We start from the raw sequence: 57,671 nt of genomic DNA on the forward strand, positions 1-57,671 counted from the left end.
AAGCGATGTTTTCCACGTCATCCATGTAGCAAGAGCCCTTGCAGCATCGATATCTACAGTTGGGTGATATCTTAGGCCGCCTTTGTAAGGCCCGAGAGCATTGTTGTGCTGTACCCTGTATCCGGTAAACACTTCAACTTTACCATTGTCCATTTTCACAGGAAAATGCACTACGATCTCATTATTAGTTATGGATAAGATCTTTTTAACGCTTTCGTCCAGCCCCATAACGGCTGCAGCTTTTTCAAACTGATTTTTAACGTTTTCATACATGCCCACTCTGGGCTTTATTGCTGATGCCATAAATTTTAACTTACAACTTGAATTATAATAAACATTGCTTTCCTAAAAGCATCACAAATATATATGAAGTTTGTGATAACTTAATCGTTTGAATTAATAATTTTACAAAAAATAAAACGTAAAATTGCATTTGATTTAAATTAAGGTTGCAAAATGCCTGCCAAACTGATTATATCATAATATTTAATTTTAAAAATTAGCCACAACACACTATAAACCAATAAAATACATAGACATCTACCTGAAGCTGACAACTCGACAGCTATAACGATGTAGTAAGCGTTTTATTGGCTAAGATACAAAATGGAAACAGTAACAGTTTATACAGGTGCTTTTTTTATAGGATTAATCCTTGGATTAATGGGCGGCGGAGGCTCAATTCTTACTGTTCCCCTACTCGTATACATGGTAGGCCTACACCCTGTGACTGCTACGGCTTACTCTCTTTTTACGGTGGGCACGACATCTGCCTGCGGGAGCTTTAAAAATTATCATAAAGATAATATTGCTATCAGGACCGGACTTATTATAGCCATACCCTCTTTTATAGTTGTTTACATTACCAGGAGGTATATACTTTCGGCAATTCCTGATACAATTATATTATCCGGCAAATATTCCCTTAGCAAAGACACATTTATAATGATGCTGTTTGCGTTTATCATGCTCATGGCTTCTCTCTCCATGCTTAGACGAAAAACAGAAAACGACAATAACGACATAAAGAAAATAAATTACCTGTATGCCCTGCCAGGCATAGCAATAGTAGGTCTGTTTATGGGGCTTGTAGGTGCAGGAGGAGGTTTTCTTATTATCCCAATGCTAATCTTTTTTGGAGGGCTGAATATGAAAAAAGCAGTAGGCACTTCCCTATTTATCATCGCAATAAACTCACTTACCGGATTTATTGGCGATATGCAAACCATAAACATTGCATGGGATTTTCTTTTATCCTTTACCGTCATTTCAGTTTTTGGTATATTTGCAGGAACTTATCTGCACAGGTTTGTAAATGAAAAACAGCTAAAGCGCGGATTTGGGTGGTTTGTACTCATTATGGCTGCCTTTATCCTCTCTAAAGAAATCATTGGTTTCTAGCTTTTCTACACAATTGCTCAGTGCTTTTAAGCATTAAAATCAAATTATGAAAATAGAACAGATATATACTGGCTGCATTGCACAGGCAGCTTATTACTTAGAAAGCAACGGCGAAGCTGCTATATTTGATCCTCTAAGAGAGGTACAGCCTTACATTGACAGGGCCCTAAAAGATAATGCCAAAATAAAATACATTTTTGAAACGCATTTTCATGCCGATTTTGTTTCAGGACATATAGACCTGGCTAAAAAAACTGGTGCCTCTATCGTATACGGACCTACAGCCCAGCCCGAATTTGATGCGACAATAGCAACTGACGGACAGGAATTTAAAGTAGGAAGCTATACCATCAAAGCGATCCATACACCCGGGCATACCTTAGAAAGTACATGCTACCTGCTTATACAAGAAGACGGCAGTATTCATGGTATAATAACCGGCGATACACTGTTTATTGGTGATGTAGGACGTCCTGACCTTGCACAGGCATTAACCGAAGATCTTACACAGGATGTACTGGCATCTCACTTATTCGATTCGTTACGCAATAAGATCTTGCCGCTTCCTGATGATATTACGGTATATCCAAGCCATGGCGCCGGCAGTGCATGTGGCAAGAATATGAGCAAAGAAACTACAGATACCCTTGGCAACCAGAAAAAAGTAAACTATGCACTAAGGGCAGATATGACCAAAGAAGAGTTCATCGCAGAATTACTTGATGGTTTAGGAGCCCCTCCTGCTTACTTCCCGCAAAATGTTATGCTTAACATTCAGGGATACCAAAGCCTTGATACAATTATAGAGAAAGGCCAGACAGCATTCTCTGCACAGGAATTTATGGCGAAAGCCAACACTACTGATGCTATTATACTTGATGTGAGGCATGAGAATGATTTTGTAAAAGAACATATACCTGGATCTATATTCATTGGCCTTAACGGCACGTTTGCCCCATGGGTAGGTGCACTTATAAGGGATGTAAACCAGCAATTGCTTCTTGTAACTCCTGAAGGTAAAGAAACAGAAGCAATCACCAGGCTTGCACGCGTGGGCTTTGACGCCAGTTTAGGATATCTTAAGGGTGGTATTGAAGCTTGGAAAGAAGCAGGATATGAAATTGACAGCATTGCCTCTATTTCACCTGAAGCCTTTGCTGACGGACTTGCTACCGATGAAAAAACAGTTGTCGATTCACGTAAACCCGGAGAGTTTGACGGTGGCCACGTTATAGGCGCTGTTAACATTCCGCTTGATTTTGTAAACGAGCAGCTTAATGAAGTTCCTAAGGATGAAGAATTTTACCTTCACTGTGCCGGCGGATACCGATCTGTAATAATGTCTTCTATCCTTAAAGCGAGAGGTTACCATAATATGATCAATGTTGAAAAAGGTTTTGGTGGCATTAAGGATACTTCGGTAAAAACGACACTTATACAGCCTGCCTGTTCTTCTTAATCTTAACAGTAAATAAATTAAACATCTAATCTTCACAAAAGATTTTTAGATACTTTTGCATCCAATATTAAATAACGAAATAAAAAACATGAAAAATTTCTTTTTGATTGCTGCTGTTGCCGCTTTTGTTGTATCATGCAACAAAGTTGCCGATAACCAGTTTGAAATAGCAGGAACTATTGACCCCTCATTAAACGGAAAAAATGTTATCCTTGAAAAAGAAGGAGGCATGATGGGCTTCTCTCCGGTAGATACCGCTAAAATTGAGAATGGAAAATTTGTATTTAAAGGTGGAGTAACTGAACCTGCACTACATTTTATCCAGGTTGACGGTGTACAGGGTAAAGCTGAATTTATCCTGGAAGAAGGTGCAATTGATATTGCAGTTGATAAAGATTCTATCTTCAAAACAAGAAGAACCGGTACATATAACAATGATAAGCTTACAGAATATTATGACAAAATAAGCAGCCCAAGACAAAAAATGATGGCTTTCCAAAAGAAAAATCAGGCAGAAATGATGGATGCTTACAAAAAACAGGACACTGTTGTAATGAACAGGCTTAACAAAGGTTATGAAGCTATAGGTAAAGAAATGAGGTCTATCGCTGATGATTTTGTTACTAAAAATCCTAAAGCATACATTACTGTATTACTGCTTAAGCAATCACTTTCTATGCAAAATACACAGTATGCTGATGCAAAAAAGAAATACGATGCTCTTGATGCAGACATCAAAAAAACTAAAATGGGTAAAGAGCTTGGCGAGCAGATTGAAAAACTGAATCCTGCAGCAGCTCCTGCGCCAGCAACTGCCCTGCCGGGAAAGAGTAACGCTGAAGTAGGCAATACGGCCCCTGCATTCAGCGCATCTACCCCTGCCGGTAAACAATTTTCTCTTAAAGAAGCTATAGGCAAAGTTACCATTATAGATTTCTGGGCTTCGTGGTGCAAACCATGCCGCATGGAAAATCCTAATGTGGTAGCTATGTACAATGAACTTCATGCAAAAGGTTTAAACATTATAGGCGTGTCATTAGATGACAGCGATAAAAAATGGAAAGACGCCATCGCAGCAGATAAACTTACATGGAACCATGTTTCTAACCTTAAAGGATGGGAAGACCCGATCGCCGTACAATATGGCGTGCAGTCTATTCCTGCTACATTTATTCTTGACGCAAGCGGAAAGATTGTAGCAAAAGACCTTAGAGGTGCAGAACTTAAAGCAAAAGTTATAGAGCTACTGGCTAAATAACACTTGCTTTTTTATAAATTAAAATCTCCTTCGGGAGATTTTTTTTATGCCTTTTGGGAAATATGATCTACAAATATCATTTTATATTACAGAGGCGATCGAAAACAAAACGAGCCTGATTACGCAGATGCAGCTTCTATTTTAAAAAATATTTCAATTTTATTTTATTAGCTACCAGACCTTTAAAAAATAGTTATTAAAATACACGCAAATATGTTTGTATACTCTAAAAACAGTGCTATATTTGCACCGCAATAAACAACAAGTTTGTTGTGAAGTAATGGCTTCGGGGAGATACTCAAGCGGCCAACGAGGACGGACTGTAAATCCGTTGGGAAACCTTCGAAGGTTCGAATCCTTCTCTCCCCACAATAAAAAACCTGCAATGAAAATTGCAGGTTTTTTCCTTTTATGGCAGTCCGGAAATTATTTATGACTTTAATTAATAATGATATTTTTAGTTAGCTGCCGTCCTGATATAAAGAGCTAAATGCCACGATCATATTATTTATATCATTTACACTACCTGGAGCGCATATAACGGGATTTGTGATCTCAAAATGTATCCAGCACACATTATAGCATCGACCTCAGTAAGGCTCTGCCAAATTATTCCTTTAACCAAATATCTTGCTATTTGACTTGTTAACAGCTATTAAAATTCGAAATATCAAGATGTGGCTTATCTTACAGAGGCAGCTATTAGGGGTAAAATATGTAGAAGACCATGTGAGTCAGCCATCTGAGGTATGTAAAAAGGATAAAATCCCGACTACATAATGCAATCGGGAAATTAATTGTATCTGTTAATTTATTCTAGCAAAAAATAAATTTTTGAATCAAAATTCCTGTTAGGATTTTAAAAAACATTCTATTTCCCTCCTGACCATGTCTTATGGTCATTGATTTATTGATACATTAATGCTTTTTAACCTCCATCATCGCGGCTACTAGAAACCGTAATTGATTCCGAGCATTAAATTTCTCGGCGTTCCGGGAAACAACCTGTTATAATCGTATCCTCCTGCCCAATAAGTTTTGTCAAAAATATTATTCATATTTACTGTAATCCTGAATTTATCTATCGTATAAGATAAAGCAGCGTTAAGTACTGTATATTCAGGTAACTTTAAAATTGGGCTAAGGGTATTACGCTCGCCTGAATAATTAATTCCTGCTCCTATGCCAATACCTTTAAGTTTAGGTATGGTAAATGTATACTTACCCCAAAGTCCTGTTTGTATCTTTGGCGCATTTGGTAAAAGCGTACCTACCTCGGCAGCATTGTCGCTCTTAGTAATTGTTGCTTCACTGTAAGCAAAATTGGCCGATATACTAAGGTTAGGAAGCACGGTACCATAAACATCTAATTCAACACCTTTAGACTTCTGTTGCCCCACTTGTCGCAATAAATCAGGATTATCAGGATTATTTGCGTTAATCAGGATATTATTTTGTTCAATATTATAAAGCGCGACATTTACAGATAATTTTTTATTAAAGAACTCTGATTTAGCTCCTACCTCATACATTGAACTTATAAGCGGATCGAATGGGCCTCCGTAAGTTTGCGGTGTACCTATTATACCTGCTCCCTGCGGCTGATAACCTTCAGTATAAGTTCCGTATACATTAATTTGTTCTGTGGCAGAATACACCAGCCCCACTCTGGGTATAATTGCTTTTTGTTTTATATCGCGGCTTTGTTGTGTCTTATAATTTTCTACATCTACATAATGTTCCTGCCTTAAAGCTAAAAGAGCCTGGAACTTGCCCCATTTAATTTGATCCTGCACATATACCCCGTTTACAAAATACTTTGTTTGCGGGTTTTGAGAAGAAACATTTACGTATCCTGACATATCTGTTAAAGAATAGTCAGGATTTGTAAGGTCAAAAAAAGGAACATTAGGAAGTCCGTTTATGTAACCACTCGCACCGTAACTTGAATTACCCGCCGGCGTAGTATTTTGCAAATAATCATAACCAGTAAGAAGTTTATGCTCTAAAGGCCCGGTTTTAAAGTCAGACACAAAATATAGAGTAACATTATCACTGTAATTTTTACCCTGCCTTACAATGGTACGCATTTCCATTTTTGTGGGGTCTGTAGTACCATCTGGAAGTACAGCGTAGCGATTTGCTGTGCGGTGTTCTAAAAGGTCTTCACTTGCCATAAATTTCATGTAAGATGCATTAAAATTTATATTCCCGGTAATTTTACGCTGTACAGATGTTGTAAAATAGATATTGGTTTCATGCAGGTAATCGTTCTTTTTCCCTATAGCAAAAGAAATAGGAGTAGAGTTAAGATCAGTTCCTGCTGTAGCACCAAAAATAGGCTGTCCCCTGTCTAACCTTCCATTAGATCTTGCATAAACGAAATCAAAGTTAATTTGTGTATTGTCATCGGGTATAAAGGAAAAAGAGGGCGCTATCATTATATCTTCACTCCCCTGGAGTACCCTAAAGGATTCTGCATTTTGATATGCCAAATTGAGGCGGTATAACAATGTTTTAGATTCGTTAAGCGGCCCTGTAAAATCGCCTCCTATTCGGTAAGTATTATAGCTGCCTGAGCCAAAACTAATAGATCGGCGGTCTTCATCAAGAGGTTTTTTAGTAACCATATTAACCGTTCCGCCCGGATCTGTATTAGCAAACAACGCCGACGCAGGTCCTTTTATAACATCTACTCTCTCTATATTAGCAAGAATTGGTTGCTTCCAGCCTTCGCCTATAATTCTTTTTAAACCATTAATTAATGACGAACTGGTTCTAAACCCCCTTAGTGTAATATCATCACTGTAATATGAAAAGGTACTTGCCCCACTTATATTTTTAACGATATCACCCACTCGATATGCCTGCTGATCTTCTATTACCTCTTTTGTAACATAACTTATGGCTTGAGGAACATCTTTTAAAGCAGTCTCCGTCCTTGTTCCTGAGAATGATTTTGAATTTTTATAAGATTTTTCTTTTCTTCCAATTATCTCAACATCCTGTAACAGGTAAGCTTCCTCAGAAAGTTCTGTATTAAATACTATGGTTTCATCAGAAAAAGTAAATACGACTTCCTGAGTTTTAAAACCAATAGCTGAAATCGCAAAATGATAAGTACCATAGTCAATATTTAAAAACTGGAACTTGCCATCACTATCTGTAACCGCTACCATATTCTTTTCAATCAATTTCACATTAGATCCAGGAATAGGAAGCCGGTTTTCATCTGTCAATACTCCTTTTAGAGATTGAGAAAAGACATAATGAGACAATAAAATAAAGCAACACAAAAATAAGTAGGAATAATTTTTTTTCATTTATTTAGACTAATTATTAATTGCCGCAAATATATACCAAACTAGAATAAACCCATGTTATATTTTGCTTCATAATGAAGCGATTTGTGATATTGTACCATGACAAATATTTATAACCATTACCATTTACCTTATAAATAAAAGTAATTCTATCTTTACAACCATATTTTTTTGCGTGCTACAATGATATTGAATAAAAAAAAACTGTTTGAACTGCATGGATGGATAGGTACAAAATTGTGCATACTCTTCTTTATTATATGTTTTTCGGGAACACTTGCCACAATGAGCAGCGAAATGGATTGGCTGTTTAACCGAGATATCAGAGCCACACCTCAGGCTACCTTAGCCTCAAAAAACCTAATCGTACATAATTTCAGGAAAAAATTTCCGAACGGCGCCATAACGCACTGGGCTCAGAATGAGGCACCATATATATGTAATATCTTGTCTAAAGAGGAAAATGGCGATAAGAGTTATGTTTTTGTTAATCAATATACAGGAGTCATTCAGGGAGAGAGTACCATTACTTTTCAAAGATTCTTTAGAAAACTACATTATAATTTATTTATGCCTTTACAAATAGGACATTACACTGTATTATTTTTTGGCTTCTTATTATTTATATCCCTTATTACTGCGCTATTATTTTATAAAAAATGGTGGCGTAAGCTTTTTGAATTAAAAACCGACAAAGGTTCACTTGTATTCTTCAGAAGCATACACAGACTTGTAGGTTTATGGTCTATACCATTTACTTTATTGTTCTCAATAACTGGATTTTGGTATTTTCTGGAACGGTCAAATATTGCCGGACTGGGAGATGCGGGTAATCCCCAAGCTCCTCAAATAGTAAATAATGACGAAAAAAACACGCAAAAGCTAAGCAGCCAAATACTTGATTATGATAAAGCAATCCGAATAGCTGAACAACAAATACCAAATCTTGTTGCGGGCGATATTGCTATTCCAGGATATGAAACGGATTATATATACATTACAGGAAAGAACGATGTTGATCTGGTTAGACAACGTGCAAATAAAGTATTTGTAGACGCAAAAAACTATAAAGTAATATCTTATCAAAATGCAAACAATATACCCCGAATAGTTTACATCAGCGATATTGCTGACCCTTTACATTTTGGATACTGGGGAGGGCTGCCAACAAAAATTATATGGTTTATTGCAGGTTTGGGTATTTGTTCGCTTATATTGACTGGTATATGGATTATATTAAAAAGAAAGGCGACGCAAAAAAAGAATAATAAAAAACGGGTATTTGGTCCATGGAAATATATAAATTATGGTATTACTGGAGTTATGCTTTTCTACATGTATAGTGCTCTTGTAAAAAGTATGGCAGCAGCCTCAGTATTTATATATGTAACATTTACCTGGCTGCTGTTTATTGCTTTAGCCTATTATATTTTTGTTTACAGGCTTAATAAAAGCGTTTCTAAAAAACAATAAATCAAGATCAAGGGTTAAAACATTTTGTTGTTCAGTTTATCAGGGAGTAAACATTTATACAGTATATTATAAATGATTTCAATATTTTTTCAGAAGCCGTTTATCCCATAATAAACAGCTTTTTACAATTTCAATATAATTATATAAAACTTTTAAATTTCTACAACTTTTACATATTTTTTCACCTAAACTTCAAGCTTAAAATTATCTAAGATGTTGTTTTTTATAACAGGAAATACTGATAAGTAAAGATCTTGTATAATTAAAACCATCGATTGCCTTCATAAAGCAGATATAGTTTTTCCGGAGTTGCTTCTATATATTGCATACGAGCCAATATATACGGAGCGTCAGTATTGAAAACTGTGAACCACAGAGAGGCTGTTGAAAATCGTGAAATCGAGGATTAAAAAGCCCCGCACAATGTGCAGGGCTTTATCTATAGAACTGTATATTATTAATTTAATTCAAAACTAATATTCACGTTAGCTGTAACAGTTATCTCGCCAATTGCAAGCGTTTCCTGCGGCGCGGTCGAATCGGCAGCTTCAAACTTCATAGCACGCATCATTGGCTGCGGGTAAAAAGTCTGTGTGTTATCTGTAACCACTATAGCCTTACCCACTTTTTGTCCCAGCGCACCTGCATAATCGCCTGCTTTTTGTTTTGCCTGTGCAACAGCCTTAACCCTTGCTTCCGACTCATACTGTGCAAGCTTAGAGGTTCTGAATTCTACTCCTTGTATATTGTTTACACCTGCATCTACAAGCCCCATCATCATACTGTCATATTTAGAAAGATCTTTTAAATGGATAACAATCGTTTGAGAAGCTACATAGTTATATTTTTTCTTATTGTAATCGTAGTTCCTGTTTAGGTTTACTCTTTGGGTCTGGTAATCCTCCGAAGCGAGTTTAATACCTTTTAGATACTTGATTACAGCATCTACAGTGGCATCATTCTTTTTCTTTACTTCGGCAGCATCTGCACCTGTATTTTCAACGCCAATTGTAATGTCGGCCTGATCAGGTGCTACCTTAATTTTGCCCTCTCCGGCAACACTTATCTGTGGCTGCTGGTTTTGCTGAGTGACCTGTGCCCCCGCTAATGTCGTAACGAATACGAATACTACTAATGCAATTTTTTTCATAATGATTGATTTATTTTTTTGAGTAAATTCCAAAATACGTGCCAGTTTTTGAGAATTTATAATTTGCCAAACTTGGACATGACCAGTAAAATGACAATAGGAACAGCTAAAAATATAACGATCAGCGTATTATCAAACAGGATGTAAGGCATTTTAATTAATGTAAAAATAAATCCGCCGATAGCTCCGCCAAAATGTGCAGTGTGGCCAATGTTACCCGCCTTTGTCTTCATGCCATAAATGGTAAGCAGGAGATAAATCACACCGAAAATATATCCGGGAATGAAGTTGATTTCCATATCAGGATAAATAAGTATGGATGAAAACAACACGCCCATTACAGCACCCGAAGCGCCAATGGCTCGATACGAATATTCATCTTTATGAAAATACAGTGTAAGCATACTGCCAGCGGCCATACTTATAAAATAGACCAATAAAAAACCAAGAGTTCCCATGTGTGCAATTACAACCGGGGCAAAAAAATAAAGAGTAAGCATATTGAAGCCCAGGTGCATATAATCCGCATGCAAAAAAGCCGATGTAAACATACGATACTGCTCACCAGCCCTTACACTGCCTATATGGAATTCATATTTCCTGAAAAAAGAGATGTCGTTTATCCCTTTGTAGCTTACCGCCAAGTTTATGAGCATTAACACCAAAAGAACAACAGGTATATCCATAGGTTAGTTTTTAAGCGTAAATTTACTCATTCTAAATTCTATAAGAAACACCTTAACAAACATAAATCGTATATTTGCTTAAAAAAACAGAATGCAGCTTTTAGCTTATATCCTAGCCTATCCTTTCATCTGGTTCATATCCATACTTCCATTCAGGGTGCTGTATTTTTTTTCGGATGTAAGCTACTTCATTGTGTATCATATAATACGCTACCGTAGAAAGGTTGTTCATGAAAATCTCGCATTAACGCTCAGGCATCTGACTGATGAAGAACGCAAAGCTGTAGAAAAAAAGTTTTACCACCATTTTACCGATAATTTTTTTGAAATGGCCAAAAGCCTTACGATTAGTGACAACGAACTTAAAAAACGTTTTGTTTTCACTAATTATGAGCTTGTACACGAATTTGAAGACAAAGGCAAAAGCGTGATAATGCTCTTAGGCCATTATGGCAGTTATGAGTGGCTGCTGTACATGAATAAATTCTTTAAAACACACAGAGGCTTTGGTATCTATAAGGTAATCAGAAATAAATACTTTGATAAGCTGGTTAAGAAGATGCGCGGAAAATTTCATGCGGAGCTTATCGGCGTACGCCAAACCATACCTTCCATGAGGCAGAATGAACGCAATGGTATTCTAGGCTTTTACGGGTTTATAGGCGATCAGTCACCTAAACTGAGCAGTGCTATACACTGGGGTGATTTCTTTGGAATGGAAGTGCCTATACACGTAGGAGGCGAAATGCTTGCCAAGAAGATAGGCATGAACATGATCTTTGCCAAAGTTGACAAAACATCACGCGGGCATTATAAATGTACGTTCGTGCCTGTGGAAGGAAATATAAAAGAAATCCCGAATTATAATATCAGCGACAGCTTTATGAAGGTGCTGGAGCAGCAAATACTTGCCGCTCCCGAATATTATTTATGGACACATAAGCGTTTTAAACATCGTAAAAACGACCCTCCTAAAGCGTAAACCACTCTTTAATCCTGTCGTGTTCTGTATTTACAGCATTTACATGAGCAAACTCGTTGCTTGACCTGTTGTAAATGTACTCCTTAGACCACTCTTCAAAATTTTCTGCCATAGCTTTAATGCTTTCGCAAACATATTCTATCTCGGCGTTAGTGGTTGTTGGGTGGATAGACATTCTTATCCATCCCGGTTTTTGTATCAGGTCGCCAGAAGTGATTTGATCAGTTAAGTAATTAGACTGTTCCTGGTCTACATGCAGTAAATAATGCCCATAAGTACCTGCGCAGCTGCAGCCACCGCGTGTCTGAATGCCAAATTTGTCATTAAGCAGCTTTACACCTAAGTTAAAGTGAAGCCCGTCTACATAAAAAGAGATTACACCCAGCCTGTTCTTGTGCTGAGGGGCAAGAATATTAATGTTAGGAACAGTTTCAAGGCTGTCAAAAATATAATCTACGATCTCTTTTTCCCTTTGCAGAATATTATCGATTCCCATTTGTTCCTTGAGCTTAACAGCCAGCGCCGTTTTTATAACCTGAAGAAAACCTGGAGTTCCGCCGTCTTCGCGCTCTTCAATATTATCTAGGTATTTGTGTTCGCCCCAAGGGTTTGTCCAGCTCACCGTACCCCCTCCCGGATGATCGGGTACCATATTTTTATATAATTTTTTATTGAACACAAGCACACCTGACGTACCGGGCCCGCCAAGGAATTTATGCGGAGAAAGGAAGATTGCATCAAGGTAAGCTTCGCTGTCCTGCGGATGCATATCTATCTTTACATACGGCCCTGAACAGGCAAAATCTACAAAACATACACCATTGTACTGGTGTACAAGTTTAGCGATCTCATGGTATTGCGTTTTAATTCCGGTAACGTTAGAACAAGCCGTTACTGATGCAATTTTTAACTTATAGTCTTTATGTTCTTCTAATAATTGCTTAAAGCTGTCAAGACATATAAGCCCTTCAGGGCATGCCGGTATAAGCACTACTTTAGCAATCGTTTCCAGCCACGACGTCTGGTTAGAGTGATGCTCCATATGCGATATAAACACTACAGGCTTCTTTTCTTCGGGAATTGAAGTAAATGCCCTTAAATTCTCAGGTACTTTAAGCCCTAGTATTCTTTGGAATTTATTAATAACACCTGTCATACCAGTACCATCGGTAATCAATACGTCATCTGCATTTGCATTTACGTGACGCTTGATTATGTGGCGGGCTTCGTGATAAGCGTTAGTCATTGCCGTACCTGACACGGTGGTTTCGGTATGTGTATTAGCTACGAAAGGTCCAAAATCGTTTAACAGCTTTTCTTCAATAGGCCTGTAAAGCCTTCCGCTGGCGGTCCAGTCGGTATAAATAATTTTTTGTGTGCCAAAAGGCGATACAAAATCCTGGTCTATACCTACTATATTGTTCCTGAACTTCTGGAAATATTTTTCTAACTGGCCTGTAACGGCCGCATCTGCAGTTTGTAACATAAGAATTGACTATTAAACGTTACAAATTTATCAAAATAAAAGTGATATAGATATACATTCTTTATCATATAACATTTTTAACTGCATTTATTAGAATATGGTGATTACAGTATTTCTTCTAATCCGTAAACCAATTAAAAATGCCTCTAAAAGTTAAACACTCTTAGAGGCATTTTCATGCTGTAATATTGTTATTTATATACCTATTTCTACCTGAAAGCGTACATAAAAATTTTTCTTAGACGATCCGTCAAAATAGCTTAGGTCGTCCATGTTTACTTCAAGCTGCGCTTTAAAGGCGTGTTCCCATACATATTTTGTAACACCTAATGTGTATTGTCTCGTATTTGGCGTAAGCGGCGCAATATCCCTGTCTACATTCTGAGTTGAAAAACGCCCAATGATCTCGTAGTTCGATGGCAGCAGGTAGCTCATCTGATAATCAAAACCATGCCCCGTGTAGATGTATCTAAAATCTGTAGCATCTTCAGGATTCACAGTAACAGGATCTTTTGCTATCCTCTGCATGTAAGCTGTCATAAAAGCCCATCCGTTATATTTTACCATACCGTCTAACAGTAAGGTCTGCATATCTCTTTTTGCAAAAAGATCGTCGCCCAGCTGTCCGCCTACGCGTCGTGCCATGTCATTATATTGATAAGCACCGGACAGCATTAGTTTTGGTTTTTGTTCCCTCTTAAGGTCACCTTCAAAAAAGGCACCGTCTTTTGTGAATACCCCTAACGGATATAATTCAACCTTTCCTGTATAGGCAAGTCCGTTATCGGGCTTATCTGTAGAATTTCTTCCTTCACCCGTAGTAATGGCACCCCTTAAGTTATAAGAGAACTTATCCATATGCTCGTTTTGGTTATGTACCTGGAAACCGAAATCCCTGTCTATATTAAAACGCGCATTGTTTATTGTCCTGTCGCTAAGCTGAAGCCCTCCCGATGAATTAACCCTCTGGCGGTTGCCCGGCAGCTTTGTTTGCCCGAAACCGAAGTTCCAGCGTTTGTTAGGACGATAAAATACTACCGCATCTCTAATTATATTAAGGTTTTCTCCTTCTTTCACCTCACCAACATCGCCCGGAGCAAATGATAGTTGTATTGCATATATGAAACGTGGATCGCCAACATAACCGTCAAAACGAAGTCTTAAACGGCGTATCTCTCCTGTTATAGCTCCATCCTCATCTTCGTTTTGCACATAAGTAGCCCTGTTTTGCATCCTGAAACGGATGTTGAACTGAAAGATACTGTCGGGAGAAGTTATACCCAGTCCTTTTCCATAATTGTAATATGGAAGGGCCGATAACTTTAAGTCATTATCTTTTGTTGTCTTTTTAATATCCACCTGCGCCAGTGCCGCAAGGCCAAAAAAGAGAATTAGTAACGTAAAAATGTTTTTCATTTAATGCCTGTTTGTAAAAATTTCGTGTTTTTTGCCGCAAAACGATACAAAGCCGCTTAAAGATAAGACTTTCGGAGTCTGTAAAACCTCCTTAAAGAAGCTTTGTAAAGTTTGCGCAAACTTAATATTAATTATTACAATGCAATGTTATGTAAACATTACCTTTGCGAAAATTTAAAGTTATGTCAAACATCTATATAGGATACCATTTTACCGTAGAGCCGAAGGAGTTAGGTTCTGAAATACTTATTGCCGAACTTGGTGAAACGCCGTTTGAGAGCTTTATTGAGACTGAAAACGGATTTTCTGCCTTCATCCAGAAAGAATTCTGGACGGAAGATATCTTAAACGATATCCAGATATTTGAATCTCCGGAATTTAAGATTGAATATACTTTTGAAGAAATAGAACAGGTAAACTGGAATGAAGAGTGGGAAAAGAATTTTGAACCTATTGATGTAGACAATACCTGCCGCGTGCGTGCACCATTTCACGAAAAGACCGATGTTAAGTATGACATCGTTATTGAGCCTAAAATGAGTTTTGGTACCGGCCATCATGAAACTACTTTCATGATGATACAGCACCTGCTTGAAACAGATGTTGAGAACAAAAAAACCCTTGATATGGGCTGCGGTACAGCTATTCTTGCCATCCTTGCAGAGATGAGGGGTGCACAGCCGGTTGATGCCATTGACATTGACAACTGGTGCTACCTGAACTCAATTGAGAATGCAGAACGCAACAACTGCAAACATATTTCTGTTTATGAAGGTGATGCAGCATTGCTTAAAGGCAAAAAATATGATGTCATTATAGCCAACATTAACCGTAACATATTACTTAACGATATGCAGCAATATGTTGACTGCCTTAATAAAGACGGTATACTTTTATTAAGTGGTTTCTATGAAGAAGATATTCCTTTTATAGATGCTTCGTGTACTGAAAAAGGGCTTACATTTGCAAAAAAATTCAGCAGGAACAATTGGGTTTCGCTAAAATACGTAAATTAGCATTTTAGATTAAGCATTTGAATATGAGTACCAAAGAAAAAGTATTAGAAGAGGTATTGGTTGAAGAAGTTACAACAGCCAATAATGAGATAGTGTTGTATAATGATGAAGTAAATACTTTTGACCACGTTATAGATACACTTATCAGAGTATGCCGCCATACGGCAGAACAGGCAGAACAATGCTCACTAATTGTTCACTACAACGGAAAATGCACTGTGAAGACAGGCGAATTTAAAGACCTTAAGCCGCAATGCACCCAACTGCTTGAAGCTGGCTTAAGTGCTGAAATAATATAATTAAAATAAAAAATGGATGCCTTGCGGCATCCATTTTTGCATCCAATTCCAATTTCCCAAATCCCAATTAATTATTTTTCGTAAACGTACTCTACAGCACCAGATACTTCGATAGGGTTACCATTTGCATCTCTGTCTGCATATACACCTAGAATTGCGCTTGATGTCCATGATAACTCGTCACCAATTTTTGTAAACTGACGTGTTACCGTTTGGTTGTTTTCAGTGTAAGTAAGCGTAATAAGTGCATTTTTAGGATCTGTTGCAGGCTCTACTGTGTAAACACCTGTTTTAGTTTCAGTATCCCTACAACCTGTAGTACCATCCTGAACAAGAATTCCTGTAACTACATACTCAAATGTATTGTCTGCATTAAGCACTATTTTTCCACCATTGTAGCACGCAGATTCTTCTGTCTGGTCAATGTGAGAATCACCGTCACGGTCAAAATCTGTAGCCTGTGGAGTGTTCACCTCGTCAAGTTGGTAAGTACCCTCAATACGAGTGTCATTCGTGTTATCATTGTCATCATCACTACAAGAAGTGAAACCTAAACCTGCAATAGCAAGTGTGCAAACTAATAAATTGATCTTTTTCATGTTCTTTAAAAATTAAATTAAGTGAATGTTAGTGGGACAAATCTAACGGCATAGGTTCTTAATATTTTTTTAAAAACAATCTTTTAATGTTATTTTAACGTACGTATAAATTTAAATATGTACCAAACCTTTACTATTCAGTAGCATTAGCTTTTTTACGCATTTTTTTGAGATAGTGGCAATTCACAGATAATTTAACAGCAAAATTAACAGGCATGCATACAATATTGAATTAATATCAGAAAAAACGTAATATCCGTGTTGCAGATAATATTCATCACTATAGCGTTTTCGTCATCAAATTCTAATTTTTTTTCCAGTAATTGTATCTTCGTATCAGTATTCAAACATCCAAACACCGAAAGCCTTGATTAAAAAATTACTTTTCTTGCATATAGTATTGGTTTCGTTAGCTGTAACTGCACAGGAGCTTCCTCCTATTCTAAAATTCACCACCGGCAGTTACAATGCAGGTAACCAAAACTGGATGATATCTCAGGACAGCAACCGTTTTATGTATTTTGCCAATAATGAAGGCCTTTTGGAGTACAACGGCATGGCCTGGACTTTATATCCTTCTCCCAATGAAACCATTATCAGGTCTGTAAAAGTCATAAATAAAAAGGTTTATACGGGTTGTTACATGGAATTTGGTTATTGGGAAAGACAGCCTGACGGTATCCTTAAATATTATTCGTTAAGCAAATCCATAAAAAATAAAATCCTGGACGATGAGCAGTTCTGGAACATTGCACAATATGATCACTGGATCATTTTTCAATCACTAAGCCAAATATTTATTTATGACAGCCGCGCTAAAACATATAATATAATTAAACCTGAATCTGGTGTAAATAAAGTCTTTACCGTAAATAGCAAAATATTGTACCAAACCTTTGGTACCGGACTTTACGAAATAGAAAATGGCAAAAGCAGGCTGGTATCTTCAGACCCTGACATTTTAGGAAATAAGATTGTAAACATCTACGACAAGAACGAAAGCCTGCTTATCCAGACGCAATTTAACGGGCTGTTTGAATACAAAAATGAGACAATAACAAAATGGCACACCGATGCCGATGCAGAACTGACAAACAGCAGCATTTACAGCGGGCAGATGCTAAGCGATGGAGGGTTGGCTCTTGGATCTGTGTCTAATGGCATCTTTATTTTAAGCAACACAGGAAAGGTGCGTTATCATATTACCCAGAATAAAGGGCTTGGCAACAATACTGCTCTTTCATTATATGAAGACCTTGACAAAAATTTATGGATAGGTCTTGACAATGGCATCAACTGCATTAACCTGCATTCGGCAGTAACGAGCTTTGTAGATGACACCGGCTTTTTAGGAACTATATACACCTCCATACGCCATAACAATTTGTTATATATAGGTACAAACCAGGGACTTTTCTATAAAGGGTACAATACTAACGAGGATTTTAAGTTCATTCCGGGCACTAAGGGGCAGGTATGGTCCTTATACAATAATGAAGGCTTACTGTTGTGTGGGCACGATTCAGGTACATATATAATAAATGGGAACAATGCTGTAAAAATATTTTCTTCATCAGGAACCTGGAAGTTTGAAAAACATCCTACCAATCCTAATTTATTGCTCCAGGGCAACTACCACGGAATATCTGTAATGGAAAGGTCAGGCAATAGCTGGGAATTCAGGAACTGGATAAAAGGCTTTGATTATTCCTGTCGCTACTTTGCTACTATTGGTAATAATGATATTTACATAAGCCACGAATACAAAGGAGTCTTTAGGATAGTTACAGATAATGACTATACAAAAGCAATAAAAAAGATAGTGTATAAATCTCCTTTAAAGGGGAAGAATGCCAGCCTTAGCAAATTTAACAATGAGATATATTATGCTTCTAAGGACGGGTTTTATAAGGTTGACCTAAAGACAAAAGAATTTATAAAGCAGCCCAAGCTATCCAAAGTATTTTCTAATGGGGAATACACTTCCGGGAAGCTCACCCCAGACAATGCCGACAGACTGTGGTTTTTTACTAAAGATTATATAAACTATTTATCGGCAGGTAAACTCAATACAGAGCTAAAACACAATATAATCCCTATTCCTTCATCACTTACCAACTCTATGATGGGTTATGAAAACATTACCCAAATAGCATCAAGCAAATACCTTGTAGGCACTACAGACGGCTATTACACAATAGACCTAAGCAAACTCACTTTCAATACCTATAATGTAAGCATTACAAGTGTTGCCACAAATATTCAAAACGAGAATAATGTCTCGAGAGAAATAAACAAAGAAGGCCGTTTTAAGTTCAAGGAGAGCAATCTTACATTTTCTTACACCGTACCGGAATATGGTAAATACATAAACGCCGAATTTCAATACATGCTTGCGGGCGTTCAGGACGAGTGGAGCGAATGGAGTACCAAATCCCTGATAAACTTTAAAAATTTACCGTCTGGAGACTATGTTTTTAAAGTGCGTGCAAAAACCGGCAATTCGATCTCTGGTAATGTAGCGACCTATTCATTTACCATTCTAAAACCATGGTACGCCACAAACCTCGCGGTACTTATCTACTTTATCTTGCTTTTAGCCGGCGCATTTTTAATAAACCGCGCTTACAAAAACTATTACCAACGCCAGCGAGAAAAACTTATTGATGAGAACAACAGGCTTCTTGAGATTAAGGAACTGGAAAATGAGCAGGAACTTATGAAAATAAAAAATCAGCAGCTTGAACAGGATTTTGAAAGTAAAAACCGTGAGCTTGCAGTTTCTACCATGAACCTTATAAAAAAGAACGAATTGTTATCTATGATAAAGGATGACCTTAAAAAGAATTCCGAAGGCGGTGACAACAGCGTAAAATCTGTTATAACAACAATTAATAAAAACATTAATGAAGATGATACCTGGGATATGTTTAAGGAAGCCTTTAATAACGCCGATAAAGATTTCTTAAAGAAGGTAAAAAAGGCACATCCTGTGCTAACGCCAAACGATTTGAGACTATGTGCCTACTTACGACTTAATCTTTCGTCAAAAGAAATTGCGCCATTACTTAACATATCGGTGCGTAGTGTAGAGATAAAACGATATCGTTTGCGCAAAAAAATGGATTTATCACACGAATTAAGTCTTGTTGAGTACATACTAAGCATTTAATAAACTACAACAACCGGTGCATTTACCTATACATCACCTATACAAAACGTGTAATTACAAGGTTTTCGTAGTTTTTTCTTTAACATAAATTTTAATCCAAAAGCTTGTTAATAGTGCGTTAAATTGCATTTGACCGATTAAAACACAATTAATTTAGGAATGTATATATATTGTAGGGGTTAATTTTATTCTTCGTAAAGAATTGTGTTCTAATTTTAGATAATCACAAAAAACAATTTTATATGAAGTCAAAACTATTCTTGATTGCTTTTTTGCTGGTTTCTACATTAGGCTTTGCCCAGAATATAGAAGTTAGTGGAAAAGTAAGCGAAGTGACAACCGGATTACCAATGCCCGGAGTAAATGTCACTGTAAAAAATTCAACTACGGGAACGGTAACCGACATGGACGGAAATTATTCCATCTCGGCGCCTAAAGGGGCAACACTTGTTTTTACGTTCATTGGATTTAAACCTCTTGAAACTGCAGTTACAGGCCCAACTGTAAACGCAAAATTAGAAGAGGACGCCAAAACCCTTGACGAGGTTGTGGTTATTGGGTACGGTTCTCAAAGGAAAAAGGAGATTACCGGCGCTGTAAGTGTTGTAGATAGTAAAACACTTGAGCAGCTTAGACCTGTAAAGGTAGAACAGGCGTTACAGGGTACCGTTGCAGGTGTTAATGTAAGCACACAATCTGGTGCGCCGGGTGCAAACCTTACCATACGTATTAGAGGTGTAGGTACAAACGGAAACCCGGACCCTACTGTTATTGTAGATGGTTATGTGCTCAACAACTCTCAGGATCTTGGATTGATGAATCCTAATGATATTGAGAGCATTACTGTACTTAAAGATGCGCAGGCAGCTATTTATGGTACTATTGGGGCTAACGGGGTTATACTTGTTACCACTAAAAAGGGGAAACGTAACAGCAAGACACAATTCTCTTACAATACTTATACAGGTTTTCAGGAGACATCTAAAAAGATGAACCTGCTTAACGCTACAGAATATGCACTATTACTTAACGAAAGTTATGCTAATGGCGGACAAAACATCCCTTTTCCTAACGTATCAGGTTTAGGTAAAGGCACAAACTGGCAGGACGAAGTATTTGACAAAGGTGTTGCCATTGTAAACCACGACATGAGCATATCAGGTGGAGGCGAAAAAATGACATACAACGTTAGCGGTTCGCACATTGACCAGGGCGGTATTATAGGTGGCTATAAATCTAATTTCCTTAGAAATAATGCACGTATTTCTCTTACCGCAGACCTTTCAGACAAATTAAAACTAAATACAAACCTTGCTTACACACAATTTGACAGAAGGTCGTTTAATGAAAATGTACTTGGTTCGGTTTTATTTAATGCTATAAATACACCTTCAATTTATACGCCGCGTGATGCAAACGGAGAATTCACTGTGCTTCCATCCGGAAATGGTAACCCGGGTAGTAACCTTGGTATTGAGATCATCAACCCATTAGCCCAAATTGCCAATACGTACAATGACTATAACTTTAAAAAGCTTAATGGTACAATAGGGTTAGACTATGAAGTTATTAAAGATCTTGTAGTTACTAACCGTATAGGTTTTAATACTCAAAATGCAAGACAAAGAATATTTAACAAACAAGTAAGCTACGGCGGTAAAGTTTTTGATAATCCGCGCAGCAGCGTAAATCAGAATTCTTTTCAGGATAATGATTACACATACGACTTGTTTGCTACTTATAAGAAATCCTTTAACGAAGCGCATAACTTTAGCGTAACAGCGGGTATGACTGTATTTAGATCCTACGGTGAAGGCTTGTATGCTACAGGCTTTGATGTACCTAACAACGATATAAAATTTGCCGACATCAATCTTACGACAGGCCTCTCTGAAGCAAAATCTAACGGATCATATGCTTATGACAACAGGAGACTTTCTCATTTTGGGAGAATACAATATGACTACAAAGGAAGATACCTTGTTTCAGGTATGCTAAGAAGGGATTCATCTACACGTTTTGGCCCTGCGAACAGGGTTGCTTATTTCCCTTCTGTAACAGGTGGTTGGGTAATTTCAGACGAGGCATTTTATGGCCAGCCTAAAGGTGTAAGCTTTGCTAAATTAAGAGCCAGTTACGGTGTACTTGGAAGTGATTTATTAGACAGGTCGAGACCATACCTTGGACTTCTAGATGGAGAAGCCACTTATCTTTTTGACAACCAACTTGTTCAGGGTGCCGCAATAGGCGGACTTGCAAATCCTGATCTTAAATGGGAAGAAGCAAGAAAATTTGACGTAGGTCTTGATTTAAAACTTGCTAATGACAAACTTGATTTTACTGCTGATTATTTTATTGACAGAAGAGAAAACCTTCTTATCCAGAACATTCCAATATCTGGTATAATAGGTACCAATGGGCCGGGCGGACAAAATCCTGTTAAAAATGCAGGTGGTATAGAAAATAAAGGTTTTGAATTTGCACTTACCTATACTGATAAAATAGGGGATGATTTTAACATCCGTGCAAGCTACAATGTTACTTTCATCAAAAACAATGTGTATGAGGTAAATAATGGTACCGGTTATACTGAAGGTGGAGGTTTTGGTGTAGGACAGCCTGCAATGACAAGGATGGAAGTCGGTCAGCCTCTTGGATATTTCTACGGTTACAAAACTGATGGTATCTTCCAAAATCAGGCAGAAGTAAATGCACATCCTTCGCAGGCGGCGCTTGGTGCAGCTGCACAACCTGGAGACATCAGGTTTAAAGACGTAAATGGCGACGGACAGATAACTACTGCCGACAGGACTAACCTTGGCGACGCTATACCGGATGCTACAATGGGCTTTAACCTTCAGCTAAACTACAAAGGATGGGATTTTACATCTTACCTTTTCGCTTCTTTAGGTAACGACATGGTAAGAAACTATGAGAGAACTACTCCTGATATCAACAGGTCAAACTACGTTCTTGACAGATGGCATGGTGAAGGCACAAGCAATACTGTACCAAGGGTAACTACGGGAGCTACTACAAACAATATTTTCTCTGATTATTTTGTTGAAGATGCTTCATACTTAAGAATTCAAAATGTACAAATAGGTTATTCTTTTAAAGAAGAAGCTATAAAATCAGTTGGTATTACTAAATTAAGGCTATACGCAGCTGTAAACAACCTGTATACTTTTACTAAATACAGAGGTTTTGACCCGGGCGCTACAAGCAATTCGCCTTTATCTTCAGGGATCGATTACGGTTTCTATCCGGTTCCAAGAACGTATATGTTAGGTTTAAATCTTAATTTCTAAAAAATGAAAAGAACAATTATAAAAGCTATTTTAGCTTTCACAATAACAGTCTCTCTTTCTGTTTCATGCAGCGACGATTTTGTACAGAAAGAAGCAGTGTACTCTATAGGGTCTGATAATTATTTTAACTCGGAAGAGGAATATTACAAGGGCCTAATTGCCGCTTATGACATCCTGCAGTCAACTTATGTAAACGTTATCCTTGGCGAGATCGCTTCAGATAATACATTCTCAGGTGGTGCAGATGCTAACGACGTTATCGGGTGGCAGCAGGTAGACGAAATGGCACACACATCTGTAAACTCTAACATACGCGATGTATGGAACTGGATGTTTGCAGGTGTAAACAGGGCAAGTTATATTCTTGAGTTTAAAGATAAAACTGATTTTGAAGGCAAAGCGCAAATTATTGCCGAAGCACGTTTTCTTCGTGCTTACTACCAGTTTGAACTTGTAAAATGGTTTGGCGGCATACCTATGAAAGGCGATGCTCGATTTGAGCTTGGTGACGAAACTACAATACAAAGGTCTCCGGTAGCAGATGTATATGCTGCTATAGAGAACGACCTTACACTTGCCATTGCAGATCTTAACCCGGTTGCACCACAGGTAGGCAGGGTTACCAAAGGGGCAGCTCAGGCACTTCTTGGTAAAGTATACCTGTTCCAGGGCAAATATGACCAGGCAGGTCCAATGCTGGATAATGTGATTAACAGCGGAATGTATCAGCTTGCTAAAGAATCTAACGCTGCTGCTAAAGATAAATACAGCAACCTGTTTGAGGAAATTGCAGAAAACGGTATCGAATCTGTATTTGAAGTTCAGTACACAGATGTTGAAGGCGCAGGATTTGGATGCCTTCAGTGTTCTGAAGGTAATGTAGCTGTAGGTTTCAGTGGGCCGAGAAGCTACACAGGGCCAATGTTTACTCCTGGTTTCAGCTTTAACGTACCTACTCCAGCAGGTGTAGCTATATTTGAAGATGGCGACACAAGAAGAGATGTAACGATTCTTGACATGCCAAAATGGATTGCGGCTAATCCTGGTGCAGGTTATGTGCCTGCTTACAAAGACACAGGATACTTTAACCGTAAATATATACCTAGAGTAAGAAGGGATGAAGCTGCGGGAGACCGTAACCTTACTAATCCTAACAACTACCGCGCTATACGCTATGCTGATGTATTGTTAATGGCTGCTGAAGCATTTAGCCAGACTAACAATGCCGGAAAAGCGCAGAGCTATGTTAATGAAGTAAGAAGAAGGGCTTTTGGTAATAATAATCACGACATTACCTCTTCGGGAGCACAGCTGACACAGGATATCCTTGACGAAAGACAAAGAGAACTTTTTGGCGAAGGCCACAGATTCTTTGACCTTGTAAGAACAGGGCAGGCAGCAGCTAAAATACCCGGCTTTGTAGCGGGTAAAAATGAACTGTTTCCTATTCCTTTTGAAGAAATCAGGTTCTCTAACAATCTTTGGGAGCAAAATCCTCAATACACAAACTAAAAGATCATGAAAAAAATTAAGATACTTCTCACGTTAGTTATCGGTATGGCGATTTTTGGCTGTACAGTAGACGAAAACGACAGCCTGGGCGATGTTACTAATGGCCCCGCCCCTACTAACATATCGGGTTTATTTACCATCACTCAGGACAACACAGGCCTTGTAACCATTGCTCCGCGCGGTGAAGGTGTAGGTTCTTACGATGTATATTTTGGCGACGGTACAGAGCTGCCGGGTAAGGTTATGGCCGGCCAAAAGATTACACATAATTATGCCGAAGGCAGCTATGATGTAAAAATTGTTGGAACATCTGTAAACGGTAAAACAGCAGAGTATACGCACAACCTTGATGTAACTTTCAGGGCTCCTGAAAATATTGCAGTTACAATCTCTCAGGTTACAGGTGATACTTTTTCTATCAACCTATCTGCAAAAGCAGATTACGAAGCTTTCTTTGAAGTTTGGTTTGGAGAAATTGAAGGCGAAGAGCCTGTGCAATTTAACGAAGGTGAAACCATTACACACAGCTACACTGCAATCGGTACTTATACCGTTAAAGTTGTGGCTTACAGCGGTGGTGCAGCTACAGCTGAAACTACTCAGGATGTGACTATTGTTAATCCGTTATTACTGCCGTTAAACTTTGAAAATGCAACGCTTAACTACGCATTTTCTGATTTTGGAGGTTCTACTACAAGCGTAATAGATAACCCAAATCCGGCAGGCATCAACAAAAGCGCCAAAGTGGGCAGGCATACTAAAAACCCGGGCGAAGTTTGGGCAGGTACAGCAATACTTATTGACGAGGTTTTTGATTTTTCAAGCAAAAACAGCTTTAGGATAAAAGTATGGTCTCCTGCAGCAAATGTTCCTGTTACTGTGAAAATTGAAAACGCAGGAAATGCAGATATCAATTTTGAGAAACAACAGCTTACCACCGTAGCTAACGAATGGGAATACCTTACGTTTAACTTCTCTGATGTAAATCAATCTCAGCAATATTCAAGGTTAGTTCTTTTCTTTAACCTTGGTACAAGTGGTACAGGTGAGAATTATTACTTTGACGATGTTGAACTGATCAATACTATCAATCCTCTTCCTGTAACATTTGAAGAGCCCATAGCCATTAACGGATTTGGAGCTGCTCAGGGATCTATCGTTGCAAATCCTGATGCTTCAGGTATCAATACAAGTGCTAACGTAGGTACAATGCTTAAGCCGGTAGGTTCTGAAACCTGGGCAGGTGTAGCAATGCCACTTATAGCTCCTGTGGATTTCTCTGTGCAGAAGAAAATTAAGGTTAAAGTATGGTCTCCAGAGGCAGGCATACCGGTATTGCTTAAGTTTGAAAAACACAATGATAACACTGTGGCGATGGAAAAAACAGCTACAACAACTGTTGCCAATGCCTGGGAAGAGCTTACTTATGATTTTGATGGTTCTATAGATAATACCGTAGATTATCAAATGGTTGTGTTGTTCTTTAACTTTGGAGTTTCAGGTAATGGATCAAACTACTATTTTGACGACATAAAACAAGCTAACTAAGACTATGAAAAAGAATTTAAATACAATAGCAAAATTCCTGATGCTGCTTATACTTCTAAGCAGCTGTCAGGAAGACGACAAGACCTTTGGGCCTTTGGTAGCGCCTACTAACCTCACAATAACAGCTGAGCTTGTGGGTAAAGACGCTGAGAACCCTGACGGGGACGGCAGCGGAAAAGTAAACCTAAAAGCAGTTGCAGACAATGCTTCAAGCTACAAGTATTTTTTTAGCGATGATTCTAATGCGAACTCACCTTCAGGTGAGCTTACCAAGCAGTTTACAAAAAACGGAGTAAACACCTACACTGTTACTGTCGTTGCGTATGGTACAGGAGGTAACTCAACTACTGCATCTATTGATGTTACGGTCTTAAGTAACTTCTCTGACCCGCAGGCTGTACAGTTCTTAACCGGCGGAGGTACTAAAACATGGTACTGGGCTGCAGCTAAACCGGGACACCTTGGAGTAGGCCCTAACGACGCTTCAGACAACGGCTACATACCACAATACTATGGAGCAGCCCCATTTGAAAAGGCAGGCGCAACTTGCTTCTATCAGGAAAAACTTGTTTTCACTCAGGATGGCGATGCAATACGCTACAAACTTGACACTAACGGAAGTGTTTTCTTTAACGCTTCATTCAACAGTGTAGGCGGAAGCACAGCACCAGATGACCAGTGTTTACCTTATGACACCTCTGCTACTAAAACAGTTTCATTAGGCCCGTCAAGCTCGCTTGTTCCAGCCGATAAGAAACGAGGTACTGCAATGAACTTCTCTGACGGTGGTTTCATGGGATACTACATTGGTACATCTGACTATGAGATACTTTCTATAACAGATACCGAAATGCACGTAAGGGCGGTAATGGGGGGTAACCCTGCGCTTGCATGGTACCACATCTTTACAACTCAGGATCCTAACGCAGCAATACCTACTGACCCTGACTTCACTAATCTTTTATGGGAAGACCAGTTTAATACAGATGGTGCTCCGGATGCTACTAAATGGGTTTCTGAAATTGGCACTGGCCAAAACGGCTGGGGTAATAACGAAAAACAATATTACAGAGCAGAAAATGCAGTAGTACAGGGCGGTTCGCTTAAAATTACTGCAAAAGCAGAAAACTTCCAGGGGAGCGAGTATACCTCTGCACGTTTAAAAACAGAAGGGCTTTTTGATTTTAAATATGGAAAAGTAGAGATAAGGGCTAAACTGCCAAGTGGCAGCGGAACCTGGCCTGCTTTCTGGATGCTTGGTGCAAATTATCAGACTAACGCATGGCCTGCCTGCGGTGAAATAGATATTATGGAACACGTGGGTAATAATCAGGATCATGTATTGGGTACGCTTCACCTGCCTGGTAATTTTGGCGGCAACGGAATAAGCGGCGCCACTACGGTAGCCGGCCTTGCCGACGATTTCCATACATATACACTTATATGGAGCGATACAAAGATCAACTGGTATATAGATGGAGTTAAATTCCATACTTATAACAATACTGCCGGTACACCATTTAACGCTGATTTCTTCCTGATCTTCAACGTGGCGATGGGTGGTAACCTTGGCGGAACGATCGCTCCCGGCTTTGTGTCATCAACTCTTGAAGTTGATTACGTAAAAGTTTTCCAATAAAAACATTCTGCATCTATTCTAAAATTCAATACCGATAGTAAGGAGTCCTGCATATGCGGGACTCCCTCCTATTGGCTTTTAAAAAATTATAATGAAATATAATTTACCCAAATATATCCTGCCCGCACTTCTTGCCATAGCATTTGGCTGCAGTACGGCAAAACAGGATATAACTTCATCTCCAAAAAATAAAACCTCTATAGACCGCAAAGTAGATTCATTGCTCAGCCTTATGACCCTCGAAGAAAAAGTGGGCCAGATGAATCAGTACAACGGTTTTTGGAATGTTACGGGACCGGCACCTAAAGATGGTTCGGCCGCAAAAAAATATGAACATCTTAAAAAAGGATGGGTAGGCTCCATGCTTAATGTAAAAGGTGTAAAAGATGTAAAAGCATTACAAAAAATTGCCGTAGAAGAAACCAGGCTGCATATACCTGTAATTTTTGGCTACGACGTTATTCATGGATACAAAACCATCAGCCCCATCCCCCTTGCCGAAGCTGCAAGCTGGGATCTTGAGGCCATACAAAGATCGGCTGAAATTGCCGCAGCAGAGTCTGCCGCATCCGGCCTTAACTGGACATTTGCCCCTATGGTAGATGTTTCACGCGATGCCCGCTGGGGCCGTGTTATGGAAGGTGCAGGAGAAGATACCTACCTAAACAGCGTTATCGCCGCCGCACGTGTAAAGGGTTTTCAGGGCAATCTGGGCGAATTTAGCCTTGCTGCCTGCGTAAAACACTTTGCCGGATATTCTTTTGCTGAAGCAGGCAAAGACTACAGCACGGCAGATATGAACCGCAACACGCTGCATAATGTTATCCTCCCTCCTTTTAAAGCCGCCGCAGATGCCGGTGCGCTTACGTTTATGAATTCATTTAACGATATAGATGGTATCCCTGCCACAGGAAATACCTACTTACAAAGAGATATACTTAAAAAAGAATGGAACTTTGAGGGTTTTGTAGTATCAGACTGGGGCTCTATGGGCGAAATGGTAGGCCATGGCTATGCAAAAGACCTGAAACAGGCTGCTGAAATGGCAGCGAATGCAGGAAGTGACATGGACATGGAATCATCCGGCTACATAGAACACCTTTCAGCACTGGTACGAGAAGGCAAAGTATCTGAAGACAAAATAAACGATGCGGTGCGCCGTATCCTTAAAGTTAAATTTCAGCTGGGATTATTTGATAATCCATACAAATACTGCGATGAAGCCCGTGAGGCTGCTACCGTGGGCAAAAAAGAGTTTCACGACGGCGTGCTTGATGTTGCAAAAAAATCTATTGTACTGCTTAAGAATGAAAAGAACCTTCTTCCGTTAAAGAAACAGGGACAAAAAATTGCTGTGATTGGTGCATTGGCTAATGACAAAACAAGCCCTTTAGGAAGTTGGAGAATAGGTGCCGATGATAACACAGCAGTATCGGTACTGGAAGGCCTGCGCGAATATAAAGGCAATCAGCTTACGTATGCAAAAGGTGCCGATGTAGTTTTAGGCAATCCGCAATTTGTAGTAGAAACAAAAATAAACACGACCGATAAAAGCGGTTTTGCCGAAGCGATTGCAACTGCAAAATCTGCCGATGTAGTGATCATGGTGCTTGGAGAACACGGCCTGCAGACAGGCGAAGGCCGCAGCCGTGCCGAACTTGGCTTACCAGGTGTGCAGCAAGAGCTTTTAGAGGCTGTTTATAAAGCTAATCCAAATGTTGTGCTTGTACTTACTAACGGAAGGCCACTGATTATTCCGTGGGCAGCACAAAACGTTCCTGCTATAGTAGAAGCTTGGCATTTAGGTACAGAGAGCGGTCATGCCATCGCACAGGTATTATATGGTGATTACAATCCAAGCGGTAAACTACCTATGACTTTTCCAAGGGCGGTAGGGCAGCTGCCGATGTACTACAATCACAAATCTACCGGAAGGCCAGGCGGCGATGCGCCTACAGAGAGTGTTTTCTGGTCGCATTATGGCGATATAGATAACTCCCCTGTTTACCCTTTTGGTTACGGACTGAGCTATTCTAAATTTGAATACGGAAAAGTAAAGCTTAGTGCAGGTTCTTTTGGCAAAAACGGAAAGATAACCGTCAGCGTAGATGTAAAGAATAACAGTACTGTAGATGGTAAAGAAGTTGTTCAGTTATATATCAGAGACCTGTTTGGGTCTGTTACCCGTCCTGTTAAGGAACTGAAAGGTTTTGAACTGACCGAAATAAAAGCAGGACAGACAAAAACCGTAACCTTTACCATAGACGAAAAAACAATTGAATTTTATACTGCCAATAATAAATGGGAGGCCGAAGCGGGTGACTTTAAAATCTTTGTAGGCGGGGATTCTGCTACAAAGAACGAGGCATCATTCACTTTCACTAAATAAGACGACACATGAAAAGAATAGCACTACTGCTTCTTGCAACAGGTACGATAGCCTCTGCACAGGTAAAAAAAGGCAAACTGATATGGGAGGAGAATTTTGACGGCAAAAGCCTGAATGAAAAAATTTGGAACTATGAGCTTGGCGATGGCTGTCCTAACGTTTGCGGATGGGGCAACAACGAACGCCAGATCTATACCAAGACCAATCATGAGCTTAAAGACGGTAAGCTTATAATTACCGTGAAGAAAGAGGGCGATAAATATACCTCAACCCGAATTACAACAGCTGGAAAAAAAGAGTTTAAATACGGCTACATGGAAGCCCGTGCAAAACTGCCCGTAGGCCAGGGAATATGGCCTGCCTTCTGGATGCTGGGCGGTAACATAAAACAGGCGGGCTGGCCTCTTGCAGGCGAAATAGATATACTTGAATATGTAGGCAAAGAACCTGATATGGTCTATACTACCTTACATACAAAAGCCAATCACGGTGATCATGCCAGTTCAAAAAAAACGTTATTCCCTGATATTGAAGACGGTTATCATACGTATGGTGCCACCTGGACAGCTGAGTACATTGAATTTTTTGTAGACGGAAAATCGGTTTACAAATTTGAGCCGAAAGATAAATCCGTAGAGGTATGGCCATTTAACCAACCGTTTTATTTTATAGTAAATACCGCTGTGGGCGGCAACTTTGGCGGTCCTGAAGTTGATGATAACATTTTTCCGCAGGAATTCATCGTAGATTACATAAGGGTCTATGCAAACTAACAATACTTGTTTGATGTTGGGTTAGTACGGAAAGAAGGTTTTGCAAGGTCCTTCTTTATTTCACCATCAAAAAAAAATCCCATCAGCCGCGGCTGATGGGATTTTATATTTTCATAGGGAACAAGTCTTACTGTTGTTCTTCCCTGTCGTCTCCTGTAATTTGGCCTTCGGGAATTTCGGCGCCTGCATACAACAGTTGTCCGTCTTTCTTAAGGCTGTATTTTTTTTGCTGTTCAAGCAGCCAGTGTTTGTTTTTATAAGGAGCATTTTTGCCATCCCTTTCAAGCAATATCGGGTCATCGGTTTCCGGCAGGAATAATTCTGCCTTGTCTCCCCCATCAGCTTCAAAAACTACAAAGGCACTGGTTACTGCACTTTCATCTTTAAGTTCGTCGATGGTATTAAGGCGATAGCCCTCTTCTATAGGCCTGATACAATCTTTCCTGAGTTTAGACCACCTGTAGCCAGCCGACGTCACACAGCCGTGGGCATCTTTAACAGTACCTAAAACTACATTTTTACCGGTTGTATTAACATCTACTTCGTCGCGTTTGCGGTCCTTCAATATCTGATCGCACGAGCTGACAAACAATGCAGCGGCCAAAAGTAAAACCAGTTTTTTCATGCATGGAATTTATTAAGGATAGCTAATGTACAAAAAATATTAATATGGCTTGAACTCATATAAAACAGTATCTGCTCTTTCAAAAGATACAGATCCATCCTCTTCAATAAAATATTTCAGGATAACTTCTCCCCAGCGCAGGCCGTTAGAAAAATCGGCTATAACCCATCGGTGATTTAAAACCCTTATCTTGGCTATAGAGAACGGTTTACCGTCCATTGCAGGATATCCTATAAGCGGATTTCCGCCCGGAGTTATATTTTGTTTATAGATCTCGTCCCTCACTTTTATGGCGATGGCAGTTACATCCTGTCCTGCAAAATATTCTTTTGCATTAACGTCGTTCTCAAGTGTAAAATAATTTTCATTGGCCATCTTAACCTTTTCAGCCTTAAGGCTGTCTTTATCTGCCTTTACTTTAGTTTCCATTGCAGTTACACGCTCCTGTTCGTATTTCTGTTTACCTGTAAAGAACATATAGGTAAACACGTTGATAAGCAGCGAAAAAATAAAAAGGTATAAGAATAAATTCTTTTTCATTGTGTGTAGAGCTTATATAGTTATTTGTAGATTATCGTAGGCTAAAAATACATTTTCAGGAAGTTTTTTCTGCACTTCGGCATGAAAGCCCATTAAGGCGCTTATATGCGTAAGGTAGGCACGTTCGGGTTTCACCAGTTCAATAAAATCCAGCGCTTCCTGAAGGCTGAAATGTGTATTATGAGGCTCTTCACGCAATGCACTTACCACCAGCACCTTTACGCCTTTCAGTTTTTCAACTTCGGCCGGAGCGATGGTCTTAGCATCAGTGAGATAAGCAAAATCGCCTATCCTGTAGCCAAAGATGTCAAGGTCGCCGTGCATTACCCCTATTGGCACTATTGTCTGGCCTTTAAGTTCAAAGCTATGTCCTTCTTTTACCTCGTTTATGATTACCGCCGGTGCGCCCGGATACCTGTTTTCTTCCTCAAATATATATTCAAAACGTTTTTTGAGGCTTTCTATTACACGCTGTTGTGCATAAATAGGCATATCGCCCTGCATGAATACAAAAGGGCGTATATCGTCTATACCGGCTGTATGATCAGAATGTTCGTGGGTAAAGAGTATGCCGTCAAGCTTAACGCATTTTGAGGTAAGCATCTGCTGGCGAAAGTCGGGGCCGCAGTCTATGACGTACGAGGCATTGTTCCACTGTATCCAAACCGATACACGCAGGCGTTTATCATGGGGGTCGTTACTGAGACATACAGGATGAGTGCTCCCTATTACCGGTATGCCCTGCGATGTTCCTGTGCCTAAAAACCAAACTTTCAAAATAGGGTTATTTTTTACAAAAATAACATTATTTGTTTTATAAAATGTACTGAATGCCTAACTTTGCGATATATTCACTTTTTGCTATGAAATTAACTGATGACGACATAACCCTAAAGGGTGACAGGATAATTGAGCATGTGCCTTCTATAAAAGATAAAGCATTGCGCATTAACCTTAATGCAAACATTTACGGAACCTTTTCGGAAATTGGTGCAGGACAGGAAACTGTGCGCCACTTTTTCAGGTCCGGCGGGTCATCAGGAACTATTGCAAAAGCGATGTCGGCTTATGACAAAGATTTTAGCGACGCCATTTACGGCGTTGAGGAAGACGGACGCTATGTAACCGAAAGCCGCCTTAAAAAAATGCTAAGCCACGAGGTAAGAATTACCGAAGACAGGCTTAAACGCGACAAGCATCCTAATAAAGTTTTCTTTAGCTACGCCAATACGGTTGCTACGATAGATTTTGCCAAGCAGTTTAAAGGCCACGGATGGGTAGGAATCCGCTACCAGGTAGAGCCTGATGAAGATTACAACGAAATTACACTGCACATACGCTTTAAGGAAACCGATGCACGCCTTCAGCAGGAAACACTGGGTATACTGGGTGTAAACCTTATTTATGGTGCATTTTACAAATACAACGATGCCAAGAAACTTTTGCGCTACCTGTACGACCATCTGGACAAAGACCAGCTGGAAATAGATACCATAAACTTTTCGGGGCCGCGTTTTGCCGATGTAGATAACAGGCTTATGAGCCTTCAGCTGGTTAAGAACGGAATGACCGATGCCGTAATGTTTGACCCGCAGGGCCATAACGTACTGCCGGCTTCTGTACTTTACAAGAAAAACATTCTTGCCCTTAGGGGTAGTTTCCGTCCGGTTACAAAGGTAAACATGGACATGTATGAGAAGTCATATAAAATGTTCCTTGAAGAAAATAAAGTAGACAGGGATAAAGCACTTGTGGTATTTGAGATTACGCTTTCTAACCTTCGTTCTGAAGGCGAAATTGATGAGCGTGACTTTATGGACCGTGCCGAGCTCCTTTGCTCGCTGGGACAAACTGTAATGATATCTAACTTCCAGGAATATTACAAAGTGGTTGAATATTTCTCAAGCTACACTAAAGCCCGTATGGGACTTGCCATGGGTGTAAGCAATCTTGTAGATATTTTTGACGAGAAATATTACCGACACCTGAGCGGCGGTATACTTGAGGCTTTTGGTAAGTTGTTTTACCGTGACCTTAAAGTATTCGTATACCCTATGAAAGATGAAGAAGGACAGGTAATAGACTCTGAAAACCTAAAGGTGCATCCGCGAATGAAAGAGCTCTATAAGTTCTTTAAATTCAATGGTAAGGTAATTGACATTGAAGAAGTAGACCCTGACAATCTTGATATCTTCTCTCGTGAAGTACTTAAAATGATAAACAAAGGCAAATCAGGCTGGGAAGAGATGCTGCCGCCGGGTATTGCAGAAGTGATAAAGGAAAATCATTTGTTTGGTTACGATCCTAAAAAATTAATAGAGCAGCCGTAAGGCTGCTCTATGCTTTTACTATTTGTTATAGATTGCACCAAGCTCTCTGGCAAATTCTGCAAACTTTCGGTGTCCGTAAACATTGGCTTTATCAGCATGATATTGTTCCCATATATCTCCCTTACCTACTGCCCTGCCCATTTCGGCAAAATTATCGGCCATGTGCTGAGAGAAGCCTCCCTGCATGATACCCTGCTTCAGTTGTTCGTCGTCAAACACGACCCACGGTAAATTTGGCTTACCAAGCGCATTTCCTAACGTTTGTGCAAGTTCGCCTCCCGTTAATTCATCGCTCACTACATATTTGATCTGCTTACCGCTGAAAGACAAAGCATCAAGAGCCTGGGCAGCAGCATCGGCAATATCATGAGGATGCGTCATGGCAATAACCGCAGAAGCTTCAAAGTTATTACCCATGAAACCCATACGCTGAATCATACCCACGCTGCCATGCTGGTTAGTATAAAACATACCCGGGCGCAGATGCAGTACATTTACACCTTCAAGCTCATTAAGCCTTCCTTCAGAATAGTAAAACGCACTCGATGGCCCGTTGCCTTCAGGGCTCTGTGCCCCTATCCCACTCAGGTTGGCCACATATTTTACACCTGTAGCTTCTGTAGCACGGGCATAGATATTAGACAATGTCTTCATTTCTGCCTTAAGGTCGTTAGTCTGTGCATTGGGGGGTATCATTACATACACGGCATCGGCACCTGTAAACGCCTTAACAACAAAATCGTAATCGTATAATGACCCCACCGCCGGAATTGCGTTAAGCTCTTCTATCGCCGAAGCTTTGTCGGGGTTATGTGTTATTACTGTAACGGTATGTCCTTTATCTATCAATTGTTCTGTAAGCCTTTTGCTTATATTGCCTAAAGAACCTGTAACTGTAATTTTCATTTGTTTTTAATTTTAATTAATGATGGAACAAATGTATATTTGTACTTACTTTTATACAAGTACTTACCCTAAAGTATGTATCTATGACACAAATTAAAGAAAGCTCTACCATACAGGAAAACAAACGTTTTGCCCACGAGGAATGCCCTGTAACCTATGTTATGGAAAAGATAGGCGGTTACTGGAAACCAATCATTTTGTTCCACCTGCTAACGGGGGCGAAAAGATACGGAGAATTGCGTAAGGCCATCCCTGCAATTACAGAAAAAATGCTGATACAGCACCTCAAGCAGCTGGAGACTGATAACCTGGTGGTTCGCACGGCACTGCCGGTTGTACCGCCGCATGTTACCTATAGCCTAACTGAAATGGGCAGTGCTTTAGGCCCTGTGCTTTACGGAATGGGAGAATGGGCCATTAAAGACAGTATGGCCAACAACAAACCTTTCTTTAAAGATTTGAAAGATTTTCCGAAACAGGGAGTCTAAAAACATCTCTTATGAGCTGTGTGTATTAAATCTTACATCTAAACAATCCTTCCTACGTAAAACAGCATAATCAAAAATAATTAAAACAGGTATTTTTACGTAAAGCCACGCCACCGCTATGTTTTAGCTTTGTACTACCAACTAAAACATACCTACTATGACAAGGCAGATCCTTGAAACATTAACGGCTTCCAGGCACATTTATAATGAATTGATGGCTAGCTCAAAGCTGAATGGCAACCTCCGCGAAAAAGCGCGGGCGACGTATGAAAATGAGTTTAACAGAGGCATGAATATCATAATTGACCTCGTAAATGTCTGCCTGAAAAAAAACGCTTTCCCGCCTGTTAACAGCCCTGATGATGCGATACAACTCATACTTACAGAGGACAGCCTCATTGAGAAAATTTCCTTCATCAGTAACTACAATGAACCAATAGGAAGTGATATTGAAATTACGGGACAGCAACAATTACAGGAAGCTGTAAACCACTTGTCTGAAGCAAAGAAAAGCATGGTGGGCTATCATGGCCTTGCTAAAATGACAGGACAGGTTTAAAACGGCTTATACAAGTATATTTAAACTCTTTATATTTGTCCTGCTAAAGCATATTTATGACAGGAAAAACTATTGGCATTATGGGTGCCATGCCACAGGAAATAGACGGCGTTACCGCCTTGCTAAACAATCCGGTGCGCAGGGTTATCGGGATGAGATCCTATACATCGGGCACTATAAACGGCATTAATACCGTGGTTGTGTTTTCGCGCTGGGGCAAGGTAGCAGCTGCTGCGACTGCTGCCACATTAATCCACGTTTTTAATGTTGACGAAATTATCTTTACAGGTGTTGCAGGTGCAATAGACCATTCGCTAAATGTTGGCGACATAGTAATTGCCAAAAGGCTTTACCAGCACGATATGGACGCCCGCCCACTGATGCAGCAGTTTGAGGTTCCGTTATTAGGTAAGACCTTTTTTGAATGCGACGACAGCAAATTAAACAAAATTAGAGAAGCCATCAGTCCGCTTATCATCGACGGTATACTGAAAGATAGAATCGGCGCAGATGTACTGGCTCAGTTTGGTATTAGCACCCCTAACCTGCATATTGGCGATATTGCCAGTGGTGACCAATTCTTTGCTAACAATGAACAAAAGGCCACGCTTCAGGCGGCATTGCCCACAATACTCTGTGTAGAAATGGAAGGCGCTGCAGTGGCTCAGGTATGTTTTGAGCATAAAGTTGCATTCACGATCATAAGAACAATATCTGACGCTGCCGACGAGCAGTCGCATATTGATTTCCCAAGGTTTATTGAGGAAGTATCGAGTAAATATTCGGTGTGTATAATTAAACAGTTGTATAACACTAATTAATCTAAACCTTCCTAATGAAAAACATTCTGCTAGCAGCATTTATATTTGTGTATTCATTCGCTTTTTCGCAAGATGCAGCTACCGAAGAATACTACGTATATCCTGTCAGTCCGTATGCTGCCATAGACAGTCTTGCTAAAAAAGTAGAATACAAAGACGACATTAGGCTTTTGTCGTACGAACTTACGAAAAACTATTCCACACAGCTGGAAAAGGCGCGGGCAATTTTTATATGGGTAACTCATAACATCGCTTACGATTATAAGGTGCTCAACAAAAAGAAGCTAAAAAGGGATTTCTTTGAATGCAAAAAGAAAGAGAACTGCAATATAGAATATGCCAAATGGGAAGATAATTACCTTAAAAAAGTAATACGTAACCGTAAAGGTATTTGCGATGGCTATGCCCGTTTATTCAAAAAGTTGTGTGACCATGCCGGTATACAGGGATCTTTAGTTAACGGCTACACAAAAAGCAGGCCCGAAGAGATAGGTAAAATGGGTAGGCTTAACCACTCGTGGAACGTAATGCTTATTGACGGAAAGTATTATTACCTTGACGCCACCTGGGCTGCGGGAGGCTGTGCCAGGAACAAAAAAGGCAAATATGTAAAGTTTTATCCACACTTTGAAGAATACTACTGGCTTACGCCGATAGAAAAAATGTCTCGCGACCATTTTCCGGCCGATGAAGAATGGATACGCGATAAGCCTTATGAAACCGCAAAGAAAACATACAGAGACAATGCCTACATTGGCCAGACCGAAATACAAAGACTTGACATTTTAAGTCCCGATAGCGGTATCCTCAATGTATGCGAGGGCGATACCATAAAAATCAGGTTTAGGTATCACAAGAGGCTGTTTCGCCATTTACAGGTAAACACTAATATTAAATCGAACCCAAACCCATGGAAATGGAGTGATGATCATCAAAGCCTCGATCCTGATATTCTTGAAGAACAACAATACATACCCTTTAAGTTTGACCTGAAAAGCGACAGCTATAGTTTTACCTACGTAGTTGACAGCAAAAAACTGAAACATATTGATGTGCTTATTGACTATCGACATGCCCTGCGGTTCAAGATAAACGTGATGAAACCCTAACGAACTAAAATATTTAATTTTTAAATAATTGATATTTCCTTTTGACTGCCGAAAAAGGCACTTTATCGGCGACGTAATATTATAACACCGTTAGTCGTTATCAATCTTACTATTACGGTTTTGTACTACAAAATATCTAAATGTTAATTATTTGTTTAAAAAACAGGTAAAAATACGTAGTTGTATTATAAAAAATTCACGATATTTGTACTATAGATTATCCCCCAAAAATCTACCCCATCATGGCAATTACAAGGCAAACTGGCACAGCCAAAGGCACATTCAGATTTTCCCCTGCCAATCCAACGATTGACGCATCGGAACTGTCATCAAACGGAGAATTTAAATTTACCGTGACAGCCAACATAAAAGACAGCGCAGGCAAACCTGCCGCAAATGAACGAGTACGGTTCTCCGTTCCTACTTTTCCATCATGGCTTACTATAGCCGAAGTTATAGGCATAACCAATGATACCGGAAACGTAACCCTGACTGTAAAAGGCAGGATTACAGGAAATTCTGAAAACGGCTATGTAAACTTTTCGCTGGTAAACAGCAGCACACCCGAACGCAATGGTTCAGGAATGCTTGCCTTTACCGGAAAACCTTCTGGCGGAATGAAGCGCCTGTTCTTATTTTAACAGCTGCGCAGTATGCTCTTTGGTCTTAACGGCAGTAATTACCTCATCTATAATCCCGTTCTCATCTATCACAAAAGTGGCACGTTTGATGCCGTCAAATAGTTTACCCATAAACTTTTTAGGACCCCATACACCAAACGCATTGATCACGCTTTTGTCTTCATCGGCAAGCAGCGGGAAAGGCAGCTCGTACTTTTCTTTAAACTTTGTCTGTTTCGCCTGGCTATCGGCACTTACCCCAAGCAGTTCATAGTTCTGTGCCTGAAAACGGTGGTAATTATCACGCAGGTCGCAGGCCTCAGCCGTACAGCCTGGTGTGCTCGCCTTTGGGTAAAAGAAAACAACAAGTTTTTTTCCTTTATAGTCGGCAAGCTTATGTGTTTTGCCATCCTGGTCAACTCCCGAAAAATCAGGAGCTTTATCTCCTTTTGTAAGTGTTGTCATATATGTATATTTGTAAAGCTAAAATACACCAAAATGACCAAAGCGCAAAAGGTACAGTTCGTAATGGACACCCTTTACGAGATATATCCTACAATCCCAATACCTTTAGACCATAAAGACCCTTATACCCTGCTTATTGCAGTATTGATGAGTGCACAAAGCACCGATGTACGTGTAAACCAGATCACTCCCCTGTTGTTTGCAAAGGCAGATAATCCGTATGATATGATCAAGATGACGGTAGAGGAAATAAGGGAGATAATTAAACCTGTGGGGCTTTCGCCGATGAAGGCCAAAGGCATACATGGACTTTCGCATATCCTTATCGATAAACACAACGGCGAAGTGCCGCAAAGTTTTGAGGCTTTGGAAGAATTACCTGCTGTAGGCCATAAAACAGCAAGTGTGGTTATGAGCCAGGCATTTAACGTACCTGCATTTCCGGTAGACACGCATATTCACCGACTGATGTACCGCTGGGGATTTACCAATGGCAAAAACGTGGTTCAGACCGAGAAAGATGCCAAGCGACTTTTCCCTGAAGAAAAATGGAATGAGCTGCATCTCCAGATCATTTGGTACGGACGCGAATATTCGCCGGCGCGGGGCTGGGATCTTAAAAAAGACATTATTACCGCAACGATTGGCCGAAAATCGGTACTGGAAGAGTATGAAAACAAAGCCGTAAAAAAAAACTCCCGTTAGCTCGCGGGAGGTTTTTCTTAATTAGACATATTCTCGTATGTTCCGTTAGACGTCTTAACTATTTTCAATGCTTTTGAGTAGTTAAGGATAAAATCTATAGTTTCTTTTTTAGGTAACATTGTTGGAGAAGCTGCTGATTTTTTTTTAGAGTAAAGTTTTGCCATGTATAGGTTTTGTTTGTTATGTTTTCCTATACAACGCAACGCAGCGTCTTTATATTGCCTAGTTGGTCAAAATAATTTTATTTTTTTCTATAACTTTTCTAAGATTCATCAGCGCATACCTCATCCTTCCAAGGGCTGTGTTAATGCTAACCCCTGTCATGTCTGCGATTTCCTTAAAGCTAAGGTCCTGGTAAATCCTCATTTGAAGTACCTCTTTCTGATCATCAGGAAGTTCTTCAATAAGCCTTTGCAAGTCGTTTTCCACCTGTTCTGTTATGATCCTGTTCTCTACGTTAGGGCTGTTGTCTGTCATAATAGAGAAGATAGAAAACTCCTCTGTTTCACGAAACATTGGCATTTTTTTGTTTCTCCTGAAATGATCTACAATAAGGTTGTGCGAAATACGCATTACCCATGGCAGGAACTTACCCTCTTCGTTATACGAATTAGACTTAAGTGTTTTTATTACTTTGATAAAAGTATCCTGAAAGATATCGTCAGCAATATCCCTGTCGGTAACTTTTGAGTAGATAAAACCGTAAATTTTTGATTGGTGTCTGGTGATAAGTACAGAAAGAGCATTTTCGTCTCCATCTACATAATTTTTAACCAGAACTGCGTCGGGGATTACAACATTAGCCATAGCAAATACTTTTTAGTTTTTTTGAATTTGGTTTCGGTAAAACAGAACTTTATGGGTTCGCTAAAAAGTAGTTTTTTGTATAGGCGATGTTAATTTTGAATTAATTATAAGCCAAATATAATATAAATAAAATATAAAATGCAACACTCAGTGTAAATTTTAACATTATTTGCACAATATAAAGCAAATCTCAGCATATTATGAGGTGTTTTCAACATATCACAATACTATTGTTAAACTATTCGTTTCCCGTGTTTTAGTTTAAAAATAATTTTAACAATCCTTTCCTTAATGGTTTCTTTACGTTTGGCAGAAAAAATATGTTGTATACACATCTTTTGCTCCCATTGTTTATAGCTTTTTTAGATTTCCAATAGGCCTTCATCTATTAAGCGCTCCTTAAAATCATCCGGGATCTGAAAAACCGAATCGTCTTTATACAATCTGATATGTACATAATCACCTTCCTCCCTGCCTATAGTCTTTCTTATTTCGGCCTTAACAGCGAGAATAAGATTGCCGTTACCAAAAGGCATAAGGCTCACGCCGCTAATTTCATAACTGTCAATAACACCTTTAACCTTAACAAGTCTAAAAGCAGCTTCTTTATTCTTCTCTATTTCAGGCAGGGCAACGTATGTCCAACCGCCTTTACTGGAAAAACGTTCTAATTGGTATTCTTTATCGGTAAGCAGCATATCATTCATACACTCTTGCAGCTAATAACATTTGAGCAAAAAGTTTCCACGAAGGTTTATCATTATTAGCTTTGTAATTATAACCATATAATCCATCTAAGAATGATTCTAAAGTATCATTATCCCATACTTTGGACTTATGAGTAGCATAATTATTTCGAAGTTCCTCAAGAAATTTTTCAAAATCAGATCTGGTGACTATTTTTTCACAAAGCTCATAGATGACATTACTTTCTTCCATTATATTTCAAAGCTAATTTTAATATTATTACCAGTTTCAGATATCCTAATAGTTTGCCCCATAATAAGTGCCCTGTTATCCTCTGAATGCCCGGAAGGGAACCCAAAGTAAACCGGACAATCAAAATGCTCTAACGTTATCTCTCTGTCGTTTCTGCCGAATGGAATCGTAGAATCTTTAATATCTATCATATCGCCAATGATGACTGCTTTAAGGTTAGTCAGTTTTCCTGCCCTTTTAAGTGAGATAAGCATACGGTCGTAATGGTAGAGGTATTCGTCGATATCCTCTATAAAAAGTATCTTATCGGTAGTGTCAATATCCGATGCTGATCCTGCCACAGCATACAGAATAGAAAGGTTACCGCCTACGAGCATACCTTCTATACTATCACCCGCCCTGTTTTCAGGCTGAACCGGAATACTGTAGCTAAGGCTTTCGCCGAAGAGTGCTGTTCGTATTGTTTCAGAGGATGCCGCATTGCTTTTAGGAATTCCCTGAAGCATTACAGAATGCAGGCTTTGGATGCCAAAATTATGGACATGGCAATGCAGCAGTGTAATATCGCTATAACCTACCAGCCATTTTGGACTGGCCTTAAACGCTGTCCAGTCGACAGCATCAATAATACGCATTGTGCCATAGCCGCCCTTAGTAAAAAAGATGGCTTTTAGAGATGTATCATCCAGCATCTGCTGAAAGTCGGCGAGCCTTTGCGCATCCGTTCCTCCAAGGAAACCGTCGGTTTCAAAGGCGTTTCGGCCTATTACAGGCTCAAGTCCCCAGCTTTTAAGCAGGGCGAGGCCGTCGTTTATTTCGTGCAGTTCGCAACGTTTTGCGGTGCTTACAACCCCGACTTTATCGCCTGGGGAAAGGTATGGTGGTGTTTGCATTTTTAATCTAAAATAACTGAATCAGTATGAGTTAAATTGTTTGTTGCAATGGCCAATGATCTCATTATTGCTCTATTTTCCAGGAGCAGTTTTATGGGCTAAACCCCTATCAGGAATTATCCTGAATTTATCAGGGACAGTACTTATAAGGTTCTGGAAGCGGTTAATTGGCATAATTTATTTATTCAGATATTCTAAAGTATTAATTAATTCTCTTTGTGTTTCTTTCTCGGGTAATTTTTCCAATAAGATTGATAATTTGACTTTTCCAGATATGAAAAAGTAACAGGATGATTTGTATAACCGAGCATTATAGATTTAATACAGACCAACGGCTTATATAAACTTGGTAAATGCGAACCTCGAAGCTCGGATGAACTAAAAAATTGAATTTCATTACCTTTATAATTATAAACAAATATTTTTTTTCTGTTATATTCATCATTATGAAACTTCTTAAATAAATAAACATCTGGATAAATCCCTTCGTTTTCTAAGATTGAAAAGCATTTTTCAATTGAAGTAATTGCAGTAAGTATTTCGTCTTGAAGAGGAAAATCTTCACGTTGATGCTGTAATTTATTTCTAATATCCATAATTTTTCCTTTTCCAGATTCGGTAGGTACTAAAGATAATATTTCTTTTAACTTTGAATAATTGGATGGCGAGATATCTAATATAAATTTTTTATGCTCAAAAGGAAATATTTTTAAGGGATCTTCCTGATAAAAACTTGGAAATTCTTTTTTAGGCCTTTTATATTTGGTACTATCACTTATAATACTATCACATTTTTTTAATAGAGCGCTAAATCCATGAATTAGAGGATACAAAGTGTTTTTACCTGATAAGTCTAATTTTAAAAATTCATTATTTGTATATTCATAATTATCCAATTCGTTTACCATAAATTGTCTCGCATCTTCATAAATGTATTTAAACTTGGTATCGATATAATGATCTGAAAGTAATGCCCAAGTAACAAAAGACAAAGATTGTTGTAATATTTCTTCCATAGAAACAAACAAATTAACAGCACTACTTCTTATTCTTGCTTTATCGCTTTCATTATAAATATTCGAAAGAAGTACGTCGTTTTTGAAAGCACTTAAATTCTTCCAAAATATTGCTAAAAAATTCGGATATAAATTTATTTCATAACCCAATTTCCAAGCTATTTTTTCTACTAATCTTTTCTCTTCTTCAACATTATTATGAGCTTCAAATTTTCCTAAAAGAAGTTTTGATGCTCTTTCTAATTGTGTAGGGCCGTTTAATATTATCTCATTAATTATCTTTAAAGGATCATCTTCATAAATATACATATCAAGCTTTTGATCTAAACTTAATGATTGATCAAAGCGCCTTAAGCTCCAATTCAAATTTTCTCTAAGTGGAGAATCGTTATAAATATCTTTTAATAATTTTTTTAATTTTAAATTTGCAATATTATTCGCATTTGAGTTTACTCTAATTCCTAATTTGTTGCATTGTAGATAAGTGTCATAATGTCCATATTCATGGAATATATATGAAGACCTCACTTCAGTATTAGGGATAATTATATCACCTTCAAAAATTAAGTCTTCGATATGTCTAAATAAAGTTTTATTATCACAAATCAACAAGACATTTAAGCACTCATCCTTTGATAATGTTCTACATATTTCTTCAGCAGAGCCTTTTTTAAACTTTGAGGGTAATAAATCGCGAATAGATTCCTTTTTCAACAATCTTGATACTATACTCCTATGCTCTTCTGCACCAAAAGCATTAACAATTAATTCATATAGCCCCTCTAACGAATAAGGATCATAATACTCCCCCTTGTAGCGAGTGATTACTGGTGTAATGTTGAAGAGTTCTTTATCATCATTATAAATATCTATATCGTCCAAAATTCCTAGAATTTTACTGTCATCAGAATTATTCAAGGTAGCTTTATGAAATGACGGGCAAGAAGGATCAGGGCAATGCCAAAGGTGAATCTCATTTGTTGGCATTATTCTTCTATTAGTAGTACTTTTAGTTATACCTAACGGCCCAATGATTAAATTCTCAATTTGAAAAACGCCTTTAGATGTATTTTCTAAAAGTCTAACTGTATCCTGAAATGATAAATCCTCTTCTTGGTTATTAAATTCATCAAAATATTTATCATAAAGTTCTTTTCCATAGATCCATGGATATTTGATTTTGTTTTGACTAATCCAATTTTCAATAAGTAAATAAAGATTCTCTATATCGAATTTTTCGATATCAAAATAAAGTTTATCGTAATAAAAATCAAAAAAAATAGCTAAATAAATTACGCAATTATTTACTGCTGGATTTTCTTTCTTTAAATAATTAAATAACTTATTACCAGTTGGTGTAAGATTCAACTGAAAATTAATATTATCTGCAAAATTGTCATCTAAAATAATACAGTGTCTTAATGCGTGAGAAATATTATATAATTCATTTAATCTACTTATATAAGCTGTATCCTTGAGGTGTTTTTTTAATATCATCTTTGATTATTTAACTCAAATATAAGAAATCTCTCTCTTCATTAATAAAAAATCCGTTTCATTTCCCTTAACAAAATTGTGCCTGTAAATCCGTATCTTTGCCTATTCAAATTTTGCCATGATAAAGACCGATTTTTCTAAATTAGAGCCTAAGAAAAACATACTTATAAAAGGTGCGCAGCTGCACAACCTCAAGAACATAGATGTTGCCATTCCGCGAAATAAGTTGGTGGTGGTTACGGGGCTTTCGGGTTCGGGTAAGTCGAGCCTCGCGTTTGACACCCTCTATGCCGAGGGCCAGCGTCGCTATGTGGAGAGCTTATCGAGCTACGCACGCCAGTTCCTTGGCCGCCTTGACAAGCCTAAGGTAGAATACATTAAAGGTATTGCGCCCGCTATTGCCATCGAGCAAAAGGTAAACACAACCAATGCCCGTTCTACCGTAGGCACCAGCACCGAGATCTATGACTACATGAAACTGCTTTTCGCACGTATTGGGCGCACCTACTCGCCTGTTTCAGGACGTGAGGTAAAAAAGCATACCGTTACTGATGTAATGAACGAAGTCAAAGCTTTTGAAGCTGACAGCCGTTGGTTGCTGCTTGCGCCCGTGCATATAGAGAAAGGCCGTACGCTAGACGAAAAACTTGGCGTATTGCTGCAGCAGGGTTTTGCCCGTGTTCTGGTAGATAACGAAACCACCCGCCTGGACGAACTTCCGGGTGTTGACCTTGCCAATAAAGAAGTCCTTCTTGTGGTAGACCGATTGGTAGTGAAAGACGAGGAGGAATTCTACAACCGCCTTGCCGATGCCGTACAGAGCGCTTTTTACGAAGGTAAGGGCGAACTGTTCCTTCAGGAAGTGACTACCGGTAACCGAATGGCGTTCAGCAATAATTTTGAACTGGACGGCATTACCTTCCCTGAGCCTAACGTACACCTTTTCAGCTTCAACAATCCGTATGGGGCCTGCCCTGCCTGCGAAGGTTATGGCAGCATCATTGGCATTGATGAAGAACTTGTTGTGCCTAATACCGCCCTTTCGGTATACGAAAATGCCATTTACCCGTGGCGTGGCGAAAGCATGGGGTACTACCGCGACCAGTTGGTTAACAACGGGCACAAGTTTGACTTCCCTGTGCATAAGCCATACTTCCAGTTATCGGAAACCGACAGGCAGCTGATATGGACCGGCAACAAATACTTTACCGGACTGAACGATTTCTTTGCCGAACTGGAAGAGAAAAACTATAAGATACAAAACCGTGTGATGCTGTCACGCTACCGCGGAAAAACAAAATGTCCTACCTGCAAAGGCAAACGCCTGAGGACGGAAACGAATTATATAAAAGTGGGCAACCACACGATATCTGATCTTGTTGACCTGCCTATCAAGAACCTGGCAGACTTCTTTGCCAAACTGGAACTTGGTGAGTTTGACCTTAAAGTGGCAAAACGCCTGCTGATAGAGATCAACAACCGCTTGAGCTTTCTTCAGGAAGTGGGGCTTGATTACCTTACGCTTAACCGACGTTCGGCTACGCTTTCAGGCGGAGAGTCGCAGCGTATCAACCTGGCTACCTCTATGGGTAGCAGCCTTGTGGGTTCGATGTACATTCTGGATGAGCCGAGTATCGGCCTGCACCCAAAAGATACAGAAAGGCTTATTACAGTCCTGGAAGGCCTTCGCAACCTGGGCAATACCGTTATTGTGGTAGAGCACGACGAGGACATCATGAAAAAAGCCGACATGATCATAGACATTGGCCCTGAAGCGGGTACATACGGCGGTCAGCTTGTGGCACAGGGCACGTATGATGAAATCCTGAAATCAGATTCGCTTACCGCGAAATACCTGAATGGCGAACTTGAGATTAGCGTTCCTAAAAAACGCCGTAAGTTCAAGCACCATATTGATGTTATCGGCGCACGCGAAAACAACCTTAAGAATATAGATGTCACTTTTCCGTTAGACTGCCTTACCGTGATTACGGGTGTTTCAGGCAGCGGCAAGAGTACACTGGTTAAAAAAATATTATTCCCAGCCCTTCAGAAAAAACTGGATGGCGTGGGCGAAAAGGCCGGGCAGTTCACCGAACTACAGGGCAGTTACAGCCATATAAAACATATTGAGTACGTAGACCAGAACCCTATCGGGCGCAGTTCGCGTTCCAATCCTGTGACGTATATTAAGGCGTATGACGATATCCGTGACCTGTTCTCGAAACAAAAACTGTCGCAGGTGCGTGGTTACCAGAGCAAACATTTCTCGTTTAACGTAGATGGCGGACGCTGCGAAACCTGTAAAGGCGAAGGCGAAGTAACCATCGAGATGCAGTTCATGGCAGACGTTCACCTTGAGTGCGAAACCTGCAATGGCAAGCGCTTTAAGAAAGAAGTGCTTGAGGTTACCTTTGAAGGCAAAAACATAGACGATATCCTTACCATGACCATTGACGACGCCGTGTCGTTCTTCAGTGAGCACAAGCAAACCAAGATTATGACCAAACTTCAGCCTTTACAGGATGTGGGCTTAGGGTATGTTCAGCTTGGTCAGTCATCGTCTACCCTTTCGGGTGGTGAGGCGCAGCGTATCAAGCTGGCATCGTTCCTTGTAAAGGGCGCGACAAAAGATAAAGTCCTTTTTGTGTTTGACGAACCTACTACGGGTCTGCATTTCCATGATATCAAGAAGCTTTTGGCTTCGTTTGAAGCATTGTTAGATAAAGGGCATTCTATTATTGTTATTGAGCATAACCTTGACCTTATCAAGTGTGCTGATTATATTATTGACATTGGTCCTGAAGGCGGTGAGAACGGCGGCCATTTGGTGGCTTTCGGCACACCGGAAGAAGTGGCGAAGAATCCTAAATCAGTTACGGGAGAATATTTGAGGGAGAAATTGTAATTTTTGGTTGCCAGTTGATGGTTGCCCTCAAGTCTGAGGTTCTGTCATTTCGACCGGAATGAAATGGAGTGGAGAAATCTCATTTAAAATCCTGAGATTTCTCCATTCCGCTACGCTTCAGTCGAAATGACACCTGAACCACACAATAACTTAATTGAGAAATAAATTATTAAAAAATAAACTATCGAAGTGAAGAACAGTAAACTTTCTATTCTATTAGACATATATCAAAAGGAAAAAGGAAACAGTGACGCCTACAAAGATGTTATAATGGAACTTCTTAACGGCGATTCGCTGCTGTATTAAGGACAAGCCAGAAAATCAGGAATCGGCTACAGAGGGCGAAAGCAAAACACTACGATTAAGCAGTGTATTTAATATCGACGGCATAAACGTACTGGGAGCATTTACCGATGAGCAGGCATTGTTCAGTTGGGCAAAGCAACCAATACCGTATAAAATGCTTGAATCAAAAGATGTTATAAAGCTTTGTGAAGAAACTACTATCAGCAGGATTGTGATCAACAGCGGTTTGCCAACCATGTTTGTTCTGGAAAAGAATGTTGAGTAAAGAGAAATAGTGACCACACACTAAGCCCTGTTCTTAATTGAAGGGGGCTTTTTTGCACTAACAATATTAAGGACTAAAAATCAGTTAATATAGTACACCCATTACTATTAATTACGAGATCCTTATTTTTTGTTTTGCTCACAATCCTCTTTGTTGGATGCCACAAGGAAAAGCCTGAAATTATTGCTACTAATAGTATAAAACCTACCGATACTATAAGTATTGCATCAGATTATGCTGAGTTTAAGAATTCGGTATTAAAACATAAAAAAGAATTGTCCCCCCGTCCATATAAAGAAATATCTGATTATTTCTTTACACTTATCAACAACGATATTTATTTATATTGGAAAGGTACTCCATGGGACTTTTATGGTACTACGCGCATACCAAAGTCGGGTACCATTGCCTGCGGTTATTTTGTTACCACTACGCTGGAAGATGTAGGCCTTAAAATTAAGCGCAGGGAACTTGCCGAATGCCGTTCAGGCGATATGATAAAAGCGTTATGCACCGATATACATTCGTTTACGAAATTAGAAAAATTAAAGGCATGGCTTAAGTCTCAGCCAAACAATTCTGTTTTTATAATAGGGCTCGATTTTCATACAGGCTATATCATTAAGGATTCTTCTGATTGTTATTTCATGCATTCTTTCTATGCCAATAACATAGGTGTTGTTAAAGAAAAAGTAGACGAATCAACGATACTTCAATACAACAATTACGTTATGATAGGCAGCCTTACGGCAAATGAGAAGTTGTTAAGGAAATGGGTTGAGAAATAATTAAAACAGGTTCTTTCTTACTTCAGCTTAATTTATATATTTGATTTACTCAAAAAGCAAAAAATAACTGAATGCCAATTATAAAACTTTGGAATGCCGTTGGTCTTGGATTAATCATTAATCATCCAACAGGTATTTATATATCTAATCAAACCGGAGGAACTGCCCGCTGGTGCGAGCGTCTCGCTCGTACCCAATTTAATATGGACACGAGCCAGAGCCTCGCGCCAGCGCAAAAGAGATTCTTCAACTTCGCTGCGTTGCGTTCAGAATGACAGCTTCACTCAAACCCAATAATGGCAACACGAGCACCCCGCTGGTGCGAGCGTCTCGCTCGTACCTAAATTAATAAAGACACGAAGCGATTAGTCGAACGTAACCCCTACTTCCTCTTAAAAACGCTATCAAAGTGCTTTATATACGTAATCTGAAGGTTTACCGAAGTAAGGCTAAAACTATCCGTTGTGTAATACAACAATTTGTTATTCACGAGGAAAGACATACCAATACCCCAGTCATTTTTGTGGTAGCCTGCACCGCCACGGGCAAAGGCTGTTGGGTATAGCTTTATTTTTCCATCTTCAAGCACATCAACTTCATTACCGGCATTAACCCCTACTGTTGCCATTCCTGAAAGCAGCCAGTGTTCATTAATAACCCATGAATAGCCATATCCGGCATTAACGCCTAACTGAAAATTATTTACACTGCTGTTTCCTGCGCCAAATGCCTCTTCAAGCCGTATCCTGTAATGGTACGCCCCGCCTCCCAATAAAAAGCTCCCCGCCGATTGCAGCTGTTTTTCGGTTTGTTCCAGCGCTGCCTTTGTAGAAAAGCGCTTGTGGTTAAAAACATAGGTCAGTTCTCCCCCTATCATTTGTGCAGAAGTGGAAGGATAAAGCGTAACGTTGCCGTTATCATTATAAAAGCCTTTGTATTTTTGATAGTACAGGTCTACAAGAATCTTTTTGCCGTAATTATGGATTTGGAAATCAACCGATTTTGTATCGCCATAGTCTTTTTCGGCCGGAAAGATACCGAAGCTCGAACTAAGATTTACAACAGTATTCTTTAGCGAAAAACCGAATCCGAGGCGTACAGGATTATTTGGAGAATAATCTTTGTCGTTATGTCCTATCACGATTCCGTTTCGCGAAACAAAGGCTTTTACCATCATTTTCTGTGGATATTGCCCTATGTAGGTAGTATCAACCGACTGTCCTGACGAATTTTGGCTAACAGCAATAGTTATCAGTAAAAAATAAAACCTTAAAATCATTAAAGCAGATAAATAAGTTATTCCGCAAATATAACGACTGGTTGAGCTATTTGGTATGAAGGGCGGGTTAAATAGGCTGTATGAGACACACTCCGGCGAATGCAATAACCAGCAACCCTAAAGCCGATAACTTAATTTTTTCTCTTATTTTTACAGTTCCAACGGTTGCCTAAATGACGGACTACTATAAAATACTTGGCGTTGCACGCAATGCATCACAGGACGAAATAAAGAGAGCCTACAGGCAGCTCGCCGTGCAGCACCATCCTGACAAGAACGATGGCGACAAAGCAAGTGAGGAGCGATTTAAGGAGATATCGGAATCGTACATCATCCTTGGCGATTTACCCAAACGCAATGCCTACGATTATGCGCAGGACAACCGCAGCCACCATCACGGCAAAAGCACGGCTGAACCCGGACAGGCAACGCCTGTAACCTTTCTTACGCTGTTTAAAAGGATAAAGACAAAGGTGCTTAATGCCGGAGGCCAGATCAATGAAATCAGACTTTTTAATGTTATCAACGACCTGTTGTCTGACGAAACCATAAGGCTTTTGGTTACTGCCAACGATATTGTTACAACAAACCTAATCCTCGACGAAATACTGGTTTCCTGTATTTTCCTTCCTGACGAATTTAAGCTTGTCATTCATGAAAAGCTGCTCAAAATATGCAATGGCGACCATCGTTTTAGCGCAAAAATAGAAATCCTGACGAAACCTAACGAAAAGAAGATCAACCGGACGGCAAACGTGACCAATACAGACAGCGAAGCAAACAGGCCGGTGTTCTTTCTTATCGTGTTTTTAATCTTGATTATACTGCTTGCGGTGTTGTAATTTAAATCATTACCATGAAATATGTGTTCTTTATATTGTCCATTCTACTTTTAGCATCTTGTTCAGAATCAGACAAAGATTATATTAAATCCGTTGAGAAAACTATAGGTACTCCTATTGTAAATTATAAAGATATACGCCATCAAAATTTCGGACCTTCAGGACAGTCGCTTAAAGTTATAGATGTGACATTTACAGAACACGATCTTGCTGAATTACTAAAAAAGATTGATACGACAAAGTTTAAAAAGACGAATAAACATTACTATCAAAGCATAGAGACTGATCCTGAATTTCATTCCGTTATAATTTCAAAAATCGATAATCGCATAAGATGCACTATACGTAGCAATTAACAATGTACATTTACATAACATAATGAAAACCACCCTCCTACTCCTGTTTACCCTCTTTCAGATAACAACGTATAGCCAAAACAAGCTGGTAAAAGACCTTGATGCCGACCGCGTAATGGATTCGGTGTATGTTGATACCATAAGGTCTGTTATAGTATGCCGTTTGTCTACACAGCAATTCAGGAAAATGGAAAGCAAGCCAATTGAGATACTCAATGAATCATCGGGCATTGCAGCCGCTAAAAATGGCTTTTACTTTAATAACAACTGGATGCGGGCGGGTTACAGTAACCAGTTTAGGTATGATGCGAAAACAAAAAAGATAATGCTTATTGGCATGAGCCGCTACGAGTTTGGCAATGCTGCCAACGATGGCAGTGGCGAATCGAGTGTAAACCTAGTTACGGGAAGTTACATTGGCAACTGGAATTACTATGACCAGGAAAAAGAGGAGCTTATCAGCATCCCAACCATTAAAACTAAAATCAAACTTACGGCAACTGACCTTGAATCATTTAGTGAAAACACGTACTTTGGCTTTGCCGAAAAGTGTTCAGGACTTTATTATAAAGGAAAAGAGAAGATGATTAATCGAAAATAGGTATCACTTCATCCCCAGCATTCCGTATTTCAGGATGCAGTAAATTGCTTTAACACCGTCTTTCCAGTTTATTTTCTTACCCTCTTCATAAGTCCTTCCGTAGTACGAAATGCCAACTTCGTAAATCCTTATCCTTTTTATCCTTGATATTTTAGCGGTTACTTCGGGTTCAAAACCAAAACGGTTTTCGGTAAGCGTCAGCGATTTTAATATTTTGGCATCAAATAGTTTATAGCAGGTTTCCATATCCGTCAGGTTCAGATTGGTAAACATATTAGACAGGAATGTAAGGAACTTGTTACCTATGGTGTGCCAAAAGAATAGCACCCTGTGTGGATTGCCACCCATAAACCGCGATCCGTACACTACATCGGCGTGTCCGTCCAGTACAGGTTTTAAAAGTATATTGTATTCGTTTGGGTCGTATTCAAGGTCGGCATCCTGAATGATGATAAGATCGCCGGTAGCCTCCTTGATTCCGGTATGCAGTGCTGCGCCCTTACCTTTATTTTTCTGATGCCTGAAGAATGTCATCGCCAAATCGGAATTCTGAGACATATAGTTCTCAATAGCGCCTACGGTGTCATCGGTAGAAAAATCGTCTATTATAATGATCTCTTTTGTTATGCCGTCGGGCAAAACAGCAGCCTTAATTTTATTCAGTATTAAATGCACTGTTTTTGCTTCGTTAAAAACAGGTATAATTATAGATAGTTTTTTCATTCCTGAACCGGTACTATTTTGGTACTGTATCGCTGTGCATAAAATTTCCCTGCCAATACTATGACAAACGGAAAGAAAACAAGGTGGAACCTGTCGCCCTGATGGGATGAAATTCCTGATAATGCAATGGTATACAGTATGTAAAAACTGATTAATGTATAAACGTCGGGCTTTTTATAACCGCTAAAAAAATAATAAAGTGCGAATATAATGCCTAAGGCGGTAAAAATACGATTCTGATACTTCGAAATTATGATAAAAGCTTTTTGCACACTATCGAAATACCCTGTTCCTGCCTTGTTTTTACATATCACGATACAGTCGTTTGGCGTTTTTGTATTCTCTACGATATTTATGAAATATCCTTTTACCAGATTTAATGTATTGCCGCTCAGCTGGTCTTTAAAATCTTTTGCAGCGACAGCTTTTGTTTCGGTATGCGGGAGGCTAAAGATATAGTCCATCCGTTTTTGAATGCCTTCTTCAAAAGTCCCGCCCGTCTTAAGGGTCATGGCCGTGTTGCCCAGGTAATTATAATAGGTTACGCCATCAATATAACTAAGGGTAAAATCGCCGTATTCCTGCTTAACTTTAACGCATTGAAACACGATAAGGCCAACACTAATATAAATAAAGGCCATACTGTACTTATAAAAATTCTTTATCAGTACCCCGCCAAAAACTAGCAGGAGCACGATGGCCAAAAACTTTGTCCCGGGTTTTATAAGCACCATAAAAAGCAAAAGCCCCAACGCGATAGATAAATAATGGAACGACTTTGCAGCATAATATCTGTCAATCAGCCAGAAGACGAGAAGCGTGAAAAATGTATAAATACCTTCGGTTAGCAGGTGGAAATTTACGAATGCCAGCCCTAATATCGAATAGAATGCTAATGCAAATATAAAGGCTTTACGAACCGTAATCATTTTTTTCAGAAAGCTAAAAACCAGCAGTGCAGAACCAAGCCAGCTCATTATATTAATGACAAGGCTGAAGTCAAAAACCTCCGCGTTGCCTCCTCCAAAGATATACGGAATCCCAAAAATTAGCGCCATTCCAAAAGGCCTGTAACAGTGTGCTTTAAAGTCGTGATAAAAAAGATCGGCAGCCTGCCTGTAACTTTCCGAATCAGGGTAAATGTGGTGCTGGTCGTAAACCTGAAGCAGGCCGTTTAGCAGCGTAATCCAGATAATGCCAATAAAAACTAATAGAATTTGGTATTTATAATGCTTCAAAAAGCGGTTCATCCTTTATTTTTTGTAAAAATAAACTTTTTTTTGAATAGTGAGAATTTTCAGGTTTTATCACGTAGTACAATCTATTAATTAACCGGATGCTATATCTTTTTTAATATCTTTAGGCCTCCAAAACTAATTATACCATGAATCTCAATGCCAAATCATTACGACCGTTTATAGGGGCAAAAGACTTTGAAGTATCACGCAGTTTTTACCGCGACCTGGGTTTTGAAGAAACTGTTTTATCACACGATATGTCGGTTTTCAAATCAGGTGATACTGCCTTCTACCTTCAGAAAGCCTATGTAAAAGACTGGATAGACAACACCATGCTATTCATGGAAGTAGACGATGTGAACCGTTTTTGGGATGAACTACTTGCCCTAAAACTGACCGATAAATATGAAACTGCAAAGATTTCTCCAATACGCTATGAAGACTGGGGCAGTGAGTGTTTTGTGCATGATCCGTCGGGAGTGCTGTGGCATTTTGGGGAGTTTACTATGTAACAAATTTTCATAATTTGAATTTACAAACTGACAATCAACATCATGACCACTTCAAAACAAATTGCAAGACATTTACGGGAGGTATTTTTCGGCGGTAACTGGACTACAGTCAATTTAAAAGATACCCTTGCAGACGTAACCTGGCAGCAGGCTGTTGCCAAAGTGTATGATTTAAATACTATTGCAGCGCTAACCTACCACGTAACATATTACGTGACTGCCGTTACGAGAGTGTTGCAGGGTAATACCCTTGACGCCAGCGATAAGCTTAGTTTTAGCCATCCTCCTATTGCTTCAGAAAGCGACTGGCAGAAAATGCTTGAAGGGATTTGGGCGGAAGCCGAACAATTTGCCCTGCTTATCGAGCAGCTTCCCGAAGAAAAGCTATGGGAGGACTTTACCGACCCCAAATATGGCATCTATTACAGAAACCTTATCGGAATAGTAGAGCACCTGCACTATCATTTAGGCCAAATAGTACTCGTTAAGAAGCTTATAATTACCGAAAATATAAGCCACAGCTCTTAGAATGAATATAAATTACAAATTCTTCTTTACGTCCTCTTATGCTTCAAAGTCAAGCATTCTGAGGGTTTCCATGTTAAGCGAATGTAAAATCTGCATTTTTTAGCTTTAAAATTTAGAATATTATTATAAAAACAATTGCTACATATTGTGACTTTGGCACATTAATTGTATCTTTGTCATAAGAAATCTCGAAGCTTAGGTTTTGAGGTTTGTTAATAATTGGTTGGTTGGTTTGTTAAGTCCCGTCATTTTGCTAAAAATGGCGGGATTTACTTTTTATACCATTTGGTATTAAAAATTGAAGAATTTAATGATTGAAAAATTCTCTGGCCGACTATGAAATTTTACATCTGAAATCTCATAAGAAATTGGGTCGATTTTGAAAAACCAAATGCGTAATATTATTTTTCAAAACATTGATTTACAAACAACTAAGCACAGCTAATTTTACGCACGAAAACGGCGTTTTGAGAGCGGAAAGCGTAACAATTACCCTTTTAAAAGTTGGACTAATTGCGCAGTAAGGTTTTTGCGTGAATACTGCTGCAAGCCTATAGCATTCGATTTTAAAGCACCTTCAATATATTGGTTAAACCACTGTAGCAAAGCATTCTTTAGCTTTTCCTTTTCGTTATAAGTAACAAAAATGCCTGTATTGGTCGTTTGGACAATTGACGCAAAATCGGCTCCATCCGGCCCGATTGCTAAAATTGGGCGTTCCGAGACCATATATTCAAACAATTTTCCGGGTATGATACATTTGGTTTCTTCCGAATCGATCTCCACCATAAGCAGCACCTGCGACTTTCGCTGCTGCGCTACGGCTTCGGCATGCGGTACGTAGCCAAGGCTGTTTACAAAGCCCGAAAGCCCCGTATCATCAAGAAAATCAAGCACTTCCCTGCTTACAGCACCTATCAGTTTCAGTTCAAACTTATATTTAAACTGCTCGTTTTCAGCAGTAAGTTCTGCTAAAGCTTCCCAAAGTATCGTAGGATTACGCTCAGAAAGGAATGAACCTATGTGCGCCAGCGTAAACTTCTCGTCCAGAGATTGTTTGGCTACCGTTTCAGTGTCATAGCCATTGGTAATAACCGTTATTGGTTTTGTAGTAAGTGCTTGGAATTCAGCCTTTGTTGTCGGGCTTGTTACCAATACATCATCGGCTGTATTTAGTACTTTTCGCTCCAGCTCTTTATGTTTTTTTGCTGCCGAATCACTCAACTTTAAGGCTTTATGATACCCTATAGTCGTCCATGGATCACGGAAGTCAGCTATCCATTTCACATTATGCAACTGCTTAATTTTTAAGCCTATAAGGTGCAGGCTGTGTGGCGGCCCGGTAGTGATTATGGTATCAATACCATTTTCTTTTATGTATTTAGAAAGGTACTTTACAGATGGCCTGACCCATAGCACACGTGCATCGGGAATGAACAGGTTACCCCTCACCCACAGCATGATACGCTGCAAAAAAGACTGTTTTTTCTTTTGGGGAATGATGCCTGAGCTTATCTTTTTGGTACTGCTCTTAGAGAATGCCGAAGCCCACGCATAGGGTTCGGTAATCCTCTGTTTCAGGATGGTTACATCCTGCCTAACTTCCTTTAAAAGCCCTTCGTCCACAAGCGGATACGTAGGGTTTTCAGGAATGTAAACTATTGGTTCAATGCCAAAATCAGGAAGGTACTTAACAAACTTAAGCCAGCGCTGAACGCCGGGACCGCCCGCAGGAGGCCAGTAATAAGTAATGATAAGTACCTTCATTTTGTATATTGATTAATAAGCTATTACGCTTCTTTTAGAGCTTTTTCTTTATTCTTCTTTTCGGTATAGATACCAAAGCAAACAAGCGCTACCATAAGGATAAAGCTTATCAGTGCTATGGTACTTCCGGTCTTAACTACCCGTGGCTCAAACTTAAATTCTATTGTATGTTTGCCCGCTGGAATTTTAAGCGCACGTAGTGCATAATCTGCCTCAAAGTGAGGCACTTCCTTACCGTCTATATAAGCATTCCATCCAGGAACATAATACATTTCAGAGAATACTGCCACCCCTTCGTTTGGATTATTCGACTTATAAACCAAATAATTAGGCTCATAAGATGTAA

General features: G+C 39.3%; 51 protein-coding genes and 1 tRNA gene (2 of these 52 cut by a window edge). 29 read left to right on the top strand and 23 right to left on the bottom strand.

Annotation, left to right across the window (positions count from 1 at the left end; genetic code table 11):
• Positions 1-303, bottom strand: partial view of a Glu/Leu/Phe/Val dehydrogenase gene (locus R1T16_RS08945; protein ID WP_317500754.1) — the 5' portion only. 972 nt of this gene lie to the left of the window's left edge; the window shows 303 of its 1,275 coding nt (coding positions 1-303); it begins with the start codon at positions 301-303; the stop codon falls past the left edge of the window.
• A 303-nt stretch (positions 304-606) separates the two neighbouring features.
• On the opposite strand from R1T16_RS08945, the gene R1T16_RS08950 reads away from it, so the two are divergent.
• The 4 genes from R1T16_RS08950 (at position 607) to R1T16_RS08965 (ending at position 4,487) form a co-directional block, all read left to right on the top strand.
• A complete protein-coding gene (locus R1T16_RS08950) occupies positions 607-1,401 on the top strand; it encodes a sulfite exporter TauE/SafE family protein (RefSeq protein WP_317500755.1) in 795 nt (264 codons plus the stop codon).
• Between the two features lie 46 nt (positions 1,402-1,447).
• Positions 1,448-2,860, top strand: a complete 1,413-nt coding sequence (locus R1T16_RS08955; RefSeq protein ID WP_317500756.1) for an MBL fold metallo-hydrolase — start codon at positions 1,448-1,450, stop codon at positions 2,858-2,860.
• An 88-nt stretch (positions 2,861-2,948) separates the two neighbouring features.
• Complete coding sequence (locus R1T16_RS08960; protein WP_317500757.1) at positions 2,949-4,118, top strand: TlpA disulfide reductase family protein; 1,170 nt, start codon at positions 2,949-2,951, stop codon at positions 4,116-4,118.
• Positions 4,119-4,406: 288 nt separating this feature from the next.
• Positions 4,407-4,487 (top strand) — tRNA-Tyr (locus R1T16_RS08965).
• Between the two features lie 581 nt (positions 4,488-5,068).
• Here R1T16_RS08965 and R1T16_RS08970 read toward each other — a convergent pair.
• Positions 5,069-7,441, bottom strand: coding sequence for a TonB-dependent receptor (locus R1T16_RS08970; RefSeq protein ID WP_317500758.1), 2,373 nt, complete (start codon positions 7,439-7,441; stop codon positions 5,069-5,071).
• Positions 7,442-7,624: 183 nt separating this feature from the next.
• Here R1T16_RS08970 and R1T16_RS08975 point away from each other — a divergent pair, with 183 nt between their 5' ends.
• Positions 7,625-8,914 carry a PepSY-associated TM helix domain-containing protein gene (locus R1T16_RS08975; RefSeq protein ID WP_317500759.1) on the top strand — a complete coding sequence of 430 codons (1,290 nt, stop codon included), beginning with the start codon at positions 7,625-7,627 and terminating at the stop codon, positions 8,912-8,914.
• 457 nt (positions 8,915-9,371) lie between these two features.
• Here the strand turns inward: R1T16_RS08975 and R1T16_RS08980 are convergent, their stop codons facing one another.
• Positions 9,372-10,064: an SIMPL domain-containing protein gene (locus R1T16_RS08980; RefSeq protein ID WP_317500760.1), complete on the bottom strand. Its 693-nt coding sequence runs from the start codon at positions 10,062-10,064 to the stop codon at positions 9,372-9,374.
• 56 nt (positions 10,065-10,120) lie between these two features.
• Positions 10,121-10,750 carry a rhomboid family intramembrane serine protease gene (locus tag R1T16_RS08985; RefSeq protein ID WP_317500761.1) on the bottom strand — a complete coding sequence of 210 codons (630 nt, stop codon included), beginning with the start codon at positions 10,748-10,750 and terminating at the stop codon, positions 10,121-10,123.
• A gap of 91 nt (positions 10,751-10,841) precedes the next feature.
• Between R1T16_RS08985 and R1T16_RS08990 the strand changes: the two genes are divergently transcribed.
• Positions 10,842-11,732, top strand: coding sequence for a lipid A biosynthesis acyltransferase (locus tag R1T16_RS08990; protein WP_317500762.1), 891 nt, complete (start codon positions 10,842-10,844; stop codon positions 11,730-11,732).
• Here the strand turns inward: R1T16_RS08990 and R1T16_RS08995 are convergent.
• A complete protein-coding gene (locus R1T16_RS08995; protein WP_317500763.1) occupies positions 11,722-13,218 on the bottom strand; it encodes an aminotransferase class V-fold PLP-dependent enzyme in 1,497 nt (498 codons plus the stop codon). The genes R1T16_RS08990 and R1T16_RS08995 overlap by 11 nt on opposite strands.
• 195 nt (positions 13,219-13,413) lie before the next feature.
• Positions 13,414-14,634: a porin gene (locus R1T16_RS09000; RefSeq protein ID WP_317500764.1), complete on the bottom strand. Its 1,221-nt coding sequence runs from the start codon at positions 14,632-14,634 to the stop codon at positions 13,414-13,416.
• Positions 14,635-14,816: 182 nt separating this feature from the next.
• Here R1T16_RS09000 and prmA point away from each other — a divergent pair, with 182 nt between their 5' ends.
• Both prmA and R1T16_RS09010 read left to right on the top strand, forming a co-directional pair.
• Positions 14,817-15,650, top strand: coding sequence for a 50S ribosomal protein L11 methyltransferase (gene prmA, locus R1T16_RS09005; protein WP_317500765.1), 834 nt, complete (start codon positions 14,817-14,819; stop codon positions 15,648-15,650).
• 23 nt (positions 15,651-15,673) lie between these two features.
• Positions 15,674-15,949 carry an ATP-dependent Clp protease adaptor ClpS gene (locus R1T16_RS09010; protein ID WP_317500766.1) on the top strand — a complete coding sequence of 92 codons (276 nt, stop codon included), beginning with the start codon at positions 15,674-15,676 and terminating at the stop codon, positions 15,947-15,949.
• A 71-nt stretch (positions 15,950-16,020) separates the two neighbouring features.
• Here R1T16_RS09010 and R1T16_RS09015 read toward each other — a convergent pair whose 3' ends face one another.
• A complete protein-coding gene (locus R1T16_RS09015) occupies positions 16,021-16,548 on the bottom strand; it encodes a hypothetical protein (protein WP_317500767.1) in 528 nt (175 codons plus the stop codon).
• A 367-nt stretch (positions 16,549-16,915) separates the two neighbouring features.
• On the opposite strand from R1T16_RS09015, the gene R1T16_RS09020 reads away from it, so the two are divergent.
• The 7 genes from R1T16_RS09020 to R1T16_RS09050 all read left to right on the top strand — a co-directional run bounded on the left by R1T16_RS09020 (position 16,916) and on the right by R1T16_RS09050 (position 30,892).
• Positions 16,916-19,720, top strand: coding sequence for a triple tyrosine motif-containing protein (locus tag R1T16_RS09020; protein ID WP_317500768.1), 2,805 nt, complete (start codon positions 16,916-16,918; stop codon positions 19,718-19,720).
• Positions 19,721-19,962: 242 nt separating this feature from the next.
• Positions 19,963-23,031 (top strand): TonB-dependent receptor, encoded by a 3,069-nt coding sequence (locus tag R1T16_RS09025; RefSeq protein ID WP_317500769.1) that lies wholly within the window; start codon positions 19,963-19,965, stop codon positions 23,029-23,031.
• Between the two features lie 3 nt (positions 23,032-23,034).
• A complete protein-coding gene (locus R1T16_RS09030) occupies positions 23,035-24,543 on the top strand; it encodes a RagB/SusD family nutrient uptake outer membrane protein (protein WP_317500770.1) in 1,509 nt (502 codons plus the stop codon).
• Positions 24,544-24,549: 6 nt separating this feature from the next.
• A complete protein-coding gene (locus R1T16_RS09035) occupies positions 24,550-26,091 on the top strand; it encodes a hypothetical protein (protein ID WP_317500771.1) in 1,542 nt (513 codons plus the stop codon).
• 4 nt (positions 26,092-26,095) lie between these two features.
• Entirely contained in the window at positions 26,096-27,730 is a 1,635-nt protein-coding gene (locus R1T16_RS09040) for a family 16 glycosylhydrolase (protein WP_317500772.1), read from the top strand.
• Between the two features lie 91 nt (positions 27,731-27,821).
• On the top strand, positions 27,822-30,119 hold the full coding sequence (gene bglX, locus R1T16_RS09045) for a beta-glucosidase BglX (protein ID WP_317500773.1): 2,298 nt from the start codon (positions 27,822-27,824) through the stop codon (positions 30,117-30,119).
• An 8-nt stretch (positions 30,120-30,127) separates the two neighbouring features.
• Complete coding sequence (locus R1T16_RS09050; protein ID WP_317500774.1) at positions 30,128-30,892, top strand: glycoside hydrolase family 16 protein; 765 nt, start codon at positions 30,128-30,130, stop codon at positions 30,890-30,892.
• A gap of 127 nt (positions 30,893-31,019) precedes the next feature.
• Here R1T16_RS09050 and R1T16_RS09055 read toward each other — a convergent pair whose 3' ends face one another.
• From R1T16_RS09055 to R1T16_RS09065, 3 genes are read right to left on the bottom strand one after another with little or no spacing between them, the layout of a single operon-like run.
• Positions 31,020-31,517 carry a hypothetical protein gene (locus tag R1T16_RS09055; protein ID WP_317500775.1) on the bottom strand — a complete coding sequence of 166 codons (498 nt, stop codon included), beginning with the start codon at positions 31,515-31,517 and terminating at the stop codon, positions 31,020-31,022.
• A 39-nt stretch (positions 31,518-31,556) separates the two neighbouring features.
• Positions 31,557-32,057 (bottom strand): hypothetical protein, encoded by a 501-nt coding sequence (locus R1T16_RS09060; RefSeq protein WP_317500776.1) that lies wholly within the window; start codon positions 32,055-32,057, stop codon positions 31,557-31,559.
• A gap of 12 nt (positions 32,058-32,069) precedes the next feature.
• A complete protein-coding gene (locus R1T16_RS09065) occupies positions 32,070-32,834 on the bottom strand; it encodes an MBL fold metallo-hydrolase (RefSeq protein ID WP_317500777.1) in 765 nt (254 codons plus the stop codon).
• Between the two features lie 86 nt (positions 32,835-32,920).
• Between R1T16_RS09065 and R1T16_RS09070 the strand changes: the two genes are divergently transcribed.
• Entirely contained in the window at positions 32,921-34,387 is a 1,467-nt protein-coding gene (locus tag R1T16_RS09070; protein ID WP_317500778.1) for a TonB-dependent receptor, read from the top strand.
• Between the two features lie 18 nt (positions 34,388-34,405).
• On the opposite strand, the gene R1T16_RS09075 is transcribed toward R1T16_RS09070, so the two are convergent.
• Positions 34,406-35,293, bottom strand: coding sequence for an NAD(P)H-binding protein (locus tag R1T16_RS09075; protein WP_317500779.1), 888 nt, complete (start codon positions 35,291-35,293; stop codon positions 34,406-34,408).
• 83 nt (positions 35,294-35,376) lie between these two features.
• Between R1T16_RS09075 and R1T16_RS09080 the strand changes: the two genes are divergently transcribed.
• The 5 genes from R1T16_RS09080 to R1T16_RS09100 all read left to right on the top strand — a co-directional run bounded on the left by R1T16_RS09080 (position 35,377) and on the right by R1T16_RS09100 (position 38,911).
• Complete coding sequence (locus tag R1T16_RS09080; protein WP_317500780.1) at positions 35,377-35,781, top strand: helix-turn-helix domain-containing protein; 405 nt, start codon at positions 35,377-35,379, stop codon at positions 35,779-35,781.
• 157 nt (positions 35,782-35,938) lie between these two features.
• A complete protein-coding gene (locus R1T16_RS09085; protein ID WP_317500781.1) occupies positions 35,939-36,340 on the top strand; it encodes a hypothetical protein in 402 nt (133 codons plus the stop codon).
• Between the two features lie 56 nt (positions 36,341-36,396).
• Entirely contained in the window at positions 36,397-37,161 is a 765-nt protein-coding gene (locus tag R1T16_RS09090; protein ID WP_317500782.1) for a 5'-methylthioadenosine/adenosylhomocysteine nucleosidase, read from the top strand.
• A gap of 14 nt (positions 37,162-37,175) precedes the next feature.
• Positions 37,176-38,270 (top strand): transglutaminase domain-containing protein, encoded by a 1,095-nt coding sequence (locus R1T16_RS09095; RefSeq protein WP_317500783.1) that lies wholly within the window; start codon positions 37,176-37,178, stop codon positions 38,268-38,270.
• 242 nt (positions 38,271-38,512) lie between these two features.
• A complete protein-coding gene (locus tag R1T16_RS09100) occupies positions 38,513-38,911 on the top strand; it encodes an Ig-like domain-containing protein (protein ID WP_317500784.1) in 399 nt (132 codons plus the stop codon).
• Here R1T16_RS09100 and bcp read toward each other — a convergent pair.
• Entirely contained in the window at positions 38,903-39,355 is a 453-nt protein-coding gene (gene bcp, locus R1T16_RS09105; RefSeq protein WP_317500785.1) for a thioredoxin-dependent thiol peroxidase, read from the bottom strand. The genes R1T16_RS09100 and bcp overlap by 9 nt on opposite strands.
• A 33-nt stretch (positions 39,356-39,388) precedes the next feature.
• Between bcp and R1T16_RS09110 the strand changes: the two genes are divergently transcribed.
• The gene (locus R1T16_RS09110; RefSeq protein WP_317500786.1) at positions 39,389-40,060 is read left to right on the top strand and encodes an endonuclease III; all 672 of its coding nucleotides are present in this window, start codon (positions 39,389-39,391) and stop codon (positions 40,058-40,060) included.
• A gap of 17 nt (positions 40,061-40,077) precedes the next feature.
• Here R1T16_RS09110 and R1T16_RS09115 read toward each other — a convergent pair whose 3' ends face one another.
• From R1T16_RS09115 to R1T16_RS09140, 6 genes are all read right to left on the bottom strand, one after another.
• Positions 40,078-40,224: a hypothetical protein gene (locus R1T16_RS09115; RefSeq protein WP_317500787.1), complete on the bottom strand. Its 147-nt coding sequence runs from the start codon at positions 40,222-40,224 to the stop codon at positions 40,078-40,080.
• A gap of 58 nt (positions 40,225-40,282) precedes the next feature.
• Positions 40,283-40,867, bottom strand: a complete 585-nt coding sequence (locus R1T16_RS09120) for an RNA polymerase sigma factor (protein ID WP_317500788.1) — start codon at positions 40,865-40,867, stop codon at positions 40,283-40,285.
• A gap of 362 nt (positions 40,868-41,229) precedes the next feature.
• On the bottom strand, positions 41,230-41,574 hold the full coding sequence (locus tag R1T16_RS09125; RefSeq protein ID WP_317500789.1) for a DUF1905 domain-containing protein: 345 nt from the start codon (positions 41,572-41,574) through the stop codon (positions 41,230-41,232).
• The gene (locus R1T16_RS09130; RefSeq protein ID WP_317500790.1) at positions 41,567-41,806 is read right to left on the bottom strand and encodes a hypothetical protein; all 240 of its coding nucleotides are present in this window, start codon (positions 41,804-41,806) and stop codon (positions 41,567-41,569) included. The genes R1T16_RS09125 and R1T16_RS09130 overlap by 8 nt, the downstream gene beginning before the upstream one ends.
• Positions 41,806-42,699: an LD-carboxypeptidase gene (locus R1T16_RS09135; protein WP_317500791.1), complete on the bottom strand. Its 894-nt coding sequence runs from the start codon at positions 42,697-42,699 to the stop codon at positions 41,806-41,808. The genes R1T16_RS09130 and R1T16_RS09135 overlap by 1 nt, the downstream gene beginning before the upstream one ends.
• A gap of 206 nt (positions 42,700-42,905) precedes the next feature.
• The gene (locus tag R1T16_RS09140; RefSeq protein WP_317500792.1) at positions 42,906-45,212 is read right to left on the bottom strand and encodes a hypothetical protein; all 2,307 of its coding nucleotides are present in this window, start codon (positions 45,210-45,212) and stop codon (positions 42,906-42,908) included.
• A 118-nt stretch (positions 45,213-45,330) separates the two neighbouring features.
• On the opposite strand from R1T16_RS09140, the gene uvrA reads away from it, so the two are divergent.
• The 3 genes from uvrA (at position 45,331) to R1T16_RS09155 (ending at position 49,479) form a co-directional block, all read left to right on the top strand.
• Entirely contained in the window at positions 45,331-48,120 is a 2,790-nt protein-coding gene (gene uvrA, locus R1T16_RS09145) for an excinuclease ABC subunit UvrA (RefSeq protein WP_317500793.1), read from the top strand.
• A gap of 301 nt (positions 48,121-48,421) precedes the next feature.
• A complete protein-coding gene (locus R1T16_RS09150) occupies positions 48,422-48,691 on the top strand; it encodes an SseB family protein (RefSeq protein ID WP_317500958.1) in 270 nt (89 codons plus the stop codon).
• 134 nt (positions 48,692-48,825) lie between these two features.
• Positions 48,826-49,479: a hypothetical protein gene (locus tag R1T16_RS09155; RefSeq protein ID WP_317500794.1), complete on the top strand. Its 654-nt coding sequence runs from the start codon at positions 48,826-48,828 to the stop codon at positions 49,477-49,479.
• 382 nt (positions 49,480-49,861) lie between these two features.
• Here R1T16_RS09155 and R1T16_RS09160 read toward each other — a convergent pair whose 3' ends face one another.
• Positions 49,862-50,758 (bottom strand): DUF4421 family protein, encoded by an 897-nt coding sequence (locus R1T16_RS09160; protein WP_317500795.1) that lies wholly within the window; start codon positions 50,756-50,758, stop codon positions 49,862-49,864.
• Between the two features lie 173 nt (positions 50,759-50,931).
• Here R1T16_RS09160 and R1T16_RS18410 point away from each other — a divergent pair, with 173 nt between their 5' ends.
• Complete coding sequence (locus tag R1T16_RS18410) at positions 50,932-51,600, top strand: DnaJ domain-containing protein (RefSeq protein ID WP_411162024.1); 669 nt, start codon at positions 50,932-50,934, stop codon at positions 51,598-51,600.
• 378 nt (positions 51,601-51,978) lie between these two features.
• A complete protein-coding gene (locus tag R1T16_RS09170) occupies positions 51,979-52,557 on the top strand; it encodes a hypothetical protein (protein ID WP_317500796.1) in 579 nt (192 codons plus the stop codon).
• A 3-nt stretch (positions 52,558-52,560) separates the two neighbouring features.
• Here R1T16_RS09170 and R1T16_RS09175 read toward each other — a convergent pair whose 3' ends face one another.
• The gene (locus tag R1T16_RS09175) at positions 52,561-53,280 is read right to left on the bottom strand and encodes a glycosyltransferase family 2 protein (protein ID WP_317500797.1); all 720 of its coding nucleotides are present in this window, start codon (positions 53,278-53,280) and stop codon (positions 52,561-52,563) included.
• Complete coding sequence (locus tag R1T16_RS09180) at positions 53,277-54,530, bottom strand: hypothetical protein (protein WP_317500798.1); 1,254 nt, start codon at positions 54,528-54,530, stop codon at positions 53,277-53,279. Before R1T16_RS09180 ends, R1T16_RS09175 begins: the two co-directional genes overlap by 4 nt.
• 134 nt (positions 54,531-54,664) lie before the next feature.
• Here R1T16_RS09180 and R1T16_RS09185 point away from each other — a divergent pair, with 134 nt between their 5' ends.
• The gene (locus R1T16_RS09185) at positions 54,665-55,030 is read left to right on the top strand and encodes a VOC family protein (RefSeq protein WP_317500799.1); all 366 of its coding nucleotides are present in this window, start codon (positions 54,665-54,667) and stop codon (positions 55,028-55,030) included.
• A gap of 42 nt (positions 55,031-55,072) precedes the next feature.
• Entirely contained in the window at positions 55,073-55,558 is a 486-nt protein-coding gene (locus tag R1T16_RS09190; protein ID WP_317500800.1) for a DUF1572 domain-containing protein, read from the top strand.
• 489 nt (positions 55,559-56,047) lie between these two features.
• Here R1T16_RS09190 and R1T16_RS09195 read toward each other — a convergent pair whose 3' ends face one another.
• Complete coding sequence (locus tag R1T16_RS09195) at positions 56,048-57,325, bottom strand: glycosyltransferase family 4 protein (protein WP_411162025.1); 1,278 nt, start codon at positions 57,323-57,325, stop codon at positions 56,048-56,050.
• Between the two features lie 23 nt (positions 57,326-57,348).
• Positions 57,349-57,671, bottom strand: the end of a protein-coding gene (locus R1T16_RS09200) for a YfhO family protein (protein ID WP_317500801.1). 2,131 nt of this gene lie beyond the right edge of the window; the window shows 323 of its 2,454 coding nt (coding positions 2,132-2,454); its start codon lies off the right edge, out of view; the stop codon is at positions 57,349-57,351.

The organism is Flavobacterium sp. DG1-102-2, assembly GCF_033042555.1.
Classification (GTDB): Bacteria; Bacteroidota; Bacteroidia; order Flavobacteriales; family Flavobacteriaceae; genus Flavobacterium.

Excerpts from the sequence above, each read along its gene's own strand:
- R1T16_RS09055 (WP_317500775.1), bottom strand. The coding sequence starts at position 31,517 with ATGAAAAAACTGGTTTTACTTTTGGCCGCTGCATTGTTTGTCAGCTCG.
- R1T16_RS09035 (WP_317500771.1), top strand. The coding sequence starts at position 24,550 with ATGAAAAAAATTAAGATACTTCTCACGTTAGTTATCGGTATGGCGATT.
- R1T16_RS18410 (WP_411162024.1), top strand. The coding sequence starts at position 50,932 with ATGACGGACTACTATAAAATACTTGGCGTTGCACGCAATGCATCACAG.
- R1T16_RS08970 (WP_317500758.1), bottom strand. The coding sequence starts at position 7,441 with ATGAAAAAAAATTATTCCTACTTATTTTTGTGTTGCTTTATTTTATTG.
- R1T16_RS09185 (WP_317500799.1), top strand. The coding sequence starts at position 54,665 with ATGAATCTCAATGCCAAATCATTACGACCGTTTATAGGGGCAAAAGAC.
- R1T16_RS09060 (WP_317500776.1), bottom strand. The coding sequence starts at position 32,057 with ATGAAAAAGAATTTATTCTTATACCTTTTTATTTTTTCGCTGCTTATC.
- R1T16_RS09075 (WP_317500779.1), bottom strand. The coding sequence starts at position 35,293 with ATGAAAATTACAGTTACAGGTTCTTTAGGCAATATAAGCAAAAGGCTT.
- R1T16_RS09085 (WP_317500781.1), top strand. The coding sequence starts at position 35,939 with ATGACAAGGCAGATCCTTGAAACATTAACGGCTTCCAGGCACATTTAT.
- R1T16_RS09110 (WP_317500786.1), top strand. The coding sequence starts at position 39,389 with ATGACCAAAGCGCAAAAGGTACAGTTCGTAATGGACACCCTTTACGAG.
- R1T16_RS09140 (WP_317500792.1), bottom strand. The coding sequence starts at position 45,212 with ATGATATTAAAAAAACACCTCAAGGATACAGCTTATATAAGTAGATTA.
- bcp (WP_317500785.1), bottom strand. The coding sequence starts at position 39,355 with ATGACAACACTTACAAAAGGAGATAAAGCTCCTGATTTTTCGGGAGTT.
- R1T16_RS09190 (WP_317500800.1), top strand. The coding sequence starts at position 55,073 with ATGACCACTTCAAAACAAATTGCAAGACATTTACGGGAGGTATTTTTC.
- R1T16_RS09100 (WP_317500784.1), top strand. The coding sequence starts at position 38,513 with ATGGCAATTACAAGGCAAACTGGCACAGCCAAAGGCACATTCAGATTT.
- R1T16_RS09180 (WP_317500798.1), bottom strand. The coding sequence starts at position 54,530 with ATGAACCGCTTTTTGAAGCATTATAAATACCAAATTCTATTAGTTTTT.
- R1T16_RS08990 (WP_317500762.1), top strand. The coding sequence starts at position 10,842 with ATGCAGCTTTTAGCTTATATCCTAGCCTATCCTTTCATCTGGTTCATA.
- R1T16_RS08960 (WP_317500757.1), top strand. The coding sequence starts at position 2,949 with ATGAAAAATTTCTTTTTGATTGCTGCTGTTGCCGCTTTTGTTGTATCA.
- R1T16_RS09030 (WP_317500770.1), top strand. The coding sequence starts at position 23,035 with ATGAAAAGAACAATTATAAAAGCTATTTTAGCTTTCACAATAACAGTC.
- R1T16_RS09010 (WP_317500766.1), top strand. The coding sequence starts at position 15,674 with ATGAGTACCAAAGAAAAAGTATTAGAAGAGGTATTGGTTGAAGAAGTT.
- R1T16_RS09160 (WP_317500795.1), bottom strand. The coding sequence starts at position 50,758 with ATGATTTTAAGGTTTTATTTTTTACTGATAACTATTGCTGTTAGCCAA.
- R1T16_RS09095 (WP_317500783.1), top strand. The coding sequence starts at position 37,176 with ATGAAAAACATTCTGCTAGCAGCATTTATATTTGTGTATTCATTCGCT.
- R1T16_RS09115 (WP_317500787.1), bottom strand. The coding sequence starts at position 40,224 with ATGGCAAAACTTTACTCTAAAAAAAAATCAGCAGCTTCTCCAACAATG.
- R1T16_RS09015 (WP_317500767.1), bottom strand. The coding sequence starts at position 16,548 with ATGAAAAAGATCAATTTATTAGTTTGCACACTTGCTATTGCAGGTTTA.
- R1T16_RS09120 (WP_317500788.1), bottom strand. The coding sequence starts at position 40,867 with ATGGCTAATGTTGTAATCCCCGACGCAGTTCTGGTTAAAAATTATGTA.
- R1T16_RS09080 (WP_317500780.1), top strand. The coding sequence starts at position 35,377 with ATGACACAAATTAAAGAAAGCTCTACCATACAGGAAAACAAACGTTTT.
- uvrA (WP_317500793.1), top strand. The coding sequence starts at position 45,331 with ATGATAAAGACCGATTTTTCTAAATTAGAGCCTAAGAAAAACATACTT.
- R1T16_RS08955 (WP_317500756.1), top strand. The coding sequence starts at position 1,448 with ATGAAAATAGAACAGATATATACTGGCTGCATTGCACAGGCAGCTTAT.
- R1T16_RS09050 (WP_317500774.1), top strand. The coding sequence starts at position 30,128 with ATGAAAAGAATAGCACTACTGCTTCTTGCAACAGGTACGATAGCCTCT.
- R1T16_RS08980 (WP_317500760.1), bottom strand. The coding sequence starts at position 10,064 with ATGAAAAAAATTGCATTAGTAGTATTCGTATTCGTTACGACATTAGCG.
- R1T16_RS09090 (WP_317500782.1), top strand. The coding sequence starts at position 36,397 with ATGACAGGAAAAACTATTGGCATTATGGGTGCCATGCCACAGGAAATA.
- R1T16_RS09125 (WP_317500789.1), bottom strand. The coding sequence starts at position 41,574 with ATGAATGATATGCTGCTTACCGATAAAGAATACCAATTAGAACGTTTT.
- R1T16_RS09170 (WP_317500796.1), top strand. The coding sequence starts at position 51,979 with ATGAAAACCACCCTCCTACTCCTGTTTACCCTCTTTCAGATAACAACG.
- R1T16_RS08950 (WP_317500755.1), top strand. The coding sequence starts at position 607 with ATGGAAACAGTAACAGTTTATACAGGTGCTTTTTTTATAGGATTAATC.
- R1T16_RS09130 (WP_317500790.1), bottom strand. The coding sequence starts at position 41,806 with ATGGAAGAAAGTAATGTCATCTATGAGCTTTGTGAAAAAATAGTCACC.
- bglX (WP_317500773.1), top strand. The coding sequence starts at position 27,822 with ATGAAATATAATTTACCCAAATATATCCTGCCCGCACTTCTTGCCATA.
- R1T16_RS08985 (WP_317500761.1), bottom strand. The coding sequence starts at position 10,750 with ATGGATATACCTGTTGTTCTTTTGGTGTTAATGCTCATAAACTTGGCG.
- R1T16_RS09135 (WP_317500791.1), bottom strand. The coding sequence starts at position 42,699 with ATGCAAACACCACCATACCTTTCCCCAGGCGATAAAGTCGGGGTTGTA.
- R1T16_RS08975 (WP_317500759.1), top strand. The coding sequence starts at position 7,625 with ATGATATTGAATAAAAAAAAACTGTTTGAACTGCATGGATGGATAGGT.
- R1T16_RS09175 (WP_317500797.1), bottom strand. The coding sequence starts at position 53,280 with ATGAAAAAACTATCTATAATTATACCTGTTTTTAACGAAGCAAAAACA.
- R1T16_RS09000 (WP_317500764.1), bottom strand. The coding sequence starts at position 14,634 with ATGAAAAACATTTTTACGTTACTAATTCTCTTTTTTGGCCTTGCGGCA.
- R1T16_RS09040 (WP_317500772.1), top strand. The coding sequence starts at position 26,096 with ATGAAAAAGAATTTAAATACAATAGCAAAATTCCTGATGCTGCTTATA.
- R1T16_RS09025 (WP_317500769.1), top strand. The coding sequence starts at position 19,963 with ATGAAGTCAAAACTATTCTTGATTGCTTTTTTGCTGGTTTCTACATTA.
- prmA (WP_317500765.1), top strand. The coding sequence starts at position 14,817 with ATGTCAAACATCTATATAGGATACCATTTTACCGTAGAGCCGAAGGAG.
- R1T16_RS08995 (WP_317500763.1), bottom strand. The coding sequence starts at position 13,218 with ATGTTACAAACTGCAGATGCGGCCGTTACAGGCCAGTTAGAAAAATAT.
- R1T16_RS09195 (WP_411162025.1), bottom strand. The coding sequence starts at position 57,325 with ATGAAGGTACTTATCATTACTTATTACTGGCCTCCTGCGGGCGGTCCC.
- R1T16_RS09070 (WP_317500778.1), top strand. The coding sequence starts at position 32,921 with ATGAAATTAACTGATGACGACATAACCCTAAAGGGTGACAGGATAATT.